Origin of the sequence: Actinomyces sp. B33 (genome assembly GCF_028437565.1) — a bacterium.
GTDB lineage: Bacteria > Actinomycetota > Actinomycetes > Actinomycetales > Actinomycetaceae > Pauljensenia.
In genome coordinates, this window is sequence record NZ_JAMRYR010000003.1 from 403700 (window position 1) to 459858 (window position 56159).

Genomic DNA, 56159 nt, shown 5'->3' on the forward strand with positions numbered 1-56159 from the left:
ATATTGTCAACAGTAAGCAGTTAACCAACTGTTTCAAGTCATGAGTTTCTTCCGGGCACACTGTCGTAACCGGTAGCCCTCCTAAAGGTTGTCATCAGTCGCGCCAGGAAACAGTCAAATAAATCTGCCTCATGACAGCAGCAATGGCGCTGCCACCATCAACAGTGGAAGGACCACCCCATGTCGACACGTCGTGTCTACTCAGCCACGCTGACCCTCATGGCTGCCACAGCCCTTGGAATCTCAGCTTGCGGCGGCGGTATCTCTGAGACCGCAACCCAAAGCTCAACAGGCTCAACTCCATCAACGAAGATCCAGGCCGCGGCTGATGGCGTAGTGCTGAGCTATACGACACAGCACACGGAGAGCACTCCCTTGAGTCGCGCCATTCAAAAGTACGGCGAACAGGTAGCGGAAGCCACAGAAGGTCGGGTCACATTCGAAAACTACTACTCTGCGCAGCTCCTTCCCGCGGCAGAGGTCGTCAACGGCATCGGTGATGGCCGCGCCGACACCGGCTACGTCGTTGACGTGATGTTCGCCGATCAACTCCCGCTCACGAACTCTTCCTCCATTCCCTTCGATCGAACGAATGGGGTCGCCCAGGCTCAGGCGTACCAGAAAATGTATGAAGAGAATGAAGCTTTCAAAGCAGAGTATGAGAAGCTCGGGCTTCACGTCCTTAGCTTTTTGCCCATGGGGGAAACCATCCTGGGAAGTACTTTTAAAGTCGATACCCTCGAAGACCTTAAAGGGCATTCGGTTCGCTGCCTAGGATTCATCTGCGAAGCATATGAAAAAATCGGTGGGCATCCTGCGGCAATCGCTTCGAACGAGATATATGAAGCCATGGATCGGAAAACCATCGACGGTTGGGCAGGATATCCTTTCATGGATGTTCCCGCTACACAGCTCCAGGAAGTCAGCCCAAATATGACACTTATCGGTCTTGGGCAATACTCCCAGGGAGTTTTCCCAATCAGCGAAAGTGTCTGGGAGAAGATCTCTCCGGAAGATCAGAAAGTGATGACCGAACTCGCTTCCAAGCTCCCCGAAATGATCGCCGAAGAGAACCTCAAAGCCGAAGGAGAAGCATGCGAGGTGACCACTGAGGCGAATGTGACCCTCTCGTCAATGGCTGACGAGGAAGTCAACAAGTGGAAAGAGGTCGTCTACGGCCCCATCTACGACAAATGGGTAGAAGCAGCGAGTCAGAAGAGCGGAACAGACGCCGACGCCTTTTACAAGGACCTGATGAGCGCATATGAGGAAATCTTGAAGGAAACGAACTTCAAATCCTCCTTCGTCGAGTGCTCTGAAAAATCTCAGCGATGAGGTTGCATGAGGGTTCGGGGCCCTTTAATAAGGGCCCCGAACCCTCATCGATGGAAAGCAGGCCAACTTGATTATTAAATCACTTGTCCAACGCGCATCCCAAGCCTTGGGACTCATTAGCGCAATTGCGACTCTATTCCTAATGCTCTTGACTGTTACTGACGTCATTAGTCGATTGATCACTGGAGGATCAGTTCCAGGTCTCCTGGAGTTTACTGAAGTAGCTCTCGTTTTTCTCGTATTTTGCGGTATTGCGTACGGTCAGCAACAGAAAACGCATGTTGCCGTTACCCTCGTCACCTCTCGCCTACCCGAGAGGATCGGCCGAACGGTTGTAGTCCTGGGTCTTTTGATCATTCTTGCTCTATTCGCCTGGGCCACTTTTGCGACCGGAAGTCAAGCACTCGATTCCGTCATGCGACAGGAAGCACGTTTCGGTCTCGCCGCTGTTCCTATTTGGCCTGCTCGAGTTGTCCTCCCGATTGGATTCTTCTTGCTTTTTGGTGAAACCCTAATACAATTACTCAATGTCATCGGCGGCCGCGAAAAAATTCGAGAGGAATCTCTTCCCGTAGAAAGTGAGATCCTCTCATGAGCGGTGAACTTATTGCCATCATTGCTATAGCAATTCTTCTTGTCCTCCTCGCAGCTCGCGTTCCCGTTGGTTTCAGTCTGCTAACCGCTGGCATTGCCGGCCTTTTCATGCTCAACGGATTCAGTATTGCCAATACCGCACTTGCAACAGAAACCTATACAGCAGTCGCCAAATCGACGATGGTCGTTATTCCAATGTTCATCCTCATGGGGATGTTCGCCATGGAATCCGGAGTTGCCGTCGGAGCTTTCCGTCTAGCAAACAAGGTCGTTGGAAAACTTCCCGGTGGTCTCGGAATCGCGACGGTTCTCGTCTGCGCAGTATTTGCTGCGGTATCCGGTTCCAGTCCGGCCACGGTCGCGACGGTGGGACGAATTACCATCCCAGAAATGCGCAAGGCCGGATACTCTAGGGAGTTCACTGCTGGAATCATCGGAACTGCGGGGACTCTGGGCGTCCTCATCCCTCCGAGTATTGTCGCCGTAGTCTTCGGGGTGACCACCGAAGTCTCGATCGGAAAGTTGCTCATCGGAGGAATCCTTCCGGGTGTCGTTTCAGTGCTGGTGATGTCGACGTACATCGTTGCGACTGCGATCCGGCATCCCGAGAAGGTCAATGACCGTTCCTATGTGTCTTCCAGAAATGAAGACCTCTCAGAAAAGAGTTCTCGAGAGGATCTTTACGCTCTGATCGGCGTTGGAATAATGTTCGTCGTTGTTATCGGAGGAATTTATACCGGTCTGACGACGGCAACCGAATCTGCAGCTTTTGGCGCACTCGCCGGACTTTCGGTTCTCATTGTCGCGCAGATCAAAAAAGGATGGCGAGCCCTGTACAGCGCCTTTGTGAAATCTCTGAAGGAGGCCGCTGCCACAACAACAATGATCTTCGTAATCATGATCGGCGCTAGTGTTTTCACAAACTTCCTCGTCCGCTCCGGAGCTACGAAGACCGTTGCCGATGCCATTCTCGGTCTGGGCCTCTCTCCATATCTCCTCGTTTTGGGAACTCTGATCATTCTCATCCCGCTGGGCATGTTCCTCGAGACTGTTTCAATTATTCTCATCACGATGCCAATTCTCTGGCCGATGCTCGAATCCGTCGGCGTCAATGGCGTTTGGCTCGGAATCATGACCATCATCATGATTGAAATCGGACTCATGACTCCCCCAGTAGGAATCAACGCCTTTGTTCTGACCGGAATCGCAGAAGATATCACTCTCGGACAAACATTCAAGGGCTTGACTCCTTTTGTCCTCGTTCAGCTTGTCATCGTTGGATTAATTTTCTCCTTCCCTGGAATCGTGACATTGCTTCCAAGCTTGATGCGATAGAGACTGAGAAGAGATCTCTGCCTTCCAATGAAGGGAATCTAAAGACAAGGATCGTTAATCATGGTTGAAAAAGTTACATTCGTAGGCATCGGAGCCATCGGACTCCCAATGGCCGTAAGAATTGCAGAAGCGGGCTTCTCAGTTATTGGAGTGGATCCCTTCGAGGCACAGCGAGAGCTCGCATCGTCTCATGGTCTCGTTGCAGAAATGGACTCACGATCGGCTGCAGATGCTGATACGGTCGTCTGCATGGTGGCCACGCCAGCACAACTTGTCAGTGCCACCCTAGGGTCCAAGGGCCTTTTGGAAAGAATGCGGGCTGGATCTACATTGATCGTGATGAGCACTGTCGGCCCTGATGCTATTACTCAGTTGATTCCTGCAGCAGAACAAAATGGGGTTCATTTATTAGATGTCCCGGTCACAGGCGGAGTGGCCGGAGCCAAAAAAGGTTCCCTCACTCTCTTCGCATCTGGATCCCCTGAAATCATTGAGCAAAACGCTCCTCTTTTGACTTCGATGGGAAGAATACTCGACTGCGGTGCAACTCCAGGTCGAGGGCAATCATATAAGATCGTCAATCAGCTTCTCTGCTCTGTTCATATCGTTGCAGCCGCGGAAGCACTTGCCTTTGCGGAAAAACTCGGTCTGGAACCAGCAAATGCATTGGCTGCTGTTGAAAAAGGAGCCGGAGGCTCCTGGATGCTGTCGGATCGCGGTCCCAGAATGCTCGAAGGACTTGACGCGGAAGTGACAAGCGCCATTGATATCTTCGTCAAGGATTCGACTCTTGTATCCGATACGGCTGATCGCATTGGTTTTGACGCACCGCTCGTCAAATTGGCGCAACAGAAGTATCAGCAGATGCATGATCTTGGGCACGGAAGAAAAGACGATTCTCAGGTCATCCAGACATATCGGAACTAGGGCCGAAAAGTGGGGGGCCTCCGTCGGACGCCCCCCACTTTTTGGATGAATAGATTGAAGACGATTCAGTACTCGTCGAGCAATTCATCGAGCTCGTCGAGGTCCTCGACGGACAACCCCTCATCGGACGAAACGCCTTCCGGCTCGACGGCAATAGGATCGGCGCCTCCGCCGACCCGCGGGTCCTCGTCGACGCGCTCCGCGATGAAAAGATCCCCCGTCTCGTCGGCATCCAGGACCGTGTCGGCCCGATCCCCCTCGACGTCCTCCGCCGAATCCTCGGCGCCGGCCGATCGGCGCGACCACGCCGGGGACTCGATGTCCCGCCGCACCGCGTCGAGAACCGCGTTGACGAACGCCGGCGACGTGTCCGTCGAGATCGACTTGACGATCGCGATGGCCTCATCGATGGCGATCACCGGCGAGACGTCCTCGGAATTCTCCAGCATCTCCCACACGGCCACGCGCATGACCGCCAAGTCGACGGCCGCGATCCGATCGAGCCCCGAGACCCGGGCGTGCGCCGCCAGCAGATCGTCGATCGACCGCAGACGGTCGGCGACCCCCTCGATCAGACGGATCGAGTACTCCGGCAGCGGGGTCAGCGCGGCCGTGACGACCTTTCGCTCGCGCAACAGATCCCGCAGGACCTGCGGATTGCGGCCCATGCCGCGCTGATCCGCCTCGAAGACCACATCGGCAGCGCGCTTGCGCGCCTTCGTCCGAGAGGTGAAGCGGTGCTGCTTCGACATCAGTCGGTCACACGACCCGAGTAGGAGCCATCACGGGTATCCACCTTGACCCGCACGCCCTCCTCCATGAAGAGCGGGACCTGGATCTCGTACCCGGTCTCGAGGACCGCCGGCTTGGTGCCCGCCGACGAGCGGTCCCCCTGCAGGCCCGGCTGGGTCTCAGTGATCGTCAGGACCACCGTCGCCGGGAGCTCGATGAACAGGACCGTGCCGTCGTGCTGGGAGACGATGACGTCCTGGTTCTCGACCATGAAGTTCTTCGCGTCGCCGACGACCTCGGCGGAGACCGTGATCTGATCGTAGGTCGACTGATCCATGAAGACGTAGTCCGCGCCGTCCTGGTACAGGTACGTCATATCGCGACGATCGACGGTGGCCGTCTCGATCTTGATGCCGGCGTTGAACGTGCGGTCGACGGTCTTGCCCGACATGATGTTCTTGATCTTCGTGCGCACGAAGGCCGGCCCCTTGCCGGGCTTGACGTGCTGGAACTCGACGACCTGCCAGAGCTGGCCATCGATGACCATGACCATGCCGTTCTTCAGATCATTCGTCGTTGCCACAGGAATTACCTCGCTTCGGGGGGATGTGAATCGCCCGCCAGTCTACACGCCGCGATCACCTCATCGGCGACCCGCTCCGGGGTCACGCCGTCCGTCCCCACTGAGTGATCCGCCACGGCAGTCGCGGCCCCGTGGACCTCGGCGATCATGCCCGCGAGCACCGCGCGCGGAGCCCCCAGGGCCGCCGAGCGCGGGGCGTTGAGCCCCATCCGGCGGGCCACGTCCGCGATGGACACGGACAGCTCGACGACCAGCGCCCCCGCCGACCTCGCCCTGCCCAGCGACTCGACGACCACCGGGTCGAGGACCTGCGACGCGCCGATCGACACCACCGCGCCCGAACGCGACAGGGCCTCGAGGGCCGCCCCGCGGCGCGCCTCGTCGAAGCCCTCCGCCCCATGGATGATGAGCTCGGCCACCGGCGCGCCCATCCGCTCGGCCACCAGTGCGTCGGCCTCGACGAACCCGACCCCCAGGCGCTCGGCGACGAGGGCCCCGACAACGGTCTTGCCCGCCCCCGACGCCCCCACGAGGACGATCAACGGCGCCTCACTGCCCACCACGAGCCCCCTGCTCGAGGACGGCGGACACCTCATCGGCGGCCACGGGCTCGACGACGGGCCGTTGGAGCCCGTCGAGCAGGACGAAGCGCAGAACGCCACCGCGGACCTTCTTATCGGAGGCCATCGCGTCGAGCAGGCCCTCCGGATCCCCCTCGTACGACGTCGGCAGACCCACCCGGGAGAAGAGCCCGACGTGCCGATCGACCTCAGCCTGCGAGAGCATCCCGCGTGAGGCGGCCAGACGGGCCGCGAAGACGCAGCCGACGGCGACCGCGTCGCCGTGCCGCCACGAGTAGTCCTCGCAGCGCTCGATCGCATGAGCGAGGGTGTGACCGTAGTTGAGGATCTCCCGCAGCCCCGCCTCGGTAAGATCGGCACCCACGACCCGCGCCTTGACGAGCGCCGACCGGTGGATCAGCTCGCGCAGCACCGAGGAGCCGGGATCGATGAGCTCCGAATCCCCGGCGCCCTCGACGAGATCGAGGATCCTCGGGTCGTCGATGAACCCGCACTTGACGACCTCGCCCAGTCCGGCCCGCAGATCGGCCGCAGGAAGCGTCTCGAGCATCGTCAGATCGCACACGACCCGGCGGGGCGAGTGGAACGAGCCGACGAGGTTCTTCCCCGTCGCCGTGTTGATCCCCGTCTTGCCGCCGATCGCCGCATCGACCATCGCCAGCAGCGTCGTCGGGATGTTAACGAGGTCGACGCCGCGCAGCCACGTCGCCGCAACGAACCCCGCCATGTCCGTCGTCGCCCCGCCGCCCAGCGCCACGACCGCGTCGGCCCGGCCCAGGCGGAAGCGCCCGGCCTCGTCCCACAGGCGGGCGACCGCCTCCAGGGTCTTGCCCGCCTCGGCGTCCGGGTGGTCGGCGAGACTGACCGCCAGCCCCCTGTCCTCGAGGCCGCGCGCGAGTCGGCGCGCGGGCCCCTCCAGGGCTCGGGCGTGGACGACGAGGACGCGCGTCGCCTCGGGCCTGAGGACCTCGGTGACGAGGCCCGCCTGGTCCCCGCGCCCGATGAGGACGTCGTAGGGAGCGGCCCCGCCCACGCGCACCCGGCCCCACGCCGGGTCGACGGCCTCCAGGATCCGATCGGCGACGTCGCGCGCGGGCCCGGAATCGGAGCGCAGGCGCAGCGTCTCGACCTGCTCGTACAGCGGCGAGCGCTCGGCCCTCAGGCGGCGCAGGGCGCCGGCCGGGTCGTCGCGCAGCAGCGGTCGGTGCGACGCGCGGGAGGTCCGGCGCACCAGCTCGTCGTGCTCGACGTCGAGGTGGACGACGTCGTGGCCGGCGAGGAGCTCGCGCACCCGGGGGGTGACGACGGCGCCCCCGCCCAGGGAGACGACGGCCCGCATCCCCAGGGCGCGTTCGACGGCGCGGGCCTCGCGGGCGCGGAAGCCCTCCTCGCCCTCGGAGGCGAACACCTCGGCGACGCTCATCCCGGCCTCGGCCTCGACGAGCGCATCGGTATCGACGTGGGGCGCCCCCAGGTCGGCGGCGACGAGGCGGCCGACCTTCGATTTGCCGGCGCCGGGCAGTCCGACGAGGACGACGGGCAGGCGGAGGCGGGCCGTCATGCCCGCTCCCCCACCCTCGCCAGGTAGGCCTCGAGGTTGCGGCGCATCTCGGCAACCGAGTTCCCGCCCGCGTGATCGGAGAGGGCGTCGGCCAGGACGAGGGCGGTCTGGGCCTCGGCGATGACGGCCCCCGGGACGACCTGGCAGGTGTCGGAGCGCTGATGGAGGGCCGTCGCCTCCTCGCCGGTCGCCAGATCCACCGACCTCAGGGCCCGTGGAACCGTCGAGATCGGCTTGAACGCGGCCCGCACGACGATCGGCTGTCCGTTCGACGTGCCGCCCTCGATGCCGCCGGCCCGGTTCGACGCCCGGGTCAGGCGCCCGTCGGGTCCGCGAACGATCTCGTCATGGGCGCGCGAGCCGGGCAGCGCCGCCTGGGCGAAGCCCTCGCCGATCTCGACCCCCTTGACTGATTGGATCGACATCAGGGCCGCCGCCAGCCGCGCGTCGAGTCGCCGGTCCGCCTGGACGTGGGTCCCCAGGCCCACGGGCACGCCCCAGGCGACGACCTCGACGACTCCGCCGATGGTGTCGCCCGCGGCCTTGGCGGCATCGACGGCGGCGACGAAGCGGTTCTGCGCGGACGGGTCGAGGGTCCTCATCGGCGAGGCGTCGAGGGCCTCCTCGTCGGTGGGAACCGGGAGGGGGAGGCCCGGCTCGGCATGCTCGCCGCCGACGGACACGACGTGGCTGACGAGCTCGACGCCGGCGACCTGACGCAGCAGCTCGGAGGCGATCGCCCCGAGGACGACCCGGGCAGCCGTCTCGCGGGCGCTGGCCCTCTCGAGGACCGGACGGGCCTCGTCGAGGTCGTAGGAGAGCATCCCCGGCAGGTCCGCGTGGCCGGGGCGCGGCCGGGTCAGCGGCCGGTTGCGGGCGATCTCCCTGCCGTCCCCGGTCCCCGCGTCGACGAGGAGATCGGCGGGGTCGACGGGGTCGGCGGACATGACGACGCGCCACTTGGGCCACTCCGAGTTCGCGATCTGGACGGCGATGGGAGCGCCGGTCGTCGTCCCGTGGCGCACCCCTCCGAGGATCGTCACCTCGTCGCGCTCGAAGGACTGACGGGCCCCCCTGCCGTAGCCGAGGCGCCGTCGCGCGAGGGCCGAGCGCAGGACGCCGGTCGTCAGGTCGAGGCCCGCGGGCATCCCGTCGATCGTGGCGACGAGGGCGGGGCCGTGCGATTCTCCAGCGGTGAGCCATCTGAGCATGGGCCCAGTGTCCCACAGGCCCGGAGGGGCCGGAGGAGCTGCTCAGATGCGAACGGGTAGGCCCGCGCTCTCCATTTCCGCCTTGACCTGGCCGATCGTCAGCGTCCCGAAGTGGAACACGGAGGCGGCCAGGACGGCATCGGCCCCCGTGCGGGCGGCCTCGACGAAGTGGGCGGCCGCGCCCGCCCCGCCCGAGGCGATCAGGGGGATCCTCACGCGCTCGCGGACGTCCGCGAGCATCTGCAGGTCGAAGCCCGAGCGCACCCCATCGGCGTCCATCGAGTTCAGGAGGATCTCCCCGGCGCCGAGTTCCTGGGCCCGAACCGCCCATTCGACGGCGTCGACGCCGGTCGACCGTCGTCCCCCGTGGGTCGTCACCTCGTAGCCCGAAGGGGTCTCGACGCCGTCGCGGACGCGTCGGGCGTCGACCGACAGGACGATCACCTGGTCGCCGAAGAGGTCGGCGACTCGCGAGATCAGCGATGGATCGGCAATGGCCGCCGTGTTGATCCCCACCTTGTCCGCGCCGTGTCCCAGGAGGCGCGCGACGTCGTCGACGCTGCGGACTCCTCCGCCGACCGTCAGGGGGACGAACACCTGCTCCGCGGTCGCGGCGACGACGTCGAGCATCGTCGCGCGGGCCTCGACGGATGCCGAGACGTCGAGGAAGGTGATCTCGTCGGCGCCCTCGGCCCCGTACCGGGCGGCGAGCTCGACGGGGTCGCCCGCGTCGCGCAGGTTCTCGAAGTTGACGCCCTTGACGACGCGACCGGCGTCGACGTCGAGGCAGGGGATGATGCGCAGTGCTACCGACATGGGGCGATCCTACGCGGACCGGGGCGCCGGATGCGGATCCGGGTCACGGCCCAGACGCCGCCCCCGCCCCCCCGGTCGACTGGGGCGCCGCCCCCTGCGACTGCGGGGAGTCGTCGTCCGCGGGCCCGCCGTGCGCCGGCTCGACGCCGAGGAGGTCGATGACGACGCACAGCGTGTCGTCCCCGTCGGCCATGTCCGGGGGGATGGTGATGGCCAGGCGCGACCCGATCCGCTGGTCGACGAGGGCCTGGCGCAGCCCCGGCATCGCCCGCTCCAAGACGATGAGCTCGGGGACTCCCGTCGTCCACGTCGACGAGCGCACCATACCGTCGGCCCATCCGACGACCGCGAACTGGGCGACGAGGGCGTCGTCCTCGCGCACCTGCCCGCCCCCGCCGGCGACGAGAGTCTGGATGGTGATCCCCCCGGGGGGCTCCTCCCCATGCCGGATGACCGGACCCTCGGGACTCATCGTCACCTGGAGGGCCCCGATCTGCTCGCCGATGACCTCGTCGCCGTAGGCGATGGTCGCGAGGACGTCGACGACGTCGACCTCCACCGCCGGGGCGTCCGGGCCGTCCCCGCCGCCGATCGGGCGGACGACGAGGAGCCGGGTGCCCTCCGGCTGCCCGATGACCAGCCCCGCCAGGTCCTCGCCGAGGTCGGCCTCGCCCGCCGCGCCGACGACGAGCTGCGGCCTGCCCTGGGGCGAGAGGTTCTCCCCGGTGGCGCCGTCGAAGGCGGTGACGGCCAGGAGCACCGGGGAGTCCGGCGTGATCTGCCGCCCCGCCCCGGTGGCGATGACGCGGGATTTCAGGGCGGTGACGCGCGCGGGGGATTCGAGGGCGACGACCGGGGTCGCCCCGACCCGGCCCGACACGGCGACGACGTCGAAGACGGATGCGGCGGACTGGGGATCGACGCCCGGCGAGTCGCCGCGCCCGCGGTGGATCGCCCACATCGCCGCGGCGATGCCGACGGCCAGGAGGAGCGTCGCGGCGATGACGACGATCGCGGCGCGCGCCCGGCCCGGCCGGCTCATGCAGGGAGCTCCGTCGTCGACCGGCCGATCGCCGCGATGAGGGCGTCGACGCGGGGGTCCTCGCAGGCCAACGGGTCCTGGAGCGACAGGGGGACGGCGGAGCGGTCGTCGAGACGGACGTGGACCCAGTCGGCCGTCAGGTCGACGCGCGCGTCCTCGGCGGCGGCGATGATCCGCCCCCGCAGGGCGGCCCTCGTCGTGGCCGGGGGCTCCCCCGTCGCCTGTGCGACGCGCTGGGGGCTCGTCAGCCTCTTGACGAGGCCGGCCCTCTCCATCCTCTCGAGGAGGCCGTCGCCGGTGATGTCGTGGTACGACAGGTCGAGCCGGGCGACCCGGGGGTCGGCCAGGCCCACGCCCTGGCGGGCCGCGTAGGACTCGAGGAGGCGGCGCTTGATGGCGATGTCGAGCTCGGTCTCCACGCCCGTCCAGTCGCCGGACTCCAGGGCGTCCAGGCCCCGCTCCCACAGGTCGAGGACGTACGCGTGCAGGTCGTCGAGGCCGTCGGCGCCGACGGTCCGCACGACCCGGTCGCGCACCTCCCGCTGGACCGCGACGGGCGTCATGGTCCTGCCGTCGGCGAGGTCCAGGCGGGTGCCGGCGCTCAGATCGGCGTTGATCTCGCGGATCGCCCGCATCGGGTCGGCCAGCGCGAGGTCCTCGATCCTCAAGCCGTCCTCGAGGGCGGTCAGGAGCATCTCGGTCATCCCGATCTTCAGGGCGGTCGTCGCCTCGCAGACGTTCGTGTCGCCGACGATGACGTGCATCCTGCGGTACGATCCGGAGTCGGCGAGGGGCTCGTCGCGGGTGTTGATGATCGGGCGGGACCGGGTCGTTGCCGAGGAGACCGCGTCCCACATCTGGTCGCCGCGCTGGGAGAAGCACAGGGACGCGCCTGCCGGCCCGTGCTTGATCCACCCGTTGCCGACGAGGATCTGACGGGTGATGAAGAAGGCCACGAGGGCGTCGGCCACCTGCCGGAAATCCCTGCGTCGATGGAGCAGGTAGTTCTCGTGGCAGCCGTAGGAGTGCCCGTGGGAGTCGAGGTTGTTGCGGAAGAGGTGGAGGCGCTCGTCCCTCCCCTCGGCCTCGAGGGTCTCGTCGGCCCGCGCGGCCAGGTCGGCGAGCATCAGGGAGCCCGCGCGGTCCTGGGCGAGGAGGTCGTCGAGACGATCGCATTCGGCGGTCGCGTACTCGGGGTGCGACCCGACGTCGAGGTAGAGGCGGCCGCCGTTGCGCAGGAAGAGGTTCGACGACCTGCCCCGGCTCAGGAGGGGGTCGAAGAGCCTGCGGGCCGCCTGGTCGGCGTCCATCGTCGAGGCGGCACCCGTCGTCGGGGCGGCCGTCAGCCCGTACTCCGTCTCGATCCCGACGACTCGGCGCCTCACGTCACTGGCCGCCCTTCTGGACGAAGCCCTGAACGAAGGCCTGGGCGTTCGTCTCCAGGACGGAGTCGATTTCGTCGAGGAGGGAGTCGATGGACTGGCTGCGGGCCTGGACGAGGCCGGCGGCGTCGTCCTCGTGGTCGTCGGCCGGTCCCGAGCCGGCGAAGATCTGGGTGTTCGGCATGCGTGTGCTCCTTCGGTGGGCTTTCTCGCCCGGTCAGAGGGCGCCCGCGTCGCGGGCGTCGGGCAGGGGGCGTCGGATGAGGTCGCCGTCCCCGGGGTCGATGACGAGGCTGGTCCACGAGGCGCGGACCAGCTGCGGGTCCTCGGCGACGGCGCGGCCGCGGACGGCGGCGCGCGTATTCGTCGGGGGTTCGTCGGCGGCGCGCTCGACCTGCTCGGGGGTGAACAGGCGCCGGACGAGTCCGGCGGCGTCGAGGCGCGCGACGAGGCCGTGGTCGGGGCGCAGGTCCGCCCACTGCAAGTCGATGGCCGCCAGGCGCGGATCCGACCAGCCGAGCCCGGCGCGCTCCTTCTGACGGGTCAGGAGCTGGTACTTCCCGACCCATTCGACGTCGGCGGCCACGGAGAACAGATCGGAGCGCATCCGGTCGAGGACCGACTGCCACAGGTCGAGAACCCGCCGGTCCTGGGGGTCCGGTTCGATCCCGGCGCGGTCGAACGCGGCCAGGACGAGGTCGAGGTAGACCTGTTGGAGCTCGGCCGCGGTGTACGAGCGCCCTCCCGCGGTGGCGGCCCGGTAGTCGAGGTCGGGATGGCGGGAGTAGTTCCACGTCTCCTGAACCGGGTCGTCGAGGGCCAGGGCGTCCCATTCGAGGCCGATGCCCTGCTCGATCGCCCACAGGACGAGCGAGGTCGTCCCCAGGCGCAGGAGGGTCGAGATGTCGAACATGTTGCCGTCCCCGCCGATGACGTGGAGGCGCCGGAATCTCGACGGGTCGGCGTGGGGTTCGTCGCGGGTGTTGATGATCGGCCGGTTGAAGGTCGTCTCCAGACCGACCTCGTTCTCGACGAAGTCGGCGCGCTGGGACATCTGGAAGCCGGCGGCCTGCGACTTCTGCCCGATGCCGACCCGGCCGGATCCGCAGATCACGGGGCGCGACACCATGAAGGGGGTCAGCCCGCGCACGATGTCGTCGAAGTCGACGTCGCGGCGGATCTGGTAGTTCTCGTGGGTGCCGTAGGCGGCGCCCTTGCCGTCCGTGTTGTTCTTGACGAGGACGACCTCTCCCTCACCGGAGCGGCGGACGAGGTCCATGATGCGCGCGGCGACGACCTCCCCCGCCCGGTCCCACAGGACCGCGTCCTCGGGGCCGAGCGTTTCGGGGGCGGAGTACTCCGGGTGGGCGTGGTCGACGTACAGCCGCGCCCCGTTCGTCAGAACGGCCGCCGAGGCCGCCGGCAGGGCGAGCTCCTCGGGGGTCGGCCTGGCGACCCGTTCGACGCCGCCGGAGGGGGCCAGGTGGTAGGGGTCGTCGGTGAGCAGCGACGGGTCGGCGGCCGCCCGCGACATCCTCATGCCGCGCAGGTCGTTGAGGGGGTCCTCCGCCGTGTAGTCCCAGCGCACCGGAGGCGCCGAGGCGGCAGGGCCCGAGCCGCGGGAGGTGCGCGCGTAGGCCCTGACCGCCTGGGTCGACAGGGCGACGGGGTTCGCCCACGGGTCGCCGGGCCGGTAGACGCCGTACTCGGTCTCGGTCGAGATGATCCTCTGCCCGCTCATCGGCCTACCCCCTCGACCGGGCGGATGGCGACGACGTCCTCGCGCAGGCCGATGGTACGCGCCCAGTCGTCCGGCGAGGAAGTCGCGGCCAGTTCGATGGACTCGCGCGTCTCCTCGTCGACGCCGCGCATGAGGTGCTCGAGGGACAGGCCCGGGGCGCCTCCCTCGAGGGCCTCCTTGATCGCGTGCTTCTTCGCCCGTTCGACGATGCCCGCGATGAGCGCGCCGGAGACGATGTCGGCCAGGTGGATCGGCCGGACGGTCCCCGAGGCGAGCGTCGCCTCGAAAAGGGTCGTCGACTCGTCGACGGCGTAGAGGCGGTCGACCGCTGCCGTGATCATCGCGGCGGTGGCCCGATCGGCGCCCCCGGCCGCGGCCGCCTCGTCCGCGCGGATCGGCAGGTCCCCGGTCAGGTACTTGGAGAAGATGTCGACGGCCCCGTCGCGGTCGGGCCGCTCGACGCGGATCCTCACGTCGAGGCGCCCGGGCCGCAGGACCGCCGGGTCGATCATGTCGGCGCGGTTGGAGGCGCCGATGATGACGACGTTGTCGAGGGCCTCGACCCCGTCCATCTCGGCGAGGAGCTGGGGGACGATCATCGTCTCGACGTCGCTGGACACGCCGGTCCCGCGCGTGCGGAACAGGGCCTCCATCTCGTCGAAGAAGATGACGACGGGGACGTCCCCGGCGGCCAGCGATCTGGCGCGCGAGAAGATCGCGCGGATCTGCCGCTCGGTCTCCCCGACGAACTTGTTGAGCAGCTCGGGGCCCTTGATCGACAGGAAGTAGGTCCGGGCCTGGGATCCCTGTCGGGTCAGGGAGTTCGCGACGGCCTTGGCGATGAGGGTCTTCCCCGATCCGGGGGGGCCGTACAGGAGGATCCCCTTGGGGGGCCGCAGCCCGTAGGCGCGGTAGAGGTCGGGGTGGCGCAGGGGCAGTTCGATGGCGTCGCGGACCTGCTGGATCTGCGCGTCGAGGCCGCCGATGTCGGCGTAGGTGGTCTCGGGGGTCTCGGGAGTCAGGAGCTGCTCGACGTCGGAGCGGACGATCCGCTCGAAGGCGATGCCCGAGCGCAGGTCGACCATGAGGGAGTCCCCGGGGCGCAGGTTCCCGTGGCGCAGGGGCCCGGCGAGGTGGAGCAGGTGCTCCTGCCCGGCGTCGCCGGCGACGAGGACCCGATCGGGGCCGACGAGCTCGAGGACGGAGGCCATCGAGCCGGTGCGGGTGAAGGAGTCGGGGGCGACGGCGATCATCTTGTCGTCGACGCGGACCCACTGGCCGTAGGACAGGGCGGCGAGGTCGAGGGCGGGGGCCACGGCCAGCCTCATGCGCCGCCCGTTGACGACGGCGTCGATCTGACGCGAGGACTGGTCGGCGCCGAGGAACATCGCGAGGGTCTGCGGGGGCCGGTTGACCTCGTGGAGCTGGGCCTGGAGGCGGACCAGCTCGCCGCGGACCTGGGTCAGCGCCCCGGACAGCCGTCCGTTCTTCTCCTCCAGGGAGACGACGAGGCGCTGGAGCTCGTCGATCCGGTCGGCGCGGGCGTCACTGCTCATCGTCGCGTCCCTCCTCGCCGCGGCCGGCGACCCAGGTGTCGGCCTGGGCGACGGTGTCGCGCCTCACCTTGCGGATCTTCTTCTCCGAGGAGATCCGCTGCCCGACGGCGTCGAGGGACCAGCCCTCCTCGGCGTCCCACTGCCCGCCCAGGCCCTCGGAGGCCTTCGACGGGCGAGTCGAGCGCTCCTGGGGGACGACCCCGGGGGCGAGGCGGCGGGCGATGAGGAGGAAGCCCGTGTGAGCGACCATCCGGTGCTCGGGGCGCACGGCCAGTCCGTCGAGGTGCCATTGGCGGCGCATGTCCTCCCAGGCGACGGGGTCCGTGAAGTCGCCGGTGGCGCGCAGGTCCTCGACGAGGCGGGACATCTGAGTGACGGTGGCGACGTAGCAGACGAGGACGCCGCCGGGGACGAGCGCCCGGGCGACGGCGCGCAGGTTCTCCCAGGGGGCGAGCATGTCGAGGACGATCCGGTCGACCCCTCCCTCGTCGAGGGAGTCGAGGACGGCCTCGACGTCGCCGACGCGCAGGTCCCACGCGGGGTGCTCGGCGCCGAACCACAGGTCGACGTTCGCCTTGGCAATGTCGGCGAAGTCCTGGCGGCGCTCGACGGAGATCAGATGGCCGCAGGGGCCGACGGCGTCGAGGAGCGCCAGGGAGAGGGCGCCGGAGCCGGCACCCGCCTCGACGACGGTCGCCCCCGGGTAGATGTCCCCCATGTGGGTGATGACGCCGGCGTCCTTGGGGTAGACGACGGCGGCGCCGCGCGGCATCGACATCACGTAGTCGACCTGGAGGGGGCGCATGACCTGGAACTGGCGGCCCTCGTCGGTCGTGATCACCTGGCCGTCGGGGCGCCCGATGACGTCGTCGTGGTCGAATCCTCCGCGGGTGGACTGGAAGCGCCCGCCGGCGACGAGGATCAGCTGGTGGAATCGGCCCTTGGGGTCGCGCACCTGGACGCGGTCCCCCTCGCGCAGGGGGCCCCGCCTCGTCTGCTGGCCGATCGGGGCGGTGGTGGTCTTCTCGTCTTTCATCGGTGGAATCCTATCGCGCCTGGGCCCAAGGGCCCGGGGAGGACGCAGATGCGGACGGCGGACGATAGCGTTGACCCCATGACCGCCCCCTCCCCCGCCCCTTCGCGCCTGCCGGCCCTGTCGGCCTCGCGCGCCAAGGAGTACCAGCGCTGCCCCCTCCAGTACCGCCTCCACGTCGTCGACCGGATCGTCGAGCCCGCGACCCGGGCGACGGCCATGGGCACCCTGATCCACTCCGTCCTCGAGGACCTCTTCGACTTCCCCGCCGTCGAGCGCACGGACGAGCGCGCCCAGGAGATCCTCGGCTCGCGGTGGGAGCAGATGTCGCAGGACCCCGGGGTCGCCTCCCTCTTCGAGGACGACTCCGATCGCGCCTCGTGGCTGGCCTCGACGCGGGAGGTCCTCGCCGGCTACTTCCGCGTGGAGGACCCGACGCGCCTCGAACCGGCGGCCCGCGAAGAGCGCATCGAGGCAGTGACCCCCGAGGGGGTGCGACTGCGCGGGTTCGTCGATCGGATCGACGCGGCCCCGACCGGGGCGCTGCGCGTCGTCGACTACAAGACCGGCAAGGCGCCGAGCCCGCGCTTCCAGGACGAGGCCCTCTTCCAGATGCGCTTCTACGCGCTCCTCCTCCAGCTCACCCGCGCGCTCCCGGCGCGCACCCAGCTCCTCTACCTCAAAGCCGGGCAGGTCCTGACGATGGACCCGCGCGCCGACGACATCGACCGGTTCCGCCAGCGGATCGTCGACCTGTGGGGGAGCATCGAGGCCGATGCCCGTCGGGGGGAGTTCCCCCCTCGGCGCAACCCCCTGTGCAACTGGTGCGGGGTACGGGCCCTGTGCCCGCTCTTCGAGGGGACCCCTCCCCCGCTCGACGAGCGCAGGATCGAGTGGCTCCTGTCCACCCGCGTCGCGTAGGCCCGCAGCCTCAATCCTCGAACTCGTCGATGCGCTCGCCCGCGGCGAGGCGTTCGAGGACCGTGGCCGTCAACGACTCCAACGACGTCAGGCGCGAGTAGTCGGCGCTCGGCCCGATCGGCAGCACCCCGGGGATGACGACGACGCGGGCCCCGGAGGCCAGGCCCGCCCGGATCCCCGTCGGGGAGTCCTCGACGACGAGGCAGTCGCCGATGGGGGCTCCCAGCCGACGGGCGGCCTCGAGATAGGCGTCCGGCGCGGGCTTGGGCCGATCGACCTCGTCGCCGGCGACGACCAGGTCGAAGCCCCCCGCGGGTGCGCCGTCGGCGACGGTTCGGGCGATCCGCGCCCACGCGGAGGTCACCAGGGCCAGGGGGATCCCCAGGGAGCGGGTCCTCGCGATGAAGTCCGGGGCCGCGGGCATCCACGGCGGTCCCGAGGCCTCGATCTTCGCGGCGACCCGCTCGACGAGGTCGATCTCCATCTGCTCGGGGTCGCGGGTTCGGGCGGCCGCGGCGAGCATGACGTCGATCGTGCGGCGCAGGGGGCCTCCGATCATCTGCTCGCGCATCCGGGGCGTCAGCGTCCCCCCGAGCTCGGCCAGGAGCGCGGCCTCGGACTCCTCCCAATAGGGCTCGGTATCGACCATGGTGCCGTCCTGGTCGACGAGCAGGGCCGCGGGCAGGCTCATGCGAGGGCCCCCGCGGCCTGCGCAAGCGCGACGGGCGAGGCCCCCCCGGCGTCCAGGACCCCCGTCAGGAGGAGCACCGCGACGACGAGCGCCAAAACGATGCGGTACCACACGAACGGCATGTACGACTTCGTCGAGATCAGCTTGAGGAACCAGATGATGCACGCCCACCCGACGCCGAAGGCGATGACGGTCGCGACGGCCGTCGGACCGGCGTCGACGCTCTCCCCACCGGCGACGACCTTGACGACCTTGTACAGCCCCGACGCGAAGACCGCGGGCATGGCCAAGAGGAACGAGTAGCGGGCGGCGGCCTCGCGCGTGTAGCCCAGGAGGCGCCCCATGGTGATCGTCCCCCCCGAGCGGGACACCCCGGGGATCAGCGCCATCGCCTGCGCCAAGCCGAAGAGCACCGCGTCGCGCCACGTCATCGCGTCGAGGGTCTGAGTCTGCCGGCACAGTCGGTCGGCCGCCCCCAGGAGGATGCCGAAGAGGGCGAGCATGCCGACGGTGATCCACAGGTTGCGGAACGACGAGTCGATCCAGTCCTCCAGGAGGAGCCCGAGGACGGCGATGGGGATCGACCCGACGATGATCATCCACCCCATGCGCGCATCCGGGTCCGACGAGGGCAGCCGCCTGTCGGTCGGCACGACCGGCAGCGCCCGGGCCCAGCGCCCGATGATCCGCACGATGTCCTTCCAGAAGACGATGAGGACGGCCGTCTCCGTTCCCAGCTGCGTGATCGCGGTGAACGCGGCCCCGGGGTCGGCCGATCCGACCAGGTCGCCGAAGATCCGCAGGTGCGCCGACGAGGAGACCGGGAGGAACTCGGTCAGGCCCTGGAGGAGGCCGAGGAGGATCGCATCGAGCCAGTTCATGCGACACACTCTACGGGCCGACCCATCGCCCGGTGCCCCGCCGATGGCGGCGCGGGACTGTGGGAACCCCCACGACGTAGGCTGGGCGCATGCGGATCAGACACTGCGGATCGACGGGCCTGCGCCTGTCCGAACTGGGCCTGGGGGCGGCGACGTGGGGGCGCGACACCGACGCACTCGAGGCCATCGACATGCTCAAGCTGTTCCTCGACGCGGGGGGCAGCTTCATCGAGGCCTCCGGTCTCGCCGGCAACGGCATGGCCGTCGACGTCGTCGCCCAGGGACTGGCCGCCTGCGGGCGCCACCGGGTGTCCCTCGTGTGGCGCGGGGGCGTCCGGCCCGACGGCCCCGGGGCGTGGGCGGCCTCGGGAGGGCGAGGCGACATGCTGCGCTCCCTCGACGACTCGCTGGCCCGTCTGGGGACCGACTACGTCGACGTGTGGCTCGGCGAGCCCGATCCGCGCGTCCCCCTGCACGAGACCCTCGAGGCCCTCGAAACGGCCCGCCGCTCGGGGCGCGCCCACTACGTCGGCCTCTCCCATGCGCCGACGTGGCCCCTCGTCGAGGCCCTGGTCCGCGCCGAGCTCACCGCAGAGGCGCCCCTGGCCCTCGTGGAGGACGAGTTCTCCCTCCTGTCGACCGGGGCCGCCCCGACCGTCGGCGCGCTCGCCGCCAGGGGCGTCGGCTTCCTCGTCCACTCCCCCCTCGCCGCTGGAGTCCTCACCGGCAAGTACCGGCACACCACACCACCGGATTCCCGCGCGGCCTCGTCCCACCTGCGCGCGAGCGTCGACCCCTACTTGGGAGAGGCCAGCCGGGGCGTCGTCGAGGCCGTCGTCCGGGCCGCCGAGGGGCTGGACCGCGCGCCCCTGGACGTGGCCCTCGCGTGGGCCAGGGACTTCCCGGGGGTGTCCTGCGTGGTCGTCGGGCCCCGAACGGTGCGCCAGCTCGACCAGATCCTTGAGGCCGACGGGCCGCTGCCCGCGCCGATCCGCCAGGTCCTCGACGAGGTCGCCGGCGTGGGGGCCGCCGTCGTCTGAGAGGACGGAGCCCTCATAATGCCGCGGGGCGCCGTCCCGGGGTCCCGGGTCGGCGCCCCGCGGGCGTTCGCCTGCGGTCAGTCGTCGATGTCGACGAACTCGTCGTCGTCATCGGGGTCGAGGTCGTCCCCGTCCTCGTCCTCCTCGTCGTCAAGATCATCGTCGAGGTCGTCGTCGAGCAGGTCGAAGGGCAGCTCGGCCCCGAACCTGGTGAAGAGCTCGTCGTCGTAGGTGAAGAAAGCATCGCGCAGGGCCTCCTCGGCGGCATCGAGGGCCTCCGGATCGGCGTCGGCCTGCGACGAGATCTCGTAATGGCGCTCGAAGGCATCGATGAGCCGGGTCAGGGCGCGGCGGGGATCAACAGTCATATGACGATCCTATCGTCGTGCGGCGAGCCGAATCACGGCAGATTGAGTTGCGAGCGGATAACGGACACCATGAGGTCGGCGCCCTTGATCTCGGCGGTCTGGTCCGCGCCGAGGATCCGCGTGGACCCGTCGGCGTCGAGGAGCTGGGAGGCCCCCATGTTCGGGCCGAGGGGCAGAATCACCCATTCCTTCGTCGGCTGGTAGACGGCGTCCGGCTCCTCCCCCTCGATCTGGGAGGAGATGTTCGCGATGACGATCCGGGCCTGCTGGCGGGCCGCGTCCGCGCGCTTGGACTCGCGCACGTCGGTCAGGTCGCCGACGGCGTAGGCGTTCGAATGCCCCGTGATCTGCAGGGTCGGCTCCATCCGGATGGCCCCGGAGGGCAGCAGCGCGTCCTCGTACCCGGTCCCGGCCAGGAACCCCGAGTTCGGCCGCGACCCGTAGCACTGGAACCAGATGTCCCCCTCGACCTCGTCGCCGTTCTTCGTGGAGACCTGGAAGTGGCCGAGCTGGCCGACGTTGTGGGGAGGCAGGAACGCCAGTTCGGAGCCGGTGATGACGCGGACGCCGAGCTCGTCGAGCTGCTCGACGATCTGGGCGCGCAGCTCGTCGGTGTACCCGGGGGTCGACAGGATCTCGTCGGCCTTCTCGACGATGGTGATCTCAAGATCGGGGTAGGCGTTGGCGAGCTCCCCGGTCAGCTCGATGCCGACGGTCCCCCCGCCGACGATCATCACCGACCGGGCGCCGGCGAGGTTCTCGTGGAGCTGCTCGAGGCGGGCCTTGGCGACCTGGGTCTTCGACGACGAGTACTTCGCGGGGAACGGGTAGGTCGATCCCGTGGCGAGGACCACGTAGTCGGCCTCGATGGGGTCGCGTCCGAAGACGTGGACGGTCGTCCCGTCGACGCGGGAGACGGTGCCCTGGATGAACTCCCCGCGGGCGAGCAGGTTCGTGTAGGGCATGAAGATCGCGTGCTCCCACACCTGGTCGACCGCGGCGCGCAGGGCGCCGGCGTGGTGGACGAATTGGTCCTTCTGCTCGATGAGAACGACGTCCGCGATCGGGTCGAGTCCCTTGGCGACGGTGATCCCGCCGTAGCCCCCGCCGATGACGACAACGCGCGCCATATCAGTCTCCTTCACGTAGGTTGGGCCATATCTTCTCACCCCGGGCCAGAATGCGCTCGGGACGGAGGGCCTCAGATGCTCCGGCCGATCCCCAGCGCGCGGGCGACGTCCGGGGCGAAGAAGTCCGGGCCCTTGAGGACCTTGCCGTCCTCGCGCAGTTTGACCGACCCGTCGGGCATGAGCTTGGACAGGTTCGAGGCCTGGACCTCGGCGAGCACGGCGTCCAGGTCGATCCCCGATTCGAGGGCCATCCCGTAGATGACGTAGACGAGGTCGGCGAGGGCGTCGGCGGTCTCGACGAGATCGCGGGTGGCGTCGTCGGCGTCGACGGCCCGTTCGACGGCCTCCTCGACGAGGTCGCGGGCGCTGTCCCCGTAGACGGCGCCCATGAGCTCGGCGAATTCCTCGCAGATGAGGGACATGCGCATCCCGAGGCGCTCGTAGTCGAGCGTCGGCGCCTCTGCGGACCCCAGGCGCACGGGCATCGAATAGGTCCGGTGGAACTGCTCGACGAGCGCCATCGGGCGGGAGGGGTCGAGGGCGGGGCCGCTGGCGGCCGCGGGGCCGGGGCCGTCCCAGGGGGCCGCCGGCTCCATGGGCTCGCCCGCGAGGATCGCCGCCTGCCACAGGTCGGGCTTGTCCCGGCGGCGGCGCACCCCCTCGCGCGCGAGACCGGCGCGCCACGCGGGCTTCCACGAGGCCCAGTTGCCGACGTGGGCGTACCACTCGACGCGGTCGGCCCCCATCGTCTCGAAGGCCGCGACGACCGCCAGGCGGACGGCCTCGGTCATCACCCCGCGGCCGCGGTGCCGGGCATCGACGAAATAGGCGAGTTCGAGGCTGGAGCGATCCCGCACTCCCCGGATCAGTTCGAGGCGGCCGATGAGGGTCCCGTCCGCGCGGTCGCGGATCGCCCAGTCGGCGCTCCCGCCCTCCCATTTGGCGGCCGAGCCGGCGAGATTCTCGCGGGCCATGTCGAGCCGGTAGGGCGTGGGGATCTGCGTCGTGTCAGAGATCCGGGGGTCGGACAGGATGGCGGCGGTCAGGTCCTGGGCGTCGTCCATGCCGATGGGCACGAGGCGGATCGTCTCTCCGTCGACGCTGAAGGGGGGGATGGCGCTCACGGGCGCTCCTCTCGGCTCTGGTCCCACGCGGTGGCGAGGATGTTGCCCATCGCGGTGACGGTCTGGTGGTCCTGGACGACGTAGGCCCGATCGATGAGGTACGTGGGCACGAGGTCGATGCCCATCTGCACGCCGATCTGGTAGTCGGAGAAGACCTGGGAGGCCCACTGCTCGTCGACGAGGGCGTCCATCACCCGATGGGGGTCGACGCCCAGGTCGTGGCCGACGCCGATGAGGACGTCGGGGTCGGAGACGTCGAGCCCCATTTCGAAGTGGCTGCGACCCATGGCCTCGGCCATGCGCAACTGGAGGGTGTCGGGCCCCGTCGTCCGGCCCGCCTCGACGTCGAGGTCGTGGGCGGCCGCGATGACGCGGTGCGCGCTCGCAGTCGGGGCGACGACGACGCTGTCGAAGTCGAAGACGACGCCCTCGGCGCGCCCGAGGTCGTGGATGCGCCGATGATTCTCGTCGATCTCGTCAGCGGTCAGTCGCGAGACGGAGGCGAGGAATTCGCCGCGCGTTCCCTCGAAGCGGGCGTCGAGCTGGGGGTCGAGGAAGTAGGCGTGCCACGCGACCTCGACCTCGTCGCGGTGGGCGAAGGAGGCCAGGGCCGTGCGCAGGTGCCGGATCCCCAGGTAGCACCAGGGGCAGGCGATGTCGGCCCAGACGTCGATGTGCATCGTGCGGCTCCTCCCTGTCGGCGCGCGGCTCGCCGCGGTCCATGAGAAAAACCCCGGAATCTGACGATTCCGGGGTCCGTCTGTGCGCGGAGGGGGACTTGAACCCCCACCCTCTAATACGAGGACTAGCACCTCAAGCTAGCGCGTCTGCCTATTCCGCCACCCGCGCAGGTGACCACGACGATCATCCGGGGACGTTCTCCGTGAGCAGGCATGAGCTTAGCACGGCGTTATTCCTCGACGCCAATCGGCCCCGGTCAGGCCCGGTTCCCCTTCTGCTCGGAGTGGCCACGGGATCCGGAATACGTCTGCTGGGCGCGCAGGCGGGTGTCGAGCAGGGAGAAGACCCGGACGATCTCCTCGATCTGCTCGTCGCTCATCAGGTCGAGGAGGAATTCGCGGACCGCGTCCTGGTGCAGGCGCGTCGCCGAGAGCACCGTCGTCACCCCCTGCGGGGTCAGCACCGCGTCGAAACCGCGCCCGTCATCGGCCGACGGGATGCGGACGACCCATCCATCGCGGGTGAGGTTCGAGACGAGGTAGGTCACGCGCGACGGGGAGTAGACGACCCGTTCGGCCAGCTCCCCCATGCGCAGCCGGCGCTCAGGGGCCTCCCACAGGGCCAGGAGGATGTTGTAATCGGGCATCGACAGCCCGCACACGCGTTTGAGCCGGGTTTCCAGGACCCCTTGAAGACGACCCGAGGCCTCGAAGAAGACGCGCCATGCGCGGGCCCGCTGATTGTCCTCCTCGGTGATCGGGTTGAGCCCCGGTCGTTGATCCACTCGTCGTCTCCCCTCGCATGACCGGGACTGCCCGGACCCTGCCGCGATGATATGGCATAGTGACGGTCACATTCTCGAAAAAAGAAAGGCACAGCCGTGGCTTTGACCGACGCGTGGACGTGCATCCTCTTCGACATCGACGGCACCCTCGTCGATTCCGCGCCGATGGTGATCCGCGCCTTCGAGGAGTCCCTGGGCGCCGCCGGGCTGCCGGTGCCCGACCGGGACCATCTGCGCCGCTACGTCGGACCGCCGCTGCACTGGTCCTTCTGCGACCTCGGGTACGCCGACGACCGGGCGTCCGCGCTCATCGAGTCCTACCGCTCCCTCTATGACTCCTCGTTCCTCGACCCGCTCCCCTTCCCCGGGATCCTCGATCTCGTCGCCGAGCTGGACGAAGCGGGCTATCCGCTCGGCACGGCCTCGTCGAAGCAGCACTACATGGCGGTCGAGCAGATGCGCCACCTCGGCCTCGACGCGCGTCTCGACGTCGTCGTCGGCGCCACCGAGGACCCGGGATGCACGAAGGCGACCGTCATCGCCGACGCCCTCGGGCGCCTGGCGGCCCTCGGGCACGACGTGTCCCGCCCGGTCCTCGTCGGCGACTCGATCTGGGATGTCGAGGGCGCCCACGAGGCCGGGATCCCCGTCATCGGGGTCGGCTGGGGGTACTCCCACGACGGGGGCCTGGACAACGCGGACGCCTACGCCGCCGACGTCGATGCGCTGCGGACGATGCTCCTGCCCCGGGGATGACCCGTCGGGGTCTCGGGCCGGGGCCGGCGCCCGGAGGGCCAGGGCCCTCCCGCGGGGTCACCCCTCGATGAGGGCCCGCAGGTCGTCGACGTCGATGGGCGCGCCAGTGGCGCCGTCGCCGTCGACGACGGAGGTGACGAGGCGCCGTTTGCGCTCCTGGAGCGCGAGGACCTTCTCCTCGATGGTGCGGGCGGCGACGAGCCGGTAGACGTTGACCTTCTTCGTCTGGCCGATGCGGTGCGCGCGGTCGACGGCCTGCTCCTCGGCCGCGGGGTTCCACCACGGGTCCATGACGTAGACGTAGTCGGCTTCGGTCAGCGTCAGCCCCGTTCCCCCGGCCTTGAGGGAGATGAGGAAGACCTGGGCGCGGCCCGACCGGAACTCGTCGATGACGCGCGCCCGGTCGCGCGTCGACCCGTCGAGCTGGACGACCGACAGGCCCCGCCTTTCGAGGACGGCGCGGATCCTCGCGAGGAAGGACGTGAACTGGCTGAACACGAGGGCCTGATGACCCCTGGGGACGATCTGGTCGAGCTGGTCGGCGAGGTACTCGGCTTTGGCCGCTCCCACGTGGGCGTAGGACTCGTCGACGAGTGCGGGGTCGAGGGCGAGCTGGCGGAGCCTGGTGATCGATGCGAGGACGTCGATGCGCCGGCGCCGGAAGTCCTCCATGAGGGAGAGGATCGTCACGCGCTCACGGGTGAGGTACTGGTCGTAGATGCGACGGTGCTCCTCCCCCAGGTCGATCTCGAGGACGGTTTCGATCTTGTCGGGCAGATCGCGGGCGACGTCCTCCTTCGACCTGCGCAGGATGAAGGGCGCGGTCAGGCGGTGGAGGCGCGCGAGGGCGTCCGCGTCCCCGTCCTGCTCGATCGGGCGGCGGATCGCGTCGTTGAAGGACTTCCACCGCGGGAGCAGGCCGGGCGAGCAGAAGGAGAGGACCGCCCACAGGTCCGCCAGGCTGTTCTCGACGGGGGTCCCCGTCACTCCGAAGCACCAGGGCGCGCGGATGCGGGTCAGAGCCCGGTGGATCGCGGTGCGCGGGTTCTTCGCGTTCTGCGCCTCGTCGACGACGAGTCCGCTGAAACTCCTGGAGGTCCAGTCGTCGGCGTCGAGGCGCAGAACGGTGTACGAGGTGACGACGACGTCCGCCCGCTCGCAGACGGAGTCGAGGTCCTCGCCCCGGCGCTTGGAGGTCTCGGTCACCGCGCGCACCCTCAGTCCCGGGAAGAAGCGGTCGGCCTCCTGCTTCCACGTGCCGACGACCGAGGTGGGGGCGACGACGAGGACCGGGGGCTCCTCCGATCGGTCGGCGCCGTCGGCGCGCAGGGCGCTGATGGCCGAGAGCATCTGGAGGGTCTTGCCCAGGCCCATGTCGTCGGCGAGGATCCCGCCCAGTCCGAGCGACGCCCGGCGGATCAGCCATTCGCGTCCCTCGGCCTGGTAGGGGCGCAGGACGGCCCGGCAGGGGCCGGTCGGGAGTGGCCGGCTCGGGCCGGTCAGGGCGTCGAGGCGGCTCCGCCAGGAGGCGGCGGCCTCGACGATATCGGCGTTTTCGACGAATTCCTCCCACAGGCCGAGGTGGAGGACGTTGATCCGGGGGGCGTCGTCCGCGTCGTCGAGGAGGGCGGCCTCGTCGAGGAGATCGCGCAGGCGCTGGATCCTCTCGCCGTCGAGACGGACCCACGTCCGGTCGACGAGGAGATGGTCGTCACCCCGGGCGAGGGCCGCGAGGACGTCGGCGAGGGGGACGTCCCGCCCGTCGACGCTGATGGAGATCCGCAGATCGAACCAGTCCGTCGTCGAGTCGTCGACGCGGGCGACGACCCGCAGGGCGTCGTCGTCGACGCGGATCCGCCCGACCTCGTCGGCGACGTCCCAGATGAGACCGGGGTCGTCGAGGGCGGGGACGAGCCGGGAGAGGATCTCGGGCGCCCTCCAGGCGGGGGCGCGCAGGGTCTGCGGGCCGGGCCGCCACAGGCCCTCGGGGGCTCGCTCGCGTCCCAGGGCGTCGATCCTCGCGGCGATCGCCGCGACGTCCTCGTCGTGCGCCGCCTCGGCGAGGGGGAGGCGCGAACGGGTCCCGGAGAAGTCGAATTCGGCCCACCAGCGCACGGTCACCGAGTGGACGCCGTCGACGCGGACGGTGGCGACGAGCCGGGCGGGGGCCTCGGCGAGGGAGTCGGCGCTCGAATCGAGCGAGACGATCCCGATCCGACGGCGCAGGGCGGGCAGCCATCGGGTGCGGAACTCCGCCATGTCCTCGGCGGGGATCTCGATCCCTCCGGGGGGCAGCTCGTCGAGGAGCGACAGCCCGTTGATCCTCGCGAGCCGGGTGCCGCCGTCGAGGATCAGGGCGCGCGCCCGGGCGTCGATCCGGGGCCTGGCCACGATCGCCTCCCCGTTGCGGGCGATCGGCGCGAGAACGAGCCCGTCGCCGGCGGCCCTCGCGTCGAGGTCGATGTCCCACGTCGAGTGGTCGAGGACCAGGGGCGTCAGCGGGTCGGTGCCGGCCAGGAGGAGGACCCCGGAGCGGGCCAGGCGGGTGAGCCATCCGATCGCCTGTTCCCCGAGGGATTGAAGGGACACCTCCCCGGGGGAGAGCCAGTCGCGGTTCTCCCGGGAGATCCGGTATCCCTCGCGGATCAGGGCGAGGTGGGTCGCGTTGAGGCCGTCGACGACGGACTCCCATTGGGCGGAGGTCAGGTCCGGCCACGCGGCCCTCTTCTCGGTCCAGGCCACGCGGGTCCCGGGTCGCAGGGGGGTGAGCCACGTCGGCTGATCGGGGTCGTGGGCGTCGACGAGGAGGGCGAGAGGCTCGCCTGAGCCGGTCCCGCCGGCGCCGACGAGACGGCTGAGGGAGGCCTTCCACGCGGCGACGGGGCGGGCGTCGCGCAGGGATTCGCGCATCGTCAGGGCAGCGGCGACGGCGTGGGCGCAGTCGGCGCCGATCGGGCAGGCGCAGGTCATCTCGAAGCGGCCCTGGCCCGGGGCGATCCACGTCTTGTAGGCGAGGCCGGAGTCCCTGACGCGGCCGATGACCTGCCCCCCGGTCCCCCACTGCGTCTCGACGACGGCACCGGCTCGCCACAGCGTCAATCCCCGGGCCCATGTCGCGGGCCCGACCTGGGCCATGAGAGCGGCGTCCTCGGCCGTGCGCAGGGACTCGGCGAGCTCGGGGTTTTCGGGCATCTGCCCAGTCTATTCCACGTGCGCCCGGGGCGCTTCGCCGCTCTCCTGGGGCTCCCCGCCCTCGCCCTCCCCGGGAGAGCCGTTCGCCTCCGCGATCCCGCGGTGCCAGGATGGCCCCATGCTCCACATGATCTTCCTCGAGCCCGAGATCCCCGGGAACTCCGGGGCCGCGATCCGCCTGTCGGCGTGCACCGGATCGATGCTCCACCTCGTCGAGCCCCTCGGGTTCGACATGGACGACGCGAAACTGCGCCGCGCCGGACTCGACTACCACGATCTCGCGCACGTGAAGGTGCACCCCGACCTGGATTCGGCGCTCGCCGAGGTCCCCGGCCGTGTCTGGGCCTTCACCGGGCGGGCGTCGACGCCGTACACGGAGGTCTCGTACGCCGATTCCGACGGCCTCCTCTTCGGCCGGGAGTCGGTGGGACTCCCCGCGTGGGCGATGGACCATCCCCGCATCGAGGGCCTCGTGAGGATCCACATGGTCGGCTCCGCGCGGTCGCTCAACCTCGCGAACTCGGCGTCCATCGCCGTGTACGAGGCGTGGCGCCAGATCGGCTTCCCCTCCGGGGTCTGATCCCCCGTCGCCGGTCAGCGCCTGCGCATGCGCGCGGGGCGGTCGACCTGCTCGGCGAGCTCGACGATCCGGCGTGGATTCGACCACCACATCCACACGAGCCCGATCGCCGACACCGCCAGCGGGAGGAAGTAGTAGTCCTCCCCCAGACCGGTCCACGCCGATCGAGCCGCACGGACCTCGGGCAGGCCCAGGCCGAGGATCCACAGGATCACGGGGGCGACGAGTGTCGTCCCGATGGCCGACCATCCGACGAGGCGCATCCGCCGTCCGTTGTGCGTCAGGGCCGCTGCGGCGACGAGGTAGACGCATCCGGCGACCAGGGCGAGGATCGAGGGCCCCCAGGGCTCGGACTCGTGGTCGAGGATGTCGACGACGGCGGTGGCCGCCGTCCACGCGCCGAAGAGCCAGTACACGGCCATGACGAGACGCCCCAGGCCCAGTGCGCGGGGCCTGTCGTCGACGACCCCACCGATGGGGGTCGGATCCAGTGGCTCGCTCACTCGTCCTCCTTCAGGTCAGGGCTCGATCCTAGCCGTCCGGCAGCGCGTCCGTTTCCGGCTCCCGGGGGCCGGGGAGGTCCGCGGGGCGGCGCCGATGTGGGCCGTTGCACCGCGAACAGGGGCTCACCCCCACGACACGACCGGGTTCGAGTGGGACAATAGGCCCAGATGGCCACCGAGGGCCACCGTCTTGTCTCGACACCAAGGAGTGGAACACGTGAACGAGCCCGAATACGACATCGTCGTCTTGGGAGCAGGCTCCGGCGGGTACGCCACCGCCCTGCGCGCCGCCCAGCTCGGATTGTCAGTCGCCCTCATCGAGGGCGACAAGGTCGGCGGCACCTGCCTGCACCGCGGGTGCATCCCGACGAAGGCCTACCTGCACGCCGCGGAGACGGCCGACGCGGTCCGCGAATCGGAGGCATTCGGGGTGCGCTCCTCCTTCGAGGGCGTCGACATGGCCGCTGTCGGGGCCTATCGGGATTCGGTCGTCAACAAGATGTTCAAGGGGCTCCAGGGGCTGATCTCCTCCCGCGGCATCGACGTGATCCGCGGATGGGGGCGCCTGGCCTCGAAGGACTCCGTCGTCGTCGACGGGCGGACGATCACCGGCCGCCACATCGTCCTGGCGACCGGCTCCTACTCCCGTTCGCTTCCGGGCCTGGAGATCGGCGGCAGGATCATCACCTCCGATCAGGCCCTTCAGATGGAGTGGGTGCCCTCCTCCGCGGTGATCCTCGGCGGGGGCGTCATCGGCTTGGAGTTCGCCTCCGTGTGGCGCTCCTTCGGCGCCGAGGTGACGATCATCGAGGCCCTGCCCCACTTGGCGAACAACGAGGACGAGGCGATCTCCAAGCAGCTCGAGCGGGCGTTCCGCAAGCGGGGTATCGCCTTCCACACGAACACCCGTTTCTCGGGAGCGTCGCAGGACGACTCGGGCGTCCACGTCTCGACCGAGGGGGGCAAGTCCTTCGACGCCGATGTGCTCCTCGTGGCCGTGGGCCGGGGCCCGGTCACCGCGAACCTCGGGTACGAGGAGGCGGGGATCCGCATGGAGCGGGGCTTCGTCCTCACCGATGAGCGGCTCCACACGGGAGTCGGCTCGATTTACGCCGTCGGCGACATCGTCCCGGGCCTGCAGCTCGCCCATCGCGGTTTCCTCCAGGGGATCTTCGTCGCCGAGCAGATCGCCGGCCTGTCCCCCGTGATGATGGAGGAGTCGGGGATCCCGCGCGTGACGTTCTGCGAGCCCGAGATCGCGTCGGTCGGTTTGACTGAGAAGCAGGCGCGAGAGCGCTACGGTGATGCCGTGCGCACCGTCGAGTACAACCTGGCCGGCAACGGCAAATCGACGATCCTGGGCACTGCGGGGCTCATCAAGCTCGTCAGCGTCGAGAACGGCCCGATCGTCGGCTTCCACGGCATCGGATCGCGGATCGGCGAGCAGATCGGCGAGGGGGAGCTCATGGTCAACTGGGAGGCCCATCCGGAGGACCTCGCCGCGCTGATCCACGCTCATCCGAGCCAGAACGAATCCATCGGGGAAGCGGCCCTCGCCCTGGCGGGCAAGCCCCTCCACGTCCACAACTGACCCTCCGGAACAGCTAGGAGAACATCATGGCAACCGCAGTGACGATGCCCGCCCTGGGCGAGTCCGTGACGGAGGGAACCGTCACCACCTGGCTCAAGGCCGTCGGCGACACAGTCGAGGCCGACGAGCCCATCGTCGAGGTGTCGACGGACAAGGTCGACTCCGAGGTCCCCTCGCCCGTCGCGGGCGTGCTCCTCGAGATCCTCGTGCCCGAGGACGAGACGGTCGAGGTCGGCACCGAGATCGCCCGGATCGGCGACCCCTCGGAGGCGCCCGCCGATTCCCCCGCGGACGCGGGCGCCCAGGACGTCGCGACGACCGACGCCGGCCCGGAGGCCGCGGCCCCCGATGAGCCCGCCCCCGCGCAGGAGCCCCCCGCCGATCGCGGCTCGCAGGGGTCCGCCGAGGGCGTCGAGGTGACGATGCCCGCCCTGGGCGAGTCCGTGACGGAGGGGACCGTCACCACCTGGCTCAAGGCCGTCGGCGACGCGGTCGAGGCCGACGAGCCGCTCCTCGAGGTGTCGACGGACAAAGTCGACTCCGAGGTCCCCTCGCCCGCCTCCGGCTATCTCGCCGAGATCCGCGTCGACGAGGACGAGACCGTCGCGGTCGGCACGGTCGTCGCCGTGATCTCGCAGGACGTCCCGTCCTCGGGCTCGGCCGAGGAGGAATCCCCCGAATCGGGTGCTCCCGAGGCCGACGAGCGGCCCGCCGAGCGGGCTGCCTCCCCCGCTCCCGCGGCCCCCCCGGCTCCCCCCGCTCCTCCGGTCGCCCCTCCGGCGCCCGCCCGAGAGTTCCCGACTCCCGAGTCCCTGGCCCCGGTGGCCGCGGCCGGGGCCCCGGCCGCGCCGGCGCCCGCGCCGGCAGTCGCCACCGGCTATGTGACGCCGATCGTCCGCAAGCTGGCCCGGGAGGCGGGCGTCGATCTATCGACGGTCTCCGGCACCGGCGTCGGCGGGCGGATCCGGCGTGAGGACGTCGAGGCCGCGGCGAAGGCCGCCGCTCAGGCTCCGGCCGCGTCTTCTCAGGACGCGCCGGCCGCCCCCGCCCCCTCGCGCGAGCCCTCGCCCCTGCGCGGGACGACCGAGAAGATGACGCGTCTGCGCCAGACGATCGCCCGCCGCATGGTCGAGTCCCTCCAGACCGCGGCGCAGCTCACCACCGTCGTCGAGGTCGACGTGACGAGGGTGGCGGCCCTGCGCGCGAGGTCGAAGGACGCGTTCCAGGAGAAGAACGGCACGAAGCTCACCTTCCTGCCCTTCTTCGTCAAGGCGGCGACCGAGGCCCTGAAGTACCACCCGAAGGTCAACGCGACCATCGTCGACGACAAGCAGGTGACGTACCACGATCACGAGCACATCGGCATCGCGGTCGATACCGAGCGGGGCCTGCTCGTCCCGGTGATCAAGGACGCCGGATCGAAGACGATGGCCGAGATCGCCTCCGCGATCAACGACCTGGCCGCCCGCACCCGCGAGTCGGCAATCGGTCCGGAGGAGCTCTCCGGGTCGACCTTCACCATCACGAACACCGGCTCGGGCGGGGCGCTCTTCGACACCCCCGTTCTCAACATGCCCGAGTCCGCGATCCTCGGCGTCGGCACGATCGTCAAGCGCCCGATGGTCGTGCGATCCGCTGACGGCTCGGATTCGATCGCGATCCGGTCGATGGTCTACCTGTCGTTGTCCTACGATCACCGCCTCGTCGACGGGGCCGACGCCTCGCGCTACTTGATGGATGTCAAGAAGCGCCTCGAGGAGGGGGCCTTCGAGGAGGATCTGACGGCCTGATCCGTTGTGCTCACGCGGGGCGCGCCCATGGGCGCGCCCCGCGTGACGCATCCGCCCCCGATCCCGGCGCGGTCACCGAGTCGGGCCGAGCCCGGTCGGCGGTGAGCCCGGGGTCGACCAGGAGGATCCGCAGTCGCCGGGCCTGCCCGACGTCCTCCTCGCGGCAGGAGGTCGCATCGCACCAGCGCAGCTCGTCTTGGCGGATGACGACGAGCACGTCGAGGCCCGCGGGTGAGCAGCCGATGACGTCGACGCTCATCGGGGTCGTCGTCAGCCTGTCGATCCGCAGTCCTCGGGCGACGAGCGAGTCGATGCGGGCGCCTTCCTCCTGGCCGAGGGCACCGGAGACTACGCGGCCCAGCGCCGCGGGTTCGGCTTCTTCGATCGCACGATCGCGGATCCGCAGGATCTGGTCGATCCTCTCCTGGGCCATCCGGGCGCCGGGGCACTCGATCGGAGAGCCCCTCGTCCGGGGGCTCGTCGATTCCAGCGGCGCAGTCGCGACCGCGCGACCCCGGGCGCCGACGGAGCCGGACGCCGCCGGCTCGAGGCGGCCGAGGACCTGCCCTCCCCACGCGAGGACGGCGATCATGCCGGCCGCCGCGCAGCCGACGGCGATGCGGCGTATCGGCGTGCGATCGGGCCTCGAGTCGGTCTTCCGGGGCCGTCGGCTCGGAACCGTCGTGGGAGTGGCGGCCGCGGCGCGGCGCAGGTCGATGACGGCGCGCTCGGGATCGAGGAGCATCGGCTCGAGGAGGGACCTGGCGGCCTCCTCATCGACCGTTGAGGGGCTGAGCGGCGGATCAGCGTCCCGGGCGTCGGACGATTGCGGGGGATCCTGCCCCGTCGCGGCCGGTGCCGTTGCCGTCTGCGCGCGGGCGCCGGGCTCGCGGGGCGAATCGAGTCCGAGGGCCGCGAGGATCAGCGCCAGGGCGCCCAGATCCCCGTGCTTCCCCTCCCCTGTCCCAAGCGACCAGCCGGGCGTCCCCGACTCCGGTGCGGGCGGGTCGATGAGGTCGACGAGGACCGCCCGGCAGGAGGAGTCGACGACGATGTTGGCCGGCGACAGATCGCCGTGAACGAGGCCCGCGCGGTGGAGGGCCTCGACGCCCTCGCGGATCCCCTCGCCGAGACGGCGTCGGATCTCGAGGGGCCGGATCCTCGGGCCACCGAGCAGGACGTCGAGCCCGTCCCCCTCGACGTATTCCTGGACGACGGCCCACCGGCCGTCGTCGTGGCGGACGACGTCGTGGAGGGCCGCCACATGGGGGGAGTCGATCCGCGCCCAGGCCCTCCATCGAGCGCAGGACGCGTCGCCCTCCTCGCGACCGCGCAGGGCGATGAGCGCCGGTCCTCGATCGGAGGTCGTCTGCCAGAGCGGGCCGCGCGAGGTCATGCGGACGATTCGCCCCAGTTCGTATCGTTCGATCCTCATGGGACGAGCCTCTCCCGGCAGCCGATCCGGCCTCAAGAGGGGGCGCGTTCCTGTGGAGAAGCGCGCGCGTCACCGCGAGGCGACGATCACGGGTAGGATGTTCGGGTTATGAGCGAGAACACTGCCTCAGAGAAGAAGCGCCGCTGGTATCACAACATGGCGGACGCCTATCGCGTCACCGCCCGGACCTACCCGTGGGTCGCCTGGGCGCTGATCGGATCGGCCGCGGCCACGGTCGCGGTCATCGTCCTCATCGGGGTCGTCGCCCTGCGCGGCAACTGGATCCTGTGGACGATCCTCGGCGTCTTCGCCGCGGCGACCGTCGCGATGTCGCTCCTGTCCTTCCTCGTTCGACGCGCCGTCTACCAGCAGATCGACGGCACGGCCGGGGCCGTCAAGGCGGTCCTCGATCAGATCCGCTCGGGATGGATCATCCCCGAGGCCCCCGTGCACGTCACCCGCGAGCAGGACATCGTCTGGAGGGTCGTCGGCCGGGCCGGCGTCGTGTTCATCTCCGAGGGGCCCTCCTCGCGAGTCCAGCCGATGCTCGCCACCGAGCGCAAGCGCGCCCAGCGCATCATTCAGAACGTCCCGGTCCACGTGATCCAGGTCGGCAAGGAGGAGGGGCAGGTCCCCCTCGCCAAGCTCCAGTCGCGGCTGCGCTCGCTCAAGAAGCAGTTGACGAAGGAGGAGGTCCCCCTCGTCTCGGCCCGTCTGTCGGCGTTGCGCTCGAACGACCTGCCGATCCCCAAGGGGATCGATCCGATGCGCGCGCGCCCGAATCGCCGGGCCATGCGGGGACGCTGATCCCCTCATCACATTCTGAGACACCCCTCCGCATTAATATGCGGAGGGGTGCATACTATGTGTATTAATTGTCCTCCCGGAAGGCCCATCATGCGCACCCTGCCCTCGCTCCTGTCCCTGACGGCGATCACCGCCCTCGCCCTGACCGGTTGCGCCGACCCCGATTCGACGCCCGCCCCCTCCTCCGCTCAGTCAGGGAGCCAGTCCCCCGCCACGGACATCCAGTCGTACGACGTCTCCCAGATCCCCGTCGTCGACGAGATCGCGGCCCTGGTCCCCCAGGAGGTCAAGGACCGCGGAACCCTGCGCAACGGCGCCTCCACCGACTACGCCCCGGGCGAGTACCGGGCCACCGACGGCCAGACGCCCGTCGGCTACGACGTCGACCTGACCCGCGCCCTCGCCAGGGTCATGGGCCTCGACGAGGGCACGACCTCCCACGCCGAGTTCCCGACGATCATCCCCGCCCTCGGACCCAAGTTCGACGTCGGCATCTCCTCCTTCACCATCACCCCCGAGCGCGTGGAACAGGTGAATCTCATCTCCTACATCGAGGTCGGATCCGCCTACGCCGTCGCCACCGGCAACCCCTCCGGATTCGACCCCGCCGACCCGTGCGGGACGACCATCGGAGTCCAGAACGGCACGTTCCAGCACGATTACGCTCAGGAGCTCTCCGACCAGTGCGTCGCCGACGGGAAGGAACCGATCGCGGTCATGCCCCTCGACCTCCAGACCGACGTCTCGACCAAGGTCATCGGCGGGCAGTACGACGCGACCTTCGCCGACTCGACGGTCATCGGCTACACGGTCGAGCTCGCCGGCGGCAAACTCGAGCAGATCGGCGACGCCATCGAATCCGCCCCCCAGGGCATCGCCGTCAACAAGAACGACGAGGCCCTGACCGCCGCCGTCCACGCCGCCACCCAGTACCTCATCGACGAGGGCTACCTCGCGAAGATCCTCGGGGCCTACGGCGCCGAGGACTCCGTCCTGCCCCTCGCCGAGATCAACCCCGCCCTGTGAGAGCGGTGCCGGCCGGGCCCAGCCCGGCCGGCACCCGTATGAGGAATCCATGTCTCAGATCAAAGACGGCGTCGAGCTGCTCGAATCCACACCCGTTCCCCGTCCAGGCCGATGGGTCAGCGCGATCGTCGTCGCCCTCATCGCCGCGATGCTCGCCAAGGCTCTCATCACGAACCCCAACTTCCAGTGGGGCGTCGTCTGGGAATGGCTCTTCTCCCGGACGATCATCAGCGGCGTCGGATACACGCTCCTGCTGACCGTCATCGCCATGGCGATCGGCACCCTGCTGGCCATCACGATGGCGATCATGCGCCAGAGCATCAATCCGATCCTGCGTTGGGTCGCCACCGCCTACATCTGGTTCTTCCGGGGCACCCCGATCTACACCCAGCTGATCTTCTGGTCGCTCCTGCCCTCCCTCTACCCGACGCTCTCCTTCGGCATCCCCTTCGGGCCCGCGTTCGCCTCGATCGACACGAACGCCTGGTTCACCCCCTTCGTCATGGCCTGGGTCGGGCTGTCCCTCAACGAGGGCGCCTACCTCGCCGAGATCATGCGCGCCGGCCTCCTGTCCGTCGACAAGGGCCAGTGGGAGGCTGCCACCGCCCTGGGCATGCCCCGAACGACGATCTTCCGCAGGATCATCCTCCCCCAGGCGATGCGCGTCATCGTCCCCCCGATCGGCAACGAGACCATCTCGATGCTCAAGACGACCTCCCTCGTCGCGGCGATCCCCTTCACCCTCGAACTGACCTTCGTCGCCCAGACCAAGGGCCAGTCCCTCTTCGCCCCGATCCCCCTCCTGCTCGCCGCCGCCCTCTGGTACCTCGCGATCACCTCCCTGCTGATGTGGGTCCAATCCCACATCGAGCGCCATTTCGGCAAGGGATTCGAGCGGCGGGAATCGACCCCCGGCCCCTCATCGACCCCCTCCACCAACACGACCTTCCTGGATGTCACCCCATGACCAGCACCACCCGCTCCACCGCCCCCATGGTCCGCGTCGAGGGCGTCCACAAGTTCTTCGGCGACCTTCACGTCCTCAAGGGCATCGATCTGGAGATCGCCAACGGCGAGGTCTGCGTGATCCTCGGCCCCTCCGGCTCCGGCAAGTCGACGCTCCTGCGCTGCCTCAACCAGCTCGAGGAGATCTCCGCGGGCCGCGTCCACGTCGACGGAGAGCTCCTCGGATACCGCGAGGACGAGCGGGGCCGACTCCACGACCTCCCCGACAAGGAGATCGCCCGCCAGCGGTCGCGCATCGGCATGGTGTTCCAGCGATTCAACCTCTTCCCCCACAAGACGGCGCTGGAGAACGTCACGGAGGCCCCCGTCCACGTCCTCGGCCTGCCCAAGGACGAGGCGCGCCGCCGCGCCCACGACCTCCTCGACCGCGTCGGCCTGGCCGACCGGGCGGACCACTACCCGGCCGAGCTCTCCGGCGGCCAGCAGCAGCGCGTCGCCATCGCCCGGGCCCTCGCGATGGACCCGGAGATCATGCTCTTCGACGAGCCGACGTCGGCCCTCGACCCCGAGCTCGTCGGCGAGGTCCTCTCCGTCATGCAGGACCTCGCCCGTTCCGGGATGACGATGGCGGTCGTCACCCACGAGATCGGATTCGCCCGGGAGGTCGCCGATCACGTCGTCTTCATGGACGACGGGGTCATCGTCGAGGCGGGGTCGCCGACCGACGTCATCGATCACCCCCAGCAGGATCGGACGAGGGACTTCTTCTCCAAGGTCCTTTCGTGAGGAGTCACGAAGACGGGGAATGAAGCCTCCGGCTTCTCACGGCCTACCGAGGAAACATCTCGACGAGGCCCCCTGTCCGGGCTGCTCCCCCTCGACGACACGGAGCCAAAGGCAGCCCCGACCGGCATCGGTGGCGAGGGACGGCGCCAAGCGGAATCGCCCCTCGCCACCGGTGATGTCGTGCCATCCGCAGTCCCATGCTTATCGGGGTTCGTCATCGGATCGAGTCGTCGTCTTTGGAAATTCGCAGATCGACGAATTCGGGGAGCATCAGCACGGTGCTGACGATCACGGCCACCCACCAGTACGAAAACGTCTGGGTGATCTTCGTGACGAGCAAGAGCATCACCGCCACAACCATGAGGTAGTCGCGGATAACACGAATCGCCTTCACCACGCGAAACACCCCACAACGGTATCGCCAACACGGACCCACCCGGTGGAATCGGATCGGTACCAGGCCCATCCTCCTCCTACCGCGCATAGCACGAGCGCTCCTGGACCGATCTTCTTCACGACGAACTTCCCGACTCTCGGCCCGTAGTTCTTAATTCCGGTCCATGCTTTTCCAGCTATCCACCGACAGTTCGAGCCGAGCCATCCTGCTGCAGATTTTGCCTTATTGACGATGTAAGAGCCCGCGTTGCCGAACCACTTCGTCACATCATCCCACCAGGACGGATCCGCTGTGACAGGATATGAGTAGCTCCCTGATCTATGCTCGACGACCTGCGTGAGGATATCGCCTCTGGCCTCGAAGTGCGTAGCCACGGAAATGCCTTCGGAATCGACCGACCATGGCGCATCCACTCCTCCCACGAGTTCAAAGGAGCCATCGATTTCAGCGAACAGCATCGCAGCACCGGTCTCGTCATCGACGATGATCGTATCCGCATTTGGAAACCGATAGTCGAAACGTTCCGGAGCTGAGGAGTCCTTGATCACGCTATGCACTTTCACGTTTCCATTGTCGAATGGGACGACGGCGTATTCGACAAGGCTGTCCGTCTTCGATTCCGCAACCGCGATACCGCCGTCGATATCGAGGGATCCCGCATCAGCATCCGGGACAACGAGTTTACCGGAACCGATAGTCGAACCGACTTCGATATCATTGGTTTCCCCGACTGTCACTTCGACTGAACCTTCCACGCTTATCGCACCGGCCACTCCCAGCTCCGGCCTCATTACTATTGACAGACTCGTATCAATACCGGCCAGCCGTTGCGCGGATCCAATTACCGCTCCGATATCCCCATCGATACCTTGATCCGCTGCCGAAGCGCTTCCCGTCATGCACACGGCAAGCATCACCGCAGACAGCGCAGCAGACCCTGCCATGAGTGTTCACACACTCATCGCTTTCCTCCAATCGCACGCGCCATCAGGGCATGATTATTTGATCATTTTCTACAAGTTTTTAACAGTGACTAAAATCGCATATTCTTGATCTTGTGCGATACAGGTTGATCCCTCGACAGTGACCATGGAGTCGTAGTCCAGGCAGACTCCTCGTGTGTTCACAAGTCGGAAAACAATCGCGTCTTCTTCGTCGAGATCAGCTCATCCGCCGACGTCATCAACCGACCATCCCCAGCAGGATCGGACGAGGGACTTCTTCTCCAAGGTCCTGTGACCCCTTGCGCGCGGGTTTGCGGCCCATCTGCGGATCCGCCCCAGCTCGGGATAGCCGGGAGTCGGGGCGCCTCGTCAGGTGAGCGTCACCAGATCGAGGTAGGAGTCGTCCCACAGGTCCTCGTCGGCGTCGGGCAGGAGGAGCACCCGGTCCGGGGCGAGGGCCTGAACGGCCCCCGGATCGTGGGTGACGAGGACGACGGCGCCCTCGTAGGAGCGCAACGCGGAGAGGACCTCCTCGCGGGAGGCCGGATCGAGGTTGTTCGTCGGCTCGTCGAGGAGGAGGACGTTCGCCCCGGAGACGACGAGGGTCGCCAGGGCCAGCCTCGTCTTCTCCCCGCCCGACAGGACCGATGTCGGCTTGTCGACGTCGTCGCCGACGAAGAGGAATTGGCCCAGGACACTGCGCACGTGAGTGTCGTCGAGGCCGGGGGCGGCGGCCGCCATGTTCTCGCGGACCGTCATCGCGGGGTCGAGGGTCTCGTGCTCCTGCGCGTAATAGCCCAGGCGCAGCCCGTGGCCGGGGACGACCTCGCCGGTGTCGGCCTCCTCGATGCCCGACAGGAGTCGCAGGAGCGTCGTCTTGCCCGCGCCGTTGAGCCCGAGGACGACGACCTTGGCCCCCCGGTCGATGGCCAGGTCGACGCCGGTGAAGACCTCGAGCGACCCGTAGGACTTCGACAACCCCTCGGCGGTCAACGGGACCCGCCCGCAGGGGGCGGGATCGGGGAATCGCAGGCGGGCGACCCTCTCCTGGCGGGCCTCGCCGCCCGCCTGGGCGAGGAGCTCATCGGCCCGTCGCAGCATCTGCTGGGCGGCGACGGCCTTCGTCGCCTTGGCCCGCATCTTCTCGCCCTGGGCGCGCAACTGCTCCGCCTTCTTCAGCGCGTTCGCCCGCTCTTTGCGCCGGCGCCTCTCGTCCTCCTCTCGCTGGCGCAGATAGGCCGACCAGCCGAGGTGGTAGATGTCGATCTCGGCCCGCGACGCATCGAGGAAGAACACCTGGTTGACGGTCTCGCCCAGGAGCTTGACGTCGTGGGAGATCATCATGACGCCGCCGGAGAAGGTCGTGATCCAGTCGCGCAACCAGATGATCGAGTCGTGGTCGAGGTGGTTCGTCGGCTCGTCGAGGAGGAGGACGTCGGCGCCGGAGAACAGGACGCGGGCCAGTTCGACGCGTCGGCGCTGACCGCCCGACAGCGTGTCGAGCCTCTGGTCGAGCACCCGGTCCTCCAGGCCGAGCGAATGGGCGATCTGGGCGGCCTCGGCATTGGCGGCCCATCCCCCCTGGGTGGTGAATTCTTGATCGAGTCGGACGTAGCGGTCCATCGCCTTGCGCTGGCGCGCGCCCTGAGTCGTCGCCATCTCGTGCTCGGCCTTGCGGATCCTCGCGATGAGCTCGTCGATGCCGCGCACCGAGGTGATGCGGTCGCGCGCGATCATCGTCTGGTCGCCGACGTGGGTGTCCTGGGCGAGGTAGCCGATCGACGAGGTCGACGAGATCGTCCCGGTGTGCTCGGCCGCGCCGCCCTCATCGGCCTCGCCGGCGAGCAGGCGCATCGTCGTCGTCTTGCCGGCGCCGTTGCGCCCGACGAGTCCGATGCGCATCCCCTTGTCGATGCGGAAGGAGGCGCTGCGCACGAGTTCGCGTGCGCCGATCCTCAGGCTGAAGTCCTGGACGTTGATCACCCGTCGATCCTAGTGGCTGTGGGATGGTCCACCCCCGCCCGATCGCGTGGGAGACGGGCGAAGCGGGCACAATGGGAGGGAGTTAACACCCCCGGAAGGCCTTATCGTGACGCACCAGTCCTCCAGCTCTCGCGCTCCTCGGATCTTCGACGTCATCGCCGTCATGTTCGTCGCGTTCCTGCTGATCTCGAATATCGCGGGGACGAAGGTGACGGCGTTGGACGCGGGCCCGATCCACCTGGTGTTCGACGGCGGGGCAGTCCTCTTCCCCCTGACCTACGTGCTGGGGGACGTGCTCTCCGAGGTGTACGGGTTCGCGCGCGCCAAGCGCGTCGTCCTCATGGGCTTCGCCGCCTCGATCATCGCCTCGCTGACGTTCTGGATCGTCCAGGTCGCGCCGGTCGGCCCGGGCTACGAGCATCAGGCCGCGTACGAGGCCGTCCTCGGCTTCGTCCCGAGGATCGTCGCCGCCTCCGTCATCGGTTACCTCGTCGGCCAGCTCGTCAACGCCTTCGTCCTCGTGAGGATCCGCCAGCGCTGGGGCGCCGACCACCTGTGGGCCAGGCTCATCGGGTCGACCCTCGTCGGCGAGGGCGTCGACACCGCGTTGTTCTGCACGATCGCGTTCCTCGGGGTGATCCCCGGCTCCGAGTTCGTCAACTACGTGGTCACCGGCTACGCGTACAAGGTGGGGGTCGAGGTCGTGCTCCTGCCGTTGACCTACCGGGTCATCGCCTGGGTCCGAACCCGCGAGGGGCTGGGGGCCGGGGAGGTCCTCGCCGCATGAGCGCCCATTGGCTCAACGCCCCCGACTCCCCCCTGCCCCGTCCGGGGCGGTCTCCGTCCGGACGCGATCGGGGCTTCGACATCGGCACGCGACTGGCATCCGGACCCGGTCTGGGGCGCACCGGAGTCATCCACACCGCGCACGGGCAGATCCGCACCCCCGCGTTCATCCCCGTGGGGACGAAGGCCGACGTCAAGGCCCTCGTCCCGGAGATGGTCGCCGATCTGGGCGCCCAGGCCGTCTTGGCCAACGCCTACCACCTCTACCTCCAGCCGGGCTCCGACCTGGTCGACGAGGCCGGCGGCCTCGGCCGCTTCATGAACTGGCCGGGGCCGACCTACACGGATTCGGGGGGCTTCCAGGTGCTCTCCCTGGGGGCTGGCTTCAAGAAGGTCCTCTCCCAGGAGTTCTCCGGTGCGGTCGACTCCTCCGACCCGCGCGTGCGCATGCAGGCCGTCAAGGCGTCGAACGCGGTGGTCGACGACGACGGCGTCGTCTTCCGATCCCATATCGACGGGACGAGGCACCGCTTCACGCCGGAGGTCTCGATGGGCATCCAGCACGAGCTGGGATCCGACATCATGTTCGCCTTCGACGAGCTGACGTCCCTCCTGCATCCGCGCTCCTATCAGGAGTCCTCCCTGGAGCGCACTCACGCGTGGGCCCGGCGCTGCCTGCGCGAGCACGCGCGGCTGACCGGGATACGGACGCACCGTCCCTATCAGCAGCTGTGGGGCGTCATCCAGGGGGCCCAGTACGAGGACCTGCGGCGCCGCGCCGCGCGGACGATGGCGGCGATGGACGAGGACGGCGCCCGCTTCGACGGGTTCGGCGTCGGCGGCGCGCTGGAGAAGGAGAACCTGGGGACGATCGTCTCGTGGGTGTGCGAGGAGCTGGGCGAGGACCGCCCCCGCCATCTCCTGGGGATCTCCGAGCCCGACGACTTCTTCCGGGCCGTCGAGGCCGGCGCCGACACCTTCGACTGCGTCAACCCCTCGCGCGTGGCCCGCAACGCGGCGATCTACTCGCCCGACGGGCGATTCAACATCACGAACTCCCGCTTCAAAAGGGACTTCTCGCCGATGGTCGACGAATGCGGGTGCTACACCTGCACCCACTACACCGCGGCCTACGTCCACCATCTTTTCAAAGCCAAGGAGATCCTCGCCTCGACGCTGGCGACGATCCACAACGAGTGGTTCACCGTCAGGCTCGTGGACGCGATCCGCTCGTCCATCGACGACGGGGACTACGAGTCGTTCCGCGACGACACCCTCGGCCGCTATCAGGCCGGACGACGAAAGGCCGCACGATCATGAGCTTCAACGAAGGCGTCCGCTCGGACTCCTCCCGCGTCAGGTCCTCGGGGCGGACCGCCGCCGGCATCGGCGGGGGCTCCATCCTCACCGTCCTCGCAGTGGTCCTCATCAGCCAGTTCACCGGCATCGACCTGACGGGCCTGCTCTCCGCGGCCCCGCAGGGGTCCTCGTCCGCCGGGCCCGGCGTCGACCTGTCGGAGTGCACGACCGGCCGGGCCGCGAACGAGCGCACCGAGTGCCGGATGGTGACGACGGCCGACTCCCTCGACGTCGTCTGGCAGGAGCAGCTGGCCGCCCAGTCGTCGACGGGGTATCAGGCCCCCGGGTTCCAGATCTTCCAGGACGCGGTGTCCACGGGATGCGGGTCGGCGACATCGGCGACGGGCCCCTTCTACTGCCCTGCCGACGCGACCGTGTACCTCGACCTGGGGTTCTTCCAGCAGATGGAGTCCGACTTCGGAGCCGCCAACGCGCCCCTCGCCCAGGAGTACGTCGTCGCCCACGAATGGGGCCACCATATCCAGAACCTCCACGGGGTCTTCTCGACGCACGACACGCGCGAGCAGGGCGAGCAGGGCGCCGGGGTCCGCTCCGAGCTCCAGGCCGACTGCTACGCGGGCGTGTGGATGAATTGGGCCTCGCGCACGATCGACCCGGACTCCGGCGTCCCTTTCCTCGTCGAGCCCACCGAGGCCCAGATCGCCGATGCCCTCCAGACGGCGCAGGCCATCGGCGACGACCGCCTCCAGGAGCGCTATCAGGGGGCCTCGAACGCCGACACGTGGACGCACGGATCGGCCCAGCAGCGCCAGAAGTGGCTCCTGACGGGACTGGAGTCCGGTTCCATCGCGTCCTGCGACACGTGGAGCGCCCCGACGGTATAGCGTTCACTCGAACGCGCACGACCGGAGAACTATGGGAATGAGGGCCCGATGACGTCGCACATCGTCGAGCAGGCGCACGAGCACTACAACTACACGCCGTGGGAGGTCCCCGTCTGGGACCGCTCCCTCTTCGCCCTCCTCGACGACGCCGCGAGGCTCTACCCCTCGCGGGTGGCGATCGACTACTTCGGCGCGACGACGACCTACGCCCAGGTCCACGACCAGGTCCTGCGGGCGGCCCGCGTCCTCGTCGACGCCGGGGTGCGTCGCGGGGACGCGGTCGCGATCGCCCTGCCGAACTGCCCGCAGGCGTTCGTCGCCTTCTACGCGTGCATGCGCATCGGGGCGGTGGCCGCCCAGCACAACCCCCTGGCCCCGGCCTCGCAGATCCGCGGCCAGCTCGAGCGCCACCGCGCGCGGGTCGCCGTCGTCTGGGAGAAGAGCGCGGCCGACTACCCCCTCGACGGGTCGACGCCCCTCGAGCGGGTCTTCACCGTCGACGTCTCCCTCCACATGCCCGTCGCCCAGCGCGTCCTGCTGAGAATGCCCGTCGAACGGGCCAGGCGGACTCGCGACCAACTGCGCGGCCCCGTCCCCGAGGGGGCCTCCTCGTGGGATCGGGCGGTGAGCAGCGCCCGGAGGATCCGGGAGGACCACCCGCATGCGAGCGCCGGCGACCGGGCGGTCGTCCTTCACACGAGCGGAACCAACGGCGTGCCCAAGTCGGCGGTCCTCACCCACCGCAACATCGGGACGAACGTCGACCAGTGCATGTTCTGGGTGTGGATGCTCCACGAGGGCGCCGAGACCTTCTACTCCCTCCTCCCCTACTTCCACGCCTTCGGCCTGACCTTCTTCCTGTGCGCCGCGGTCCGCAAGGCCGCCACCCAGGTGCTCCTGCCGAAGTTCGACGCGGCGATGGCCCTGGAGGCCCACCGGCGCACCCCCGTCACCTTCTTCGTCGGCGTCCCCCCGATGTTCGAGCGGATCCTCAACGAGGCGACGCGCACCGGGACCGACATCTCGTCGATCCGTTACGCGGTGGCCGGCGCCATGCCGCTGTCGACCGACCTGGCGAGCCGGTGGGAGGAGGCGACCGGCGGGATGATCGTCGAGGGGTATGGCCTGTCCGAGACCTCGCCGGTCCTCATGGGCGCCCCATTGTCGGAGAAGCGCCGTCACGGTGTCCTCGGCCTGCCCTTCCCCTCGACGGACGTGCGCCTCGTCGACCTGGAGGATCCGACGAAGGACGTCGAGGACGGCCAGCCCGGGGAGATCCTCGTCAAGGGGCCGCAGGTCTTCGAGGGCTACCTCGACGCGCCCGAGGAGACCGCCGAGATGTTCACCGACGACGGGTGGCTGCGCACCGGCGACATCGGGGTCAACTCCGACGGGTTCATCTCGATGGCGGACCGGCGCAAGGAGCTCATCTTGTCGGGGGGCTTCAACGTCTATCCGAGCCAGGTGGAGGACGCGATCCGATCGATGCCGGAGGTCAAGGACGTCGCGGTCGTCGGCGTCCCCCGACCGGACGAGTCGGAGCAGGTGACGGCCGCGATCATCCTGGAGGACGACGCGCCGATGATCACCTTGGAGCAGGTGCGCACGTGGGCGGAGAAGTCCATCGCCCACTACGCCCTGCCCCGCCAGATCGTGTTCATCGCGGAGATGCCGCGCAACCAGATCGGCAAGATCCTGCGGCGCAAGGTTCGTGAGGAGATCGTCGGTCCCGCGGCAGATGCGCTGGGGACGGCGGCGCGCCAGGTCGGCGGCTATGTGCAGTCGGCGTCGGACACGGTCTCGCGCCTCCTGGCCCGCTCCGACGAGGAGTCCGAGAAGGACTGAGGACCCGGGGGCGGTGCGCCCTCCCGATCGGCGTCAGACGTTGAATCCGATGGCCCGGAGCTGGTCGCGCCCGTCGGGGGTGATCCGGTCGGGGCCCCACGGCGGCATCCACACCCAGTTGATCGCCACGTCGGGCGTCAACGAGGAGAGGATCATCTGCGCCTGGCGCTCGATGACGTCGGTCAGCGGGCACGCCGCGGAGGTCAGGGTCATGTCGAGGCGGATCGCGTCCTCGGCGTTGATGTCGATGCCGTAGACGAGCCCCAGGTCGACGATGTTGATGCCGAGCTCGGGGTCGATGACGTCTTTGAGGGCCTCGAGGACGTCCTCGGCCCTCAGCGAGCCGTTCTCGACGACATCGGTGCCGTCGATCTGGCGCGCGGGCGCCTGCGAGTCGGTCGCGACCGGGGCGAAGCGCTGCTCGACGGGTTCTGACTGGGCCATGGGATTGGTCATGCGCGGGTCCCTTCTGCGAGGTCTGTTCCGAGTTGGGCCAGGGCGTCGCGCAGGGCGTACCAGCCCAGCAGCGAGCATTTGACCCGGTTGGCGAATTGGGAGGTGCCCTCGAGGGCGGCCGCGTCGCCGAGGAGGTCGAGGACCTCGTCGGGGACTCCGAGGTTGCGCGAGTGCATCATCGTCTCCATCGCCGCGTACAGGCGGGCGGCCTCATCGGTCGTCTTGCCGTCGACGAGGTCGGAGAGCATCGACAGGGAGGCGCGCGAGATCGAGCATCCGTCGCCCTCCCACGCCAGGTGGGAGATCCTCCCGTCCGTCAGGCGCACCCCGAGGGTCACCTCGTCTCCGCACGTGGGGTTGACCTGGTGGGAGGAGGCGTCGACGCCGTCGAGGGGCCCGGCTCCGTGCCGGGCGCGCGAGTGGTCGAGGATCACCTGCTGGTAGAGCTGTTCGAGGCTGGACATCAGCGTCCTCCGAAGTAGGAGCGGACACGGGCGAGGGAGTCGACGAGCCGGTGGATCTCGTCGCGGGAGGTCGTCGGGGCGATCGAGGCCCGGGCGCTCGACCTGACGCCGAAGAAGGAGTGGAGGGGGATCGCGCAGTGGTGGCCGACGCGCACGGCGACGTCGTCGGCGTCCATGACCTGGCCGACGTCGTGGGGGTGGACGCCGTCGACGGCGAAGGCGACGACCCCGATCCTGTCCTCGTCGTCGGCGGGCCCCAGGACCCGGACGCCGTCGATCGATGCGACGGCGTCGAGCATGAGGGCGGTGAGCTCGCGCTCGTGGGCGGCGATCCTGTCCATGCCGAGCCCCGTCAGGTAGTCGAGGGCGCGCGTCCACCCGGCGATCTGGGCGACGGGCTGCGAGCCGGCCTCGAAGCGCTCGGGCGGGTCCATGTAGGTGGCGCCGCCCATGTCGACGTGGGCGATCATCGAACCGCCGGTGAGGACGGGGGGCATGGCCTCGAGGAGCTCCCGGCGCCCCCACAGGGCGCCGACTCCGGTGGGGCCGAGCATCTTGTGGGAGGACAGGACGGCGAAGTCCGCGTCGAGGGCGCGCACGTCGATCGGCAGGTGCGCCGACGACTGGCAGGTGTCGAGGAGGACGAGCGCGCCGACCGCCCGGGCGGCGGCGGTGATCGCCTCGACCGGGGACAGGGCTCCGGTGACGTTGGAGACGTGGGTGACGGCGACGAGGCGGGTGCTCTCGGTGATGACGCCGAGGGTGGCCGGGTCGATGCGCCCGTCGGGGGTGAGGTCGAGCCAGGCGAGTTCGGCGCCGGTGCGGGCGCACAGCTCCTGCCAGGGGATGAGGTTCGCGTGGTGCTCGGCCCGGCTGACGACGATCCGGTCCCCCTCCCCCAGGCGGAGCCGTTGCGCGGCCCGGCCCCCGCGGCCCGCCGAAGCGTGGCCGATGGACAGGGCGACGAGGTTGATGGCCTCCGTCGCGTTCTTCGTCCACACGATCTCATCGGGGCGTCCGCCGATGAACCGGGCGAGGGCCGTGCGCCCGTCCTCGAAGGCCGAGGTGGCCTCGTCCCCGAGGAGGTGGGTGCCGCGGTGGACGGCGGCGTTCGACGTCCGGTAGAAGTCCGCCTCGGCGTCGATGACGCACGCGGGCTTCTGCGAGGTGGCGGACGCGTCGAGATAGGCGATGGGGCGCCCGCCCCGCCCGATCCTGCCCAGGATCGGGAAATCGGCGCGGATGCGCTCCAATTCGGCGTCGGTGAACGCTCCGGGGGCGGGTTCGCGGGGGGTCACAGCGACAGGTACTTGTCGTAGCCCTCGTCCTCGAGCTGGTCGGCGAGCTCGGGACCACCCTGGGCGGCGATGCGCCCGTCGACGAAGACGTGAACGTGGCTGGGCGCGATGTAGCGTAGGATCCGCGTGTAGTGGGTGATGAGCATGACGCCGCAGCCGGTGTCGGCGTGGACCCGGTTGACGCCCTCGGAGACGATGCGCAGCGCGTCGACGTCGAGGCCGGAGTCGGTCTCGTCGAGGACCGCGAACGAGGGCTTGAGAAGCTCCATCTGCAGGATCTCCAAGCGCTTCTTCTCGCCTCCGGAGAACCCGACGTTGACGTCGCGCTCGGCGAATCCCGGATCCATGCGCAGGTTCTCCATGGAGGAGCGCACATCCTTGACCCACGAGCGGATCTGCGGGGCCTGGCCGTCGACGGCGGTCTTGGCGGTGCGCAGGAAGTTCGACACGGAGACGCCGGCGACCTCGACGGGGTACTGCATGGCGAGGAAGAGGCCCGCCTTGGCGCGCTCGTCGACGCTCATGTCGGTGATGAGCTGATCGTCGAGCCAGGCCTCTCCCTGGGTGATCTCATAGTCGGGGTGCCCGGCCAGGGCGTAGGCCATCGTCGATTTGCCCGAGCCGTTGGGGCCCATGATCGCGTGGATCTCACCGGAGTTGATGGTGAGGTTGACTCCCTTGAGGATCTGCTTGGGGCCGTCGGCTGTTTCGACGGACACGTGGAGGTCCTTGATGGTCAGGGTCGACATTGTTCTCTCCTCATCGGCGTTCGTCGCCGGCGGTCGTGTGGATGGGTCGGGGTGTCAGAGGTCGCGCGAGCGGGTGAGCTCGGCTTCGATGGAGGCCATGAGGTGCTCCTGCACCTCCGGGACGCCGATCTGGTTGATGAGCTCGGCGAAGAAGCCGCGCACGACGAGGCGGCGGGCGTCGATCTCGGAGACGCCGCGGCTCATGAGGTAGAAGAGCTGCTCGTCGTCGAAGCGACCGGTGGCCGACGCGTGCCCGGCCCCTTCGATCTCCCCGTTCTCGATCTCCAGGTTCGGCACCGAGTCCGCCTTGGCCCCCTCGGTGAGGACGAGGTTGCGGTTGAGCTCGTAGGTGTCGGTGCCATCGGCGGCCTCTCGGATCAGGCAGTCGCCGATCCACACCGAGTGGGCGTCGGCCCCTTGCAGGGCGCCCTTGTAGGTCACGCGGGAGAAGCAGTTGGGCTGGGAGTGGTCGACGAAGACGCGGTGCTCGAGGTGCTGGCCGTCGTCGACGAAGTAGAGGCCGAGCATGGTGAGCTGGGCCCCGGGCCCGCGGAAGTCGGTGTCGGCGCAGATCCTCACGAGGTCCCCGCCGAGGGTGACGACGATGTGGGTGAGGACGGTGTCCTTGCCCAGGGCGATCCGGTGGTTGGAGGCGTGGAGGACGGAGCGGTCCCATTCCTGGACGGAGACGACGGTCAGCGTCGAGGCGTCGGCCGCGTCGATCTCCACCGTCTGGTTGAGCGCGGCGTCGGGGCTGCCCGCGTGGTTGATGATGACGGTGGCCCGCGAGAGCTCCTCGGCGCGCACGACGAGGTGCTGGGAGCGGGTCGCGTCCGCCGAGTCGATGTCGATGCGGATGGGTTCGTCGACGACGGCGCCCCTGGGGATCGTGACGATCCGCGCCTCGTCCGCCGTGTTCCAGGCGACGACCGCGGTCCGGTCCCCGGGGGCCAGGACGGCGCCGACCCTCGGGTCGGTACGGGGGGCGGACTCGACGGCGACGCCCGAGGGCGCGGTGATCGTCATCGGGGCGTCGCCCGGCTCGTAGGAGGCCGGGTCGAAGAGGCGCTCGATGCGCCGCATCGGGGTGAATCGCCAGTCCTCCTCGCGGCCCTTCGGAACCGCGATGGCGTCGAGGTCGAAGGAGGTCGGCCGGTCGGCGCGGGAGAAGTGCGCGCCGGAGGACTCGACGGCCCCGTGGGAGTGGGCGGTGCCCATGGTGTCTGCGGTGGTCATGTTCAGCCCACGGATCCTTCCATCTGCAGCTCGATGAGCCGGTTGAGTTCGAGCGCGTACTCCATCGGGAGCTCCTTGGCGATGGGCTCGACGAATCCGCGGACGATCATCGCCATCGCCTCGTTCTCGTCGAGGCCGCGACTCATGAGGTAGAAGAGCTGGTCGGCGGAGACCTTGGAGACGGTGGCCTCGTGCCCCATCTCGACGTCGTCGGTACGCACGTCGACGTAGGGGTAGGTGTCGGTGCGCGAGAGCTTGTCGACGAGGAGGGCGTCGCACAGGACGTTGGATTTGGCGTGGCGGGCGCGCGCGTTGATCTGGACGAGGCCGCGGTAGGAGGTGCGCCCCCCTCCGCGCGACACCGACTTGGAGACGATGGACGAGGACGTGCGGGGGGCCATGTGGACCATCTTGGCGCCGGTGTCCTGGTGCTGGCCGGGGCCCGCGAAGCCGATGGAGAGGGTCTCTCCGCGGGCGTGCTCGCCCATGAGGAAGCAGGCCGGGTACTTCATCGTCACGGCCGAGCCCATGTTCCCGTCGATCCATTCCATCGTCGCGCCCTCGTCGACGATGGCGCGCTGGGTGACGAGGTTGAGGACGTTGGTCGACCAGTTCTGGATCGTCGTGTAGCGGACGCGGGCGTCCTTGCGCACGAAGATCTCGACGACCGCGGCGTGCAGGGAGTTCGTGTCGTAGATCGGGGCGGTGCAGCCCTCGACGTAGTGGACGTAGGAGCCCTCGTCGGCGATGATCAGCGTCCGCTCGAACTGCCCCATGGCCTCGGTGTTGATGCGGAAGTAGGCCTGGAGGGGGATCTCGACGTGGACGCCCTTGGGGACGTAGACGAAGGAGCCCCCCGACCACGCGGCGGTGTTGAGGGCGGCGAACTTGTTGTCGCCGGCCGGCACGGAGCGGCCGAAGTACTCCTCGAAGAGCTCGGGGTACTCGCGCAGACCGGTGTCGGTGTCGAGGAAGACGACGCCCTGGCGTTCGAGGTCCTCCTGGATCTGCTGGTAGACGACCTCGGATTCGTACTGGGCGGCGACCCCGGCGACGAGGCGGTTCTTCTCGGCCTCGGGGATGCCGAGGCGGTCGTAGGTCTCGCGGATGTCCTCGGGCAGGTCCTGCCAGTCCTTGACCTGGCGGTCCGTGGGGTTGACGTAGTACTTGAACGCGTCGAAGTCGAGGTCCGACAGGTCGGGTCCCCAGGCCGGCATCGGTTTGCGCTCGAACATCTCCAGGGCCTTGAGGCGGCGCTGGAGCATCCATTCGGGTTCGTTCTTGCGCTCCGAGATGGAGCGGACGACGGCCTCGTCGATGCCGTAGGGCACGTCCTTCGAGTAGTCGTCGCTGTCTCTCCAGCCGAACTCGTAGGCGCCGATGGAGTCGATGATCTCCTCATCGGACATCGGGGGGGCCTCGAGCCGCGGTGCGGACGGCGGGGATTGCGTCATAGTGGTGTCAACCTCTCGTGGGGAATCGCTGCGCTCAGATCAGTGGCGCAGCGCTGCGCGCGCGGCCGGTCGGATCACGGGCGCGCCGACGGGGATATGCGTCGTGCACACGTGTTCGCCTCCAGCGAGCGTGGCGAGTCGTTGGACGTGCACGTCGAGCAGGCGAGAGAAGGCCTGGGTCTCGGCGTCGCACAGCTGGGGGAAGTCCCCGGCGACGTGCTGGATCGGGCAGTGGCCCTGGCACAGTTGGACGGCGAATCCTCCCCCGGCGATCTCGCGGACCGTGGCGGCGTAGCCGTCCTGCGTGAGGGCGTCGGCCAGGGCCTGGGCCCTGACCCGCGGATCGGGCCCGGCATCGCGGACGATCGGGGCGTAGCGCCGCTCGATCTCCCGGGAGCGGGCGGCGGCGAAGTTGTCGATCGCCTCTCCCCCGCCGACCTGACCGAGGTAGCCGAGCGCCTTGACCGCCAGGTCGGAGTACCCGTCGGCCAGTCGCTGGTGGGCCCGTTCGGTGGCGACGTAGTGGCGGGCGGGGCGGCCGCGGCCGCGCTTGCCGACGTGGCCGGGCTCGTGCTCGGCGATGTCGTGGGAGTCGAGGAGTATCGTGATATGGCGCCGGACCGCGGCGGTCGTCAGCCCGAGGACCTTGGCGATGGCGGACGCGGTGACCGGACCCTTCTCGACGACGAGGTCGAGGACCTGTTCTCGAGTATTGGCATCCTGCTGCTCGAACATCCCCGCCTCCGTTCCTCTCACAGGTGATGCCGCCAGTCTACGTCGTTTTCGTCAGTCAGTCTTTTCTTAAAGTCCCGCGGTGGGGTTTCTCGCACGCTGGGCACTCAGCGCAGCCACGGCGCGCGAACCGGGCGCAGGGGCTGCCAGCCGCGCATACGGCAGGCGTGCGCCGCGAGGACGCCGCTCACCGCGCTCGCCGCGTGCAGCCCACCGGCGAGCACGAGGCGGACGGCCTCGTCGAGGTCGACCCAGGCGGTCTCGATACCGGCCTCCTCGTCCTCGCGGTCGAAGACGGTCCCGGTGGGGCTCAGATCCCGGGCGAGGAACACCCGGAGCGATTCGGTGGAGATCCCCGGTGAGGAGAAGAGGTCGATGAGGACGTCCCATCGGCCGGCTCTCAGATCCGCCTCCTCGGCGAGTTCGCGCTGGGCCGCGACCAGGGGGTCCTCCCCGTCGACGTCGAGGAGCCCGGCGGGGATCTCCCACAGCTCGCATCCGACGGGATGACGGTACTGGCGCTCGAGGAGGATCTCCTCGCGTCCCTCCGGCCCCCGCAGGGCGACGATCGCGACCGCGCCGGGATGCCGGGCGTATTCGCGAGTCACGGGGGCAGCGCCGTCGACGACGCGCACGTCGTCGACCTCGATCCCGACGATGCGCCCGCTCCAGACCCGCTCGTGCGAGACGACCTCGCGGGAGGACTTGCGATCCGCCGATCCCGCGGTCGGGGCGGGGCCGGTCATCGCCAGTCGGGCAGGGCCGCGGTGGCACCCTCCCCGGTGCCGAAGGCGCGCGCCTGCTGCCCGGCCCCGGGCAGGGCGAGGGCCACCCCGAGGGCGCCGAGGACGCTCGACGGGGAGTCCACCGAGGTCACGGGGACGCCCAGCGCCCTGACTTGGGCGAGCATCGAGGAGGGACCGGAGGCGTCCGCGATAACGACGCCCCCGCCGGGGGCCTGTCCGACGGCCCGCGCCGCGCCCGCCCACGCCTCGACGACTCGTCCGCTGCCGGCGGATTGGGCGGCGTCGGTCCCCGTCTCGGAGGAGGCGCCGCCGATGAGGACGATCGCCTGGGCGCCTCCGGCGGGATCCTCCTCGATGGACAGGATCGGCGTCGACTCATCGGTGATGATCTCGCGGAGGAGGTCCGTTTCGGAACCGGTGGAGGTCAGCACCTGCACGAGCGCGTGGCCGATCACGGCGTCGGCGGTGGCGTCGGCCGGGACGATCCCCGCCATGTGGGTCGCGAGGGGGGTCGAGAGGGTCTGGCGGTATTGCGCCATCGCCTGGGAGTCCCAGTTGTCGGTCAGGGACGCGGCCCCGACGAGCGAGGCGCCCGCGGTCGTCAGCATCCGACGGACCCGCTCGACGTCCTGCGCGTCCGCGCCGGGCAGGGCGACGGTCGCCACGGTAGTGCCGGCGAGCGTCCCGGGCAGCACGGAGTCGGCGAGCTGCTCGAGCCCCGCGGCCTCGACGGCGGTGCGGGCCTCGGCGGCTGAGACAGCCTGGGACTCGACGAGCGCCTGGGAGTCGGTCTGCGGATTCATCGTCGAGGCGAGCCTCGTCTGGAGGGGGCCCGCTCCCAGGACGATGCCGACCGCGAGGGCGGCGAACACGGCGATGAGGGAGACGAGGTGATAGCGGAAGTTGATCATCTGTGGCCTCCTCAGCCCACTGGCCCGCCCGCGTCGGGCGAGGACGATCCGAACAGGGACATGAGGGGGCCGACGAGACCGGTGAGGGCGTCGTGACCCCACGGGGTCGACCACAGGGCGGCGCCGAGGGCGCCGAGGACCGTCAGGGCCAGCAGGAGCAGCCCCCACCCCCCGATCCTGTGGCGGTGGACCGCGGCCACGGCGTCCGCGCCGACGAGGAGGTCTCCCGCGCGCAGACGGGTGAAGAACACCGGCGCCATCGAGGCGCGCCCCTGATCGATGAAGTCCTCGACCCCGTGGTGGGCCCCCGCGGTGACGATCGCGCGCGCGCCGCTGCGGGCGGCGATGAGGATCGCGGCCTCCTCGGCTCCCCCCATCATCTCGATCGTCCGATAGTCGACGCCCATTCGATCGAGCCTGTCCCGACCGGGCGCCACGCCGTCGTGGCCGCTGACGACGACGAGCTCGGAAGCGGCGCGCAGCGCCTTCTCGGCGACGAGATCCATGTCGCCGATGACGATCGTCGGGGACAGGCGGTGCCTCCTGGCGGCCTCGACCCCCGATTCGATGGCGATGACGACGGGAGCCGCGTCGCGCCGCCACCGGCGGATGCGCGCGAGCTGCTGGTGGGCGTCGGATCCGCCGAGGACGAGCAGGACGATCCTGCCGCCGAGGAGGGCAGACAGATCGGGGACGCCCGTCCCCTCGAGGAGAAGGGGCCCGTCCCGATCGAGGTAGTCCTCGACGGAGGCGGCGAAGGAGCGGATCTGGGTGCGCGTCGTCTCGGAGCCCTCGACGAGCCGGTCGAGGACGGCGGCCTCGACGACACGTCCGGTGGCGATGACAACGCCCCCGCGCGTGACGGTGTCCTCGTCGACGGTGACGTCCTCGCCCTCGCGCAGGGTCATCAGGTCCTGACCGAGGTCGTCGACGAGCCGGATGCCGGCGTCGAGGATCATCCTGGGGCCCAGGGCGGTGTGCCGGCCGGTGACCGATGGGGCGGCGTTGAGCACCGCGGCCGGGGCCGAGGCGATGATCGCCTGGGCGGTCGCCCGGTCGATGTCCGATTGGTCGATGACGGCGATGTCCCCGGGCTCGAGGCGGGAGGCGAGCTTGCGGGCCCGCGCGTCGATGCGGATGCGCCCGGAGATCGGGGACGCGGAGGGTTTGTCGGTGGCACTCATCCCCTGGATTGTGGCATGGCGGAGCCGAGCACTTCGAGAGCGTTGCGGCGCGCCGCCTCGGAGTGCGGATCGCCACCCATCATGCGTGTGAGCTCCGCCTGCCTCTCGACGCCGTCGACCGCGCGGACGCTCGTCCGGCCCTCGGCCTTCTCGACGACGAGGTGGTGGTCGGCGAAGGCGGCGACCTGGGCGAGATGGGTGACGACGATCACCTGGCGGTGGGCGGCGAGTCGGGCGAGCCGCGATCCGACGGCCGTCGCGGTCGCTCCTCCGATGCCGGCGTCGACCTCGTCGAAGATGAAGGTGCGGGCGTCGGATCCGGCCCCGAGGACGACTTCGAGGGCGAGCATGACGCGCGACAGCTCGCCGCCGGAGGCCCCTTGGCCCAGGGGCCGGGCCGGTGCGCTCGGATGGGGTTGGAGGCACAGGGCGATGTCCTCGCATCCGTGCGGCGTCGGCTTGGTCGCCGTCAAGGCGATCTCGAGATGGGCTCCGGGCATCGACAGCTCGTTGAGCTCGGCGTCGACTCGGGCGGAGAGGTCCGAGGCCAGCTTCCGGCGCGCAGCGGTCACGTCGGCCCCGATCCTCAGGACCTCGTCCTGGGCCTGCGCCAGCCGCTCGCGCAAGGCGTCCGGATCCGATCCCGGGCGGGTCAGGTCGGAAAGCCTGTCCCCCGCGTCGGCGCGCCATCGCAGCAGTCCGTCGACGTCGGCGGCGCGCCCCTCGAGGAGGTGGCGGATCGCGGCGCGCCGTTCGTGGACGGCGCTCAGCCGCTGCGGGTCGGCGTCGAGCCCGGCGCAGTAGTCGGCGGCGTCGTCCGCGAGGGCGTCGAGTTCGAGGGCGAGGGGGACGAGGCGGGCGCTGAGCGGCGCGAGACCGGCGTCGAAGCGTTCGGCGTGGCGTAGCTCGTCGAGGGACATCCTCACGGCGTCAAGCGCGCCAGGGGCCTCCCCCTGGCCGCGCAGAAGGCCGTCGACCCGTCCGAGGTGGAGCCGCAGGTCCTGGACGTTGGTCAGCCGCCTGCTCTCGGCGCGCAGCTCGTCGTCCTCCCCGGGGCGCAGGTCGAGGGCGTCGATCGCGTCGACGGCTGCGCGGAGCCGCGCGATCTCGTCGGAGCGGGTCGCGGAGGCCGAGACGGCCTCGTCGAGGGCCCGCTTGATCTCGACGGCACGGCCCCAGGCCTCCCGATAGGCCGTCAGGAGCTCGGCGTGCGAGGGCCCGCCGAAGTCGTCGAGGGCGCGGCGCTGCGCCGCGGGGGCCGTCAGGCGGATCTGATCCGACTGGCCGTG

54 protein-coding genes and 1 tRNA gene (1 of these 55 cut by a window edge) are annotated in these 56159 nt (G+C 69.2%); 18 read left to right on the forward strand and 37 right to left on the reverse strand.

Features of this window, described 5'->3' with window-relative positions:
* The first annotated feature begins 180 nt into the window (after positions 1–180).
* From dctP to M3T53_RS06380, 4 genes are all read left to right on the forward strand, one after another.
* A complete protein-coding gene (gene dctP, locus M3T53_RS06365; protein ID WP_272433633.1) occupies positions 181–1335 on the forward strand; it encodes a TRAP transporter substrate-binding protein DctP in 1155 nt (384 codons plus the stop codon).
* 142 nt (positions 1336–1477) lie between these two features.
* Entirely contained in the window at positions 1478–1930 is a 453-nt protein-coding gene (locus tag M3T53_RS06370) for a TRAP transporter small permease (protein WP_272433634.1), read from the forward strand.
* Positions 1927–3264: a TRAP transporter large permease gene (locus M3T53_RS06375; protein WP_272433635.1), complete on the forward strand. Its 1338-nt coding sequence runs from the start codon at positions 1927–1929 to the stop codon at positions 3262–3264. The genes M3T53_RS06370 and M3T53_RS06375 overlap by 4 nt, the downstream gene beginning before the upstream one ends.
* A gap of 60 nt (positions 3265–3324) precedes the next feature.
* Positions 3325–4191 carry an NAD(P)-dependent oxidoreductase gene (locus M3T53_RS06380; protein ID WP_272433636.1) on the forward strand — a complete coding sequence of 289 codons (867 nt, stop codon included), beginning with the start codon at positions 3325–3327 and terminating at the stop codon, positions 4189–4191.
* Between the two features lie 65 nt (positions 4192–4256).
* Here M3T53_RS06380 and nusB read toward each other — a convergent pair whose 3' ends face one another.
* Genes nusB through M3T53_RS06440 form a run of 12 tightly spaced genes read right to left on the reverse strand, consistent with a single transcriptional unit; the run spans position 4257 to position 16432 of the window.
* Complete coding sequence (nusB, locus tag M3T53_RS06385; protein WP_272433637.1) at positions 4257–4943, reverse strand: transcription antitermination factor NusB; 687 nt, start codon at positions 4941–4943, stop codon at positions 4257–4259.
* A complete protein-coding gene (gene efp, locus M3T53_RS06390) occupies positions 4943–5506 on the reverse strand; it encodes an elongation factor P (RefSeq protein ID WP_272433638.1) in 564 nt (187 codons plus the stop codon). Before efp ends, nusB begins: the two co-directional genes overlap by 1 nt.
* A gap of 5 nt (positions 5507–5511) precedes the next feature.
* Positions 5512–6066 carry a shikimate kinase gene (locus M3T53_RS06395; protein ID WP_272433639.1) on the reverse strand — a complete coding sequence of 185 codons (555 nt, stop codon included), beginning with the start codon at positions 6064–6066 and terminating at the stop codon, positions 5512–5514.
* Positions 6056–7648 (reverse strand): 3-dehydroquinate synthase, encoded by a 1593-nt coding sequence (gene aroB / locus M3T53_RS06400; RefSeq protein ID WP_272433641.1) that lies wholly within the window; start codon positions 7646–7648, stop codon positions 6056–6058. The genes M3T53_RS06395 and aroB overlap by 11 nt, the downstream gene beginning before the upstream one ends.
* The gene (gene aroC / locus M3T53_RS06405) at positions 7645–8859 is read right to left on the reverse strand and encodes a chorismate synthase (RefSeq protein WP_272433642.1); all 1215 of its coding nucleotides are present in this window, start codon (positions 8857–8859) and stop codon (positions 7645–7647) included. The genes aroB and aroC overlap by 4 nt, the downstream gene beginning before the upstream one ends.
* A gap of 42 nt (positions 8860–8901) precedes the next feature.
* Positions 8902–9675, reverse strand: a complete 774-nt coding sequence (gene hisF / locus M3T53_RS06410) for an imidazole glycerol phosphate synthase subunit HisF (protein WP_272433643.1) — start codon at positions 9673–9675, stop codon at positions 8902–8904.
* 43 nt (positions 9676–9718) lie between these two features.
* Positions 9719–10717 carry a peptidylprolyl isomerase gene (locus tag M3T53_RS06415; protein ID WP_272433645.1) on the reverse strand — a complete coding sequence of 333 codons (999 nt, stop codon included), beginning with the start codon at positions 10715–10717 and terminating at the stop codon, positions 9719–9721.
* A complete protein-coding gene (pafA, locus tag M3T53_RS06420; protein ID WP_272433647.1) occupies positions 10714–12102 on the reverse strand; it encodes a Pup--protein ligase in 1389 nt (462 codons plus the stop codon). Before pafA ends, M3T53_RS06415 begins: the two co-directional genes overlap by 4 nt.
* Before the next feature lies 1 nt (position 12103).
* The gene (locus M3T53_RS06425; RefSeq protein ID WP_272433648.1) at positions 12104–12283 is read right to left on the reverse strand and encodes a ubiquitin-like protein Pup; all 180 of its coding nucleotides are present in this window, start codon (positions 12281–12283) and stop codon (positions 12104–12106) included.
* 33 nt (positions 12284–12316) lie between these two features.
* On the reverse strand, positions 12317–13840 hold the full coding sequence (dop, locus tag M3T53_RS06430; protein WP_272433649.1) for a depupylase/deamidase Dop: 1524 nt from the start codon (positions 13838–13840) through the stop codon (positions 12317–12319).
* Positions 13837–15396 carry a proteasome ATPase gene (gene arc / locus M3T53_RS06435; RefSeq protein WP_272433650.1) on the reverse strand — a complete coding sequence of 520 codons (1560 nt, stop codon included), beginning with the start codon at positions 15394–15396 and terminating at the stop codon, positions 13837–13839. Before arc ends, dop begins: the two co-directional genes overlap by 4 nt.
* A complete protein-coding gene (locus M3T53_RS06440; protein ID WP_272433651.1) occupies positions 15386–16432 on the reverse strand; it encodes a tRNA (adenine-N1)-methyltransferase in 1047 nt (348 codons plus the stop codon). The genes arc and M3T53_RS06440 overlap by 11 nt, the downstream gene beginning before the upstream one ends.
* Before the next feature lie 78 nt (positions 16433–16510).
* Here M3T53_RS06440 and M3T53_RS06445 point away from each other — a divergent pair, with 78 nt between their 5' ends.
* Positions 16511–17350 carry a RecB family exonuclease gene (locus M3T53_RS06445; protein WP_272433652.1) on the forward strand — a complete coding sequence of 280 codons (840 nt, stop codon included), beginning with the start codon at positions 16511–16513 and terminating at the stop codon, positions 17348–17350.
* Positions 17351–17360: 10 nt separating this feature from the next.
* Here M3T53_RS06445 and M3T53_RS06450 read toward each other — a convergent pair whose 3' ends face one another.
* Positions 17361–18041, reverse strand: coding sequence for an HAD family hydrolase (locus M3T53_RS06450; RefSeq protein ID WP_272433653.1), 681 nt, complete (start codon positions 18039–18041; stop codon positions 17361–17363).
* Positions 18038–18922 carry an undecaprenyl-diphosphate phosphatase gene (locus tag M3T53_RS06455; RefSeq protein WP_272433654.1) on the reverse strand — a complete coding sequence of 295 codons (885 nt, stop codon included), beginning with the start codon at positions 18920–18922 and terminating at the stop codon, positions 18038–18040. The genes M3T53_RS06450 and M3T53_RS06455 overlap by 4 nt, the downstream gene beginning before the upstream one ends.
* 89 nt (positions 18923–19011) lie before the next feature.
* Between M3T53_RS06455 and M3T53_RS06460 the strand changes: the two genes are divergently transcribed.
* On the forward strand, positions 19012–19962 hold the full coding sequence (locus M3T53_RS06460; protein ID WP_272433655.1) for an aldo/keto reductase: 951 nt from the start codon (positions 19012–19014) through the stop codon (positions 19960–19962).
* A gap of 77 nt (positions 19963–20039) precedes the next feature.
* On the opposite strand, the gene M3T53_RS06465 is transcribed toward M3T53_RS06460, so the two are convergent.
* The 6 genes from M3T53_RS06465 to M3T53_RS06490 all read right to left on the reverse strand — a co-directional run bounded on the left by M3T53_RS06465 (position 20040) and on the right by M3T53_RS06490 (position 24049).
* Positions 20040–20330, reverse strand: coding sequence for a DNA primase (locus M3T53_RS06465; RefSeq protein WP_272433656.1), 291 nt, complete (start codon positions 20328–20330; stop codon positions 20040–20042).
* A 32-nt stretch (positions 20331–20362) separates the two neighbouring features.
* Complete coding sequence (locus M3T53_RS06470; RefSeq protein ID WP_272433657.1) at positions 20363–21460, reverse strand: FAD-dependent oxidoreductase; 1098 nt, start codon at positions 21458–21460, stop codon at positions 20363–20365.
* 71 nt (positions 21461–21531) lie between these two features.
* Positions 21532–22584, reverse strand: a complete 1053-nt coding sequence (locus M3T53_RS06475; protein WP_272433659.1) for a GNAT family N-acetyltransferase — start codon at positions 22582–22584, stop codon at positions 21532–21534.
* On the reverse strand, positions 22581–23264 hold the full coding sequence (locus M3T53_RS06480; RefSeq protein WP_272433660.1) for a DsbA family oxidoreductase: 684 nt from the start codon (positions 23262–23264) through the stop codon (positions 22581–22583). The genes M3T53_RS06475 and M3T53_RS06480 overlap by 4 nt, the downstream gene beginning before the upstream one ends.
* A gap of 83 nt (positions 23265–23347) precedes the next feature.
* Positions 23348–23433, reverse strand: a tRNA-Leu gene (locus M3T53_RS06485).
* Between the two features lie 88 nt (positions 23434–23521).
* Positions 23522–24049 (reverse strand): MarR family winged helix-turn-helix transcriptional regulator, encoded by a 528-nt coding sequence (locus M3T53_RS06490; protein ID WP_272433661.1) that lies wholly within the window; start codon positions 24047–24049, stop codon positions 23522–23524.
* Positions 24050–24145: 96 nt separating this feature from the next.
* Between M3T53_RS06490 and M3T53_RS06495 the strand changes: the two genes are divergently transcribed.
* On the forward strand, positions 24146–24805 hold the full coding sequence (locus tag M3T53_RS06495) for an HAD family hydrolase (RefSeq protein WP_334540453.1): 660 nt from the start codon (positions 24146–24148) through the stop codon (positions 24803–24805).
* 57 nt (positions 24806–24862) lie between these two features.
* Here M3T53_RS06495 and M3T53_RS06500 read toward each other — a convergent pair whose 3' ends face one another.
* A complete protein-coding gene (locus M3T53_RS06500) occupies positions 24863–27997 on the reverse strand; it encodes a DEAD/DEAH box helicase (protein WP_272433662.1) in 3135 nt (1044 codons plus the stop codon).
* Between the two features lie 118 nt (positions 27998–28115).
* On the opposite strand from M3T53_RS06500, the gene M3T53_RS06505 reads away from it, so the two are divergent.
* Positions 28116–28577 carry a tRNA (cytidine(34)-2'-O)-methyltransferase gene (locus M3T53_RS06505; protein WP_272433663.1) on the forward strand — a complete coding sequence of 154 codons (462 nt, stop codon included), beginning with the start codon at positions 28116–28118 and terminating at the stop codon, positions 28575–28577.
* 14 nt (positions 28578–28591) lie between these two features.
* On the opposite strand, the gene M3T53_RS06510 is transcribed toward M3T53_RS06505, so the two are convergent.
* On the reverse strand, positions 28592–29080 hold the full coding sequence (locus tag M3T53_RS06510) for a hypothetical protein (RefSeq protein WP_272433664.1): 489 nt from the start codon (positions 29078–29080) through the stop codon (positions 28592–28594).
* 217 nt (positions 29081–29297) lie between these two features.
* Between M3T53_RS06510 and lpdA the strand changes: the two genes are divergently transcribed.
* Positions 29298–30671 carry a dihydrolipoyl dehydrogenase gene (gene lpdA / locus M3T53_RS06515; protein WP_272433665.1) on the forward strand — a complete coding sequence of 458 codons (1374 nt, stop codon included), beginning with the start codon at positions 29298–29300 and terminating at the stop codon, positions 30669–30671.
* A 26-nt stretch (positions 30672–30697) separates the two neighbouring features.
* The gene (gene sucB / locus M3T53_RS06520) at positions 30698–32461 is read left to right on the forward strand and encodes a 2-oxoglutarate dehydrogenase, E2 component, dihydrolipoamide succinyltransferase (RefSeq protein WP_272433667.1); all 1764 of its coding nucleotides are present in this window, start codon (positions 30698–30700) and stop codon (positions 32459–32461) included.
* 10 nt (positions 32462–32471) lie between these two features.
* On the opposite strand, the gene M3T53_RS06525 is transcribed toward sucB, so the two are convergent.
* Complete coding sequence (locus tag M3T53_RS06525; RefSeq protein WP_272433668.1) at positions 32472–33896, reverse strand: protein kinase domain-containing protein; 1425 nt, start codon at positions 33894–33896, stop codon at positions 32472–32474.
* A 108-nt stretch (positions 33897–34004) separates the two neighbouring features.
* Between M3T53_RS06525 and M3T53_RS06530 the strand changes: the two genes are divergently transcribed.
* The 4 genes from M3T53_RS06530 to M3T53_RS06545 all read left to right on the forward strand — a co-directional run bounded on the left by M3T53_RS06530 (position 34005) and on the right by M3T53_RS06545 (position 37481).
* Positions 34005–34703 (forward strand): DUF4191 domain-containing protein, encoded by a 699-nt coding sequence (locus M3T53_RS06530; RefSeq protein ID WP_272433669.1) that lies wholly within the window; start codon positions 34005–34007, stop codon positions 34701–34703.
* Positions 34704–34793: 90 nt separating this feature from the next.
* Complete coding sequence (locus M3T53_RS06535; RefSeq protein WP_272433670.1) at positions 34794–35729, forward strand: ABC transporter substrate-binding protein; 936 nt, start codon at positions 34794–34796, stop codon at positions 35727–35729.
* Positions 35730–35778: 49 nt separating this feature from the next.
* Positions 35779–36696 (forward strand): amino acid ABC transporter permease, encoded by a 918-nt coding sequence (locus M3T53_RS06540; RefSeq protein WP_272433671.1) that lies wholly within the window; start codon positions 35779–35781, stop codon positions 36694–36696.
* Positions 36693–37481: an amino acid ABC transporter ATP-binding protein gene (locus tag M3T53_RS06545; protein WP_272433672.1), complete on the forward strand. Its 789-nt coding sequence runs from the start codon at positions 36693–36695 to the stop codon at positions 37479–37481. Before M3T53_RS06540 ends, M3T53_RS06545 begins: the two co-directional genes overlap by 4 nt.
* Before the next feature lie 214 nt (positions 37482–37695).
* Here the strand turns inward: M3T53_RS06545 and M3T53_RS06550 are convergent, their stop codons facing one another.
* The 3 genes from M3T53_RS06550 to M3T53_RS06560 form a co-directional block, all read right to left on the reverse strand.
* The gene (locus M3T53_RS06550) at positions 37696–37878 is read right to left on the reverse strand and encodes a hypothetical protein (protein ID WP_272433673.1); all 183 of its coding nucleotides are present in this window, start codon (positions 37876–37878) and stop codon (positions 37696–37698) included.
* The gene (locus tag M3T53_RS06555) at positions 37872–38795 is read right to left on the reverse strand and encodes a hypothetical protein (RefSeq protein WP_272433674.1); all 924 of its coding nucleotides are present in this window, start codon (positions 38793–38795) and stop codon (positions 37872–37874) included. The genes M3T53_RS06550 and M3T53_RS06555 overlap by 7 nt, the downstream gene beginning before the upstream one ends.
* A 396-nt stretch (positions 38796–39191) precedes the next feature.
* Entirely contained in the window at positions 39192–40805 is a 1614-nt protein-coding gene (locus tag M3T53_RS06560; protein WP_272433675.1) for an ABC-F family ATP-binding cassette domain-containing protein, read from the reverse strand.
* 163 nt (positions 40806–40968) lie between these two features.
* Between M3T53_RS06560 and M3T53_RS06565 the strand changes: the two genes are divergently transcribed.
* Genes M3T53_RS06565 through M3T53_RS06580 form a run of 4 tightly spaced genes read left to right on the forward strand, consistent with a single transcriptional unit; the run spans position 40969 to position 45640 of the window.
* Complete coding sequence (locus tag M3T53_RS06565; protein ID WP_272433719.1) at positions 40969–41592, forward strand: queuosine precursor transporter; 624 nt, start codon at positions 40969–40971, stop codon at positions 41590–41592.
* Entirely contained in the window at positions 41589–42911 is a 1323-nt protein-coding gene (gene tgt, locus M3T53_RS06570) for a tRNA guanosine(34) transglycosylase Tgt (protein ID WP_272433676.1), read from the forward strand. The genes M3T53_RS06565 and tgt overlap by 4 nt, the downstream gene beginning before the upstream one ends.
* Complete coding sequence (gene ypfJ, locus M3T53_RS06575) at positions 42908–43795, forward strand: KPN_02809 family neutral zinc metallopeptidase (RefSeq protein WP_272433677.1); 888 nt, start codon at positions 42908–42910, stop codon at positions 43793–43795. Before tgt ends, ypfJ begins: the two co-directional genes overlap by 4 nt.
* A 48-nt stretch (positions 43796–43843) precedes the next feature.
* Complete coding sequence (locus M3T53_RS06580; RefSeq protein ID WP_272433679.1) at positions 43844–45640, forward strand: AMP-binding protein; 1797 nt, start codon at positions 43844–43846, stop codon at positions 45638–45640.
* A 33-nt stretch (positions 45641–45673) separates the two neighbouring features.
* On the opposite strand, the gene M3T53_RS06585 is transcribed toward M3T53_RS06580, so the two are convergent.
* The 11 genes from M3T53_RS06585 to recN all read right to left on the reverse strand — a co-directional run.
* Positions 45674–46096 (reverse strand): metal-sulfur cluster assembly factor, encoded by a 423-nt coding sequence (locus tag M3T53_RS06585; protein ID WP_272433680.1) that lies wholly within the window; start codon positions 46094–46096, stop codon positions 45674–45676.
* On the reverse strand, positions 46093–46560 hold the full coding sequence (sufU, locus tag M3T53_RS06590) for a Fe-S cluster assembly sulfur transfer protein SufU (RefSeq protein ID WP_272433681.1): 468 nt from the start codon (positions 46558–46560) through the stop codon (positions 46093–46095). The genes M3T53_RS06585 and sufU overlap by 4 nt, the downstream gene beginning before the upstream one ends.
* Positions 46560–47858, reverse strand: a complete 1299-nt coding sequence (locus tag M3T53_RS06595; RefSeq protein WP_272433682.1) for a SufS family cysteine desulfurase — start codon at positions 47856–47858, stop codon at positions 46560–46562. The genes sufU and M3T53_RS06595 overlap by 1 nt, the downstream gene beginning before the upstream one ends.
* Positions 47855–48607, reverse strand: coding sequence for a Fe-S cluster assembly ATPase SufC (gene sufC, locus M3T53_RS06600; protein ID WP_272433683.1), 753 nt, complete (start codon positions 48605–48607; stop codon positions 47855–47857). The genes M3T53_RS06595 and sufC overlap by 4 nt, the downstream gene beginning before the upstream one ends.
* 54 nt (positions 48608–48661) lie before the next feature.
* The gene (sufD, locus tag M3T53_RS06605; RefSeq protein ID WP_272433685.1) at positions 48662–49843 is read right to left on the reverse strand and encodes a Fe-S cluster assembly protein SufD; all 1182 of its coding nucleotides are present in this window, start codon (positions 49841–49843) and stop codon (positions 48662–48664) included.
* A gap of 2 nt (positions 49844–49845) precedes the next feature.
* Positions 49846–51252, reverse strand: a complete 1407-nt coding sequence (sufB, locus tag M3T53_RS06610) for a Fe-S cluster assembly protein SufB (protein WP_442866932.1) — start codon at positions 51250–51252, stop codon at positions 49846–49848.
* Between the two features lie 84 nt (positions 51253–51336).
* The gene (locus tag M3T53_RS06615) at positions 51337–52032 is read right to left on the reverse strand and encodes a helix-turn-helix transcriptional regulator (protein ID WP_272433687.1); all 696 of its coding nucleotides are present in this window, start codon (positions 52030–52032) and stop codon (positions 51337–51339) included.
* A 104-nt stretch (positions 52033–52136) separates the two neighbouring features.
* Entirely contained in the window at positions 52137–52775 is a 639-nt protein-coding gene (locus tag M3T53_RS06620; protein ID WP_272433688.1) for an NUDIX domain-containing protein, read from the reverse strand.
* Entirely contained in the window at positions 52772–53686 is a 915-nt protein-coding gene (locus M3T53_RS06625) for a copper transporter (RefSeq protein WP_272433689.1), read from the reverse strand. The genes M3T53_RS06620 and M3T53_RS06625 overlap by 4 nt, the downstream gene beginning before the upstream one ends.
* Positions 53687–53697: 11 nt before the next feature.
* Positions 53698–54870 (reverse strand): putative cytokinetic ring protein SteA, encoded by a 1173-nt coding sequence (gene steA / locus M3T53_RS06630; RefSeq protein WP_272433690.1) that lies wholly within the window; start codon positions 54868–54870, stop codon positions 53698–53700.
* Positions 54867–56159 carry the 3' portion of a DNA repair protein RecN gene (gene recN, locus M3T53_RS06635; protein ID WP_272433691.1) on the reverse strand. 378 nt of this gene lie beyond the right edge of the window, so the window shows 1293 of its 1671 coding nt (coding positions 379–1671); its start codon lies off the right edge, out of view; it ends in the stop codon at positions 54867–54869. The genes steA and recN overlap by 4 nt, the downstream gene beginning before the upstream one ends.

Bases quoted from the DNA above. Each gene is read 5' to 3' on its own strand.
- sufC (WP_272433683.1), bottom strand. From the start codon at position 48,607: ATGTCGACCCTGACCATCAAGGACCTCCACGTGTCCGTCGAAACAGCC.
- M3T53_RS06625 (WP_272433689.1), bottom strand. From the start codon at position 53,686: ATGATCAACTTCCGCTATCACCTCGTCTCCCTCATCGCCGTGTTCGCC.
- M3T53_RS06455 (WP_272433654.1), bottom strand. From the start codon at position 18,922: ATGAACTGGCTCGATGCGATCCTCCTCGGCCTCCTCCAGGGCCTGACC.
- M3T53_RS06370 (WP_272433634.1), top strand. From the start codon at position 1,478: ATGCTCTTGACTGTTACTGACGTCATTAGTCGATTGATCACTGGAGGA.
- M3T53_RS06620 (WP_272433688.1), bottom strand. From the start codon at position 52,775: ATGACCGGCCCCGCCCCGACCGCGGGATCGGCGGATCGCAAGTCCTCC.
- arc (WP_272433650.1), bottom strand. From the start codon at position 15,396: ATGAGCAGTGACGCCCGCGCCGACCGGATCGACGAGCTCCAGCGCCTC.
- M3T53_RS06450 (WP_272433653.1), bottom strand. From the start codon at position 18,041: ATGAGCCTGCCCGCGGCCCTGCTCGTCGACCAGGACGGCACCATGGTC.
- M3T53_RS06535 (WP_272433670.1), top strand. From the start codon at position 34,794: ATGCGCACCCTGCCCTCGCTCCTGTCCCTGACGGCGATCACCGCCCTC.
- M3T53_RS06585 (WP_272433680.1), bottom strand. From the start codon at position 46,096: ATGACCAATCCCATGGCCCAGTCAGAACCCGTCGAGCAGCGCTTCGCC.
- M3T53_RS06380 (WP_272433636.1), top strand. From the start codon at position 3,325: ATGGTTGAAAAAGTTACATTCGTAGGCATCGGAGCCATCGGACTCCCA.
- M3T53_RS06480 (WP_272433660.1), bottom strand. From the start codon at position 23,264: ATGCACATCGACGTCTGGGCCGACATCGCCTGCCCCTGGTGCTACCTG.
- M3T53_RS06470 (WP_272433657.1), bottom strand. From the start codon at position 21,460: ATGGCGCGCGTTGTCGTCATCGGCGGGGGCTACGGCGGGATCACCGTC.
- M3T53_RS06530 (WP_272433669.1), top strand. From the start codon at position 34,005: ATGAGCGAGAACACTGCCTCAGAGAAGAAGCGCCGCTGGTATCACAAC.
- M3T53_RS06445 (WP_272433652.1), top strand. From the start codon at position 16,511: ATGACCGCCCCCTCCCCCGCCCCTTCGCGCCTGCCGGCCCTGTCGGCC.
- M3T53_RS06545 (WP_272433672.1), top strand. From the start codon at position 36,693: ATGACCAGCACCACCCGCTCCACCGCCCCCATGGTCCGCGTCGAGGGC.
- M3T53_RS06505 (WP_272433663.1), top strand. From the start codon at position 28,116: ATGCTCCACATGATCTTCCTCGAGCCCGAGATCCCCGGGAACTCCGGG.
- M3T53_RS06415 (WP_272433645.1), bottom strand. From the start codon at position 10,717: ATGAGCCGGCCGGGCCGGGCGCGCGCCGCGATCGTCGTCATCGCCGCG.
- M3T53_RS06580 (WP_272433679.1), top strand. From the start codon at position 43,844: ATGACGTCGCACATCGTCGAGCAGGCGCACGAGCACTACAACTACACG.
- M3T53_RS06540 (WP_272433671.1), top strand. From the start codon at position 35,779: ATGTCTCAGATCAAAGACGGCGTCGAGCTGCTCGAATCCACACCCGTT.
- M3T53_RS06375 (WP_272433635.1), top strand. From the start codon at position 1,927: ATGAGCGGTGAACTTATTGCCATCATTGCTATAGCAATTCTTCTTGTC.
- hisF (WP_272433643.1), bottom strand. From the start codon at position 9,675: ATGTCGGTAGCACTGCGCATCATCCCCTGCCTCGACGTCGACGCCGGT.
- nusB (WP_272433637.1), bottom strand. From the start codon at position 4,943: ATGTCGAAGCAGCACCGCTTCACCTCTCGGACGAAGGCGCGCAAGCGC.
- steA (WP_272433690.1), bottom strand. From the start codon at position 54,870: ATGAGTGCCACCGACAAACCCTCCGCGTCCCCGATCTCCGGGCGCATC.
- M3T53_RS06465 (WP_272433656.1), bottom strand. From the start codon at position 20,330: ATGACTGTTGATCCCCGCCGCGCCCTGACCCGGCTCATCGATGCCTTC.
- M3T53_RS06615 (WP_272433687.1), bottom strand. From the start codon at position 52,032: ATGTTCGAGCAGCAGGATGCCAATACTCGAGAACAGGTCCTCGACCTC.
- dctP (WP_272433633.1), top strand. From the start codon at position 181: ATGTCGACACGTCGTGTCTACTCAGCCACGCTGACCCTCATGGCTGCC.
- M3T53_RS06440 (WP_272433651.1), bottom strand. From the start codon at position 16,432: ATGAAAGACGAGAAGACCACCACCGCCCCGATCGGCCAGCAGACGAGG.
- aroC (WP_272433642.1), bottom strand. From the start codon at position 8,859: ATGCTCAGATGGCTCACCGCTGGAGAATCGCACGGCCCCGCCCTCGTC.
- M3T53_RS06425 (WP_272433648.1), bottom strand. From the start codon at position 12,283: ATGCCGAACACCCAGATCTTCGCCGGCTCGGGACCGGCCGACGACCAC.
- M3T53_RS06525 (WP_272433668.1), bottom strand. From the start codon at position 33,896: ATGAGGATCGAACGATACGAACTGGGGCGAATCGTCCGCATGACCTCG.
- tgt (WP_272433676.1), top strand. From the start codon at position 41,589: ATGAGCGCCCATTGGCTCAACGCCCCCGACTCCCCCCTGCCCCGTCCG.
- sucB (WP_272433667.1), top strand. From the start codon at position 30,698: ATGGCAACCGCAGTGACGATGCCCGCCCTGGGCGAGTCCGTGACGGAG.
- M3T53_RS06500 (WP_272433662.1), bottom strand. From the start codon at position 27,997: ATGCCCGAAAACCCCGAGCTCGCCGAGTCCCTGCGCACGGCCGAGGAC.
- dop (WP_272433649.1), bottom strand. From the start codon at position 13,840: ATGAGCGGGCAGAGGATCATCTCGACCGAGACCGAGTACGGCGTCTAC.
- M3T53_RS06565 (WP_272433719.1), top strand. From the start codon at position 40,969: ATGTTCGTCGCGTTCCTGCTGATCTCGAATATCGCGGGGACGAAGGTG.
- M3T53_RS06460 (WP_272433655.1), top strand. From the start codon at position 19,012: ATGCGGATCAGACACTGCGGATCGACGGGCCTGCGCCTGTCCGAACTG.
- sufD (WP_272433685.1), bottom strand. From the start codon at position 49,843: ATGACCACCGCAGACACCATGGGCACCGCCCACTCCCACGGGGCCGTC.
- ypfJ (WP_272433677.1), top strand. From the start codon at position 42,908: ATGAGCTTCAACGAAGGCGTCCGCTCGGACTCCTCCCGCGTCAGGTCC.
- sufB (WP_442866932.1), bottom strand. From the start codon at position 51,252: ATGTCCGATGAGGAGATCATCGACTCCATCGGCGCCTACGAGTTCGGC.
- aroB (WP_272433641.1), bottom strand. From the start codon at position 7,648: ATGACGGCCCGCCTCCGCCTGCCCGTCGTCCTCGTCGGACTGCCCGGC.
- sufU (WP_272433681.1), bottom strand. From the start codon at position 46,560: ATGTCCAGCCTCGAACAGCTCTACCAGCAGGTGATCCTCGACCACTCG.